Here is a 53,444-nt window from a genome sequence, read left to right on the forward strand (position 1 = left end):
CAAGAACGACGCGCCGCTGGATTTCGATTTCGACAAGGTATTGGAACAGAGCCGCGAGAACCCCGTGTTCTACGTTCAATACGCCCATGCCCGGGTGATGAGCGTGCTGCGCCGTGCCGCCGAGGCGGGGATCGACGCCACCGACGACACCTTGCGAGGGGCTGATCTGGCGTCGCTGGACCACCCGGCCGAACTGACGGTTGCCAAGAAGCTGGCGGAATGGCCACGCCTGGTCGAGATCGCTGCGCGGACCAACGAACCGCACCGCGTCGCCTTCTATCTGTATGAACTTGCAGGGGATTTTCACGCTCTGTGGAACAAGGGCAATGATGAAACCCAGTTGCGTTTCATTCAGGATGGCGATGTTGCCACAAGCCAGTCGAAAATTGCGCTGGCCAGGGCCGTTTCTGTTGTGATTTCAGCGGGCTTGGGTATTCTTGGCGTCACCCCGGCGCAGGAGATGCGGTAACAAATATCGCCCGAACCGCCGGTACGAGGTAGGCAAGAAATGACCCGCGCGCCTTATTTTCGGGCGCGAAGCGGGCAGTGAGGCGGACATGGCGAGTTACGATTTCTCGGGGCACCAAAGCCCCGGGCAGAATGATTACCCGAATCAAGCGCATTTCGAGGATGCGTATGACTATCCCGACGAGATGCAGGATTACGACGCGCCGCGCGGCGCGTTCGGACTGGGGCGGGCGGTCAATTTCCTGGGGGCTGTCGCATCGTTGGCACTGGTCGCCGGCGTCGGTATCTGGGGATTCAAGCTTGTCATGCGGGATGTCAGCGGCGTGCCGGTCGTGCGTGCGGCCGAAGGGCCGATGCGGGTGCAGCCCGAAAACCCGGGCGGAACACCGGCCGATCATCAGGGCTTGGCCGTCAATGCCGTGGCCGCCAAGGGCAGTGCTGCCGCCCCGGCGGATCGTCTGATCCTTGCGCCGCGGCCGGTCTCGTTGACGGATGAAGACGTACCTGCCGCTGATCTGAAGCCGACACCGGCGCTGCATGTCGTGGAAAAGCCGATTTCAACCCAGGAAGCCGCCCGATTGCGCCAGAACGCAGTGGATGCGCTGGTTGCGGAATTGGCTGGTGAAGCAGCCAAAACGCAGCAAAACGCTGAGGATGGCGTGCAAGTGGCATCGCTGACCACCCCCGAGGAAGAACCCGCAATTGACCCGGCCGATTTCGCAGCCGCCTTGCCGGACCCGGCCATTGCCGCGCTGCCGGGCGTGCGCCGGTCCTTGCGCCCCTTGACCCGCCCGGCACGCGCCTCACGCAGCCGGGTGTCGCCAAGTGAGAATTCCGAAGACGCTATCAATGCTGCGGTGAAGGCTGCGGTTGGGTTGGATGTTGATCCTGATACGCTGGCGAAAGGCACGCGTCTGGCGCAGCTTGGGGCCTATGACAGCGTTCAGGTTGCCCAAACGGAATGGGATCGCCTAAACGGGAAGTTCAGCGAATATATGGCCGGAAAACAGCGCGTTATCCAGAAGACCTCAAGCGGTGGGCGCACCTTTTACCGCCTGCGCGTGCTGGGCTTTGAAGACCTGAGCGACTCGCGCCAGTTTTGTGCCGCGCTTGTTGCGCAAGGGGCTGATTGTATCCCGGTGGCCGTCAGGTGAAGTACGGTGCCGCGATCACCGATGCAGAGGGCCTGCGCCTGACGCAAAAGGAAAAAGACTTGTTTCGGCAAATGAACCCGTTCGGGTTCATTCTTTTTGCCCGCAACATCGACCACGCGGATCAGGTGCGCGCCTTGTGTGATGATTTCCGCGAGGCTGTCGGGCGCAATTGCCCGATCACCATCGATCAGGAAGGCGGCCGCGTGCAGCGCCTGCGGGCGCCGCTGGCCCGCGAATGGCTGCCTCCGTTGGATCACGTGGCCAATGCCGCCGAGCAGTCCGAGCGCGCCATGTATCTGAGGTACCGCCTGATTGCCGATGAATTGTTTGGTCTGGGCATCGACAGCAACTGTGCGCCCATGGTGGATGTCGCGCGTCCCGAGACGCACAAGTTTCTGAAGAACCGCTGTTATGACGCTGATCCTGAACGCGTTTCCAGAATTGGCAAAGCCGTGGCGCAGGGTCATCTGGATGGCGGTGTGTTGCCGGTGCTCAAACACATTCCGGGCCATGGACGCGCCACGTTGGACAGCCACCATGACTTGCCGCATGTGGATCTGCCCCTGGATGAGCTTGAGCGCAGCGATTTCGTGCCGTTCCGGGCCTTGAACGACCTGCCGATGGGGATGACTGCGCATTTGGTCTATGACCGGATTGACCCGCAACCTGCCACAATCTCGGCAACCATGATGGATGTGATCCGCGACAGGATTGGCTTCGGCGGGCTGATCATGACCGATGACATCGGGATGAAGGCGCTCAGCGGAACGCCCGCTGAGGTGTCGCGGCAAGCCATAAGCGCGGGCTGTGACGTCGTTCTACACTGCAACGGAAGCTTTGCCGAGCGCGCCGAGGTGCTGGAAGCTGCCGGGGAAATGTCCGATGTGGCACAAGCCCGCGCAGAACGGGCGCTGGCGATGCGCAAAGCTCCGCAGGAACTTGACATCCCTGCCGCCGAGGCGGAACTATCTGCCCTAATGGGCGGGCAGGTATATGAACGATAATCTTTTCAGCGAAGACCCTGTCTCGGTCGCAGATCGTCTTGCGGCCGAAGCGCTGATTGTTGATGTCGATGGGTTCGAAGGCCCGCTGGACGTTCTTCTGACCCTGTCGCGCACGCAGAAGGTCGACCTTCGGAAAATCTCGGTTCTGGCGCTGGCGCAGCAATACCTTGCCTTTGTCGAAAAGGCGCGGGCGCTGCGGATCGAACTGGCCGCCGACTATCTGGTGATGGCGGCCTGGCTGGCCTTTTTGAAATCCCGCCTGCTGTTGCCGCCAGATCCGGATGACGAAGGACCATCGGGTGAGGAACTGGCCGCACATCTGGCGTTTCAATTGGAACGTTTGCAGGCGATGCGCGATGCGGCTGCGCGGTTGATGGCGCGCGATCAGCTGGGACGGGATTTCTTCAAACGCGGGCAGGGCGAAGATATCACCCGGATCCGCACCGTCACCTATTCCGCCACGCTGCTGGATCTGATGCAGGGCTATGCCCGCATCCGCACCCGTGATGAATTCCGCCCGTTTGTGATGGACCGCGATTCGGTATTCACCATGGAACAGGCACTGGAACGGATGCGCCCGCTGATCGGGTTTGCCGGGACATGGACCGACATGGAAACTTACCTGCCCGACGGCTGGGATTCCGACCCGGTACGGCGCAGGTCGGCAACGGCGGCGACCTTTGCGGCCTCGTTGGAACTGGTGAAAGAAGGACATATGGAAATCAAGCAGAGCGAGACATTCGCTCCGATCCAATTGCGCAAGAGGACCGAAACACGTGACTGATGCTCCTGAAGAGACCGGTACGCTGTTCGAGGCGCCTCCGCTGGCAGAGCAGGAGCGTATGGTCGAAGCCGTTCTGTTCGCCAGCGCCGAGCCGGTGACGATTGCGGATCTTGAGGCGCGGATGCCCCATGGCAGCGACGCGGCGCAAGCGGTTGAATTGCTTCAGAAACGGTATGAGGGGCGTGGCGTGCGCGTTGTGCGTGTAGGGGATGCCTGGGCCATCCGCACGGCCCCTGATCTGGGCTTTCTGATGCAGAAGGAAACGGTCGAGACGCGCAAACTCAGCCGCGCTGCGATCGAAACTCTGGCCATCGTGGCCTATCACCAACCCTGCACACGGGCCGAGATCGAGGAAATCCGGGGCGTGTCGGTCTCGCGCGGGACCATCGATCAGTTGCTTGAGATGGAGTGGATCAAGCTGGGCCGCCGCCGCATGACGCCGGGTCGTCCGGTGACGTTTGTGGTGACGCCTGAGTTTCTGGATCATTTTGGCCTGGAGAACGCGCGAGACCTGCCAGGCCTGAAAGAACTGCGCGCCGCGGGATTGTTGGAGAATCGGCCTCCTCCGGGTGCGATCCCTTTGGGCGAAGGGCGCGAGGACGAAGTTGATGAAGACCAGAGCGAGTTGTTCGAAGAAGATTGATCGAACAGCCCTTTTGTTGCCGCATAAAGCGTCTATCTTTGTGCGTGCGGACGCGGAGTTGAGCGATGAATGCAAACCGGATCATCGACATGATTGTGCGCCAGGTCATGCGCCGTCTGGTCAACAAAGGTGTGAACAAGGGTATCGATCTGGCCAGCGGAAAGGGCGGCGGATCCGGCACATCGAATGGGCCCGGAAAAACCAGTGCACCGCGACATGCGCAGAACCTCAGGCACGCACAGCGCGTGACCCGTCAAATGCGCCGGTTCATGAAGTTCTAGGGGTCAGCTTGCGGCTTTGAAGTGCTTTGACAGTTTCAGGCCCTGACCCTGATAGTTCGAGGCAATGCCCGCACCATAAAGCTGCGTCGGCATTTCAGCCATTTTCTCATAGACCAGACGCCCGACGACCTGTCCGTGTTCCAGCACGAATGGCGCTTCGTGGCAGCGCACCTCAAGCACGCCACGGGAACCGGCCCCCCCGGCAGCGGCATGGCCAAAACCGGGATCGAAGAACCCTGCATAGTGCACTCTGAACTCACCAACCATCGCCAGATAGGGCGCCATTTCAGCCGCGAACATCGGTGGTATGTGCACCGCTTCGCGGCTGACAAGGATATAGAACGCGCCGGGGTCCAGGATGATGCAACCATCTTTGGTGCGCACCTCTTCCCAATAGTCCTGCGGATCGTATTCACCGATTCGATCCAGATCGATCACCCCGGTATGAGGTTTGGCGCGATAGCCCACCAGATCGGTCTCGGGCAGTTGCAGGTCGACCGAAAAGCCCAGACCGTCCTGAATGACGGCAGGTCCGTCCACAAGCGGAGATTCGGCATGCAAGGACCTCAGTTCCGCATCGGACAATACGGCCTGACCCTGGCGGAAACGAATCTGATTCAGACGCATCCCGGGACGAACCAGAACCGAGAACGAGCGCGGGCAGATTTCGGCATAAAGTGGGCCTGTGTAACCTGCGGGCACGCGGTCGAACTCGGTGCCGCCATCAGTGATCGTCCGCGTCAGAAGGTCCAGCCGACCGGTCGAGCTTTTGGCGTTGGCCACGGCGCTCATGCTGTCGGGCAGGGCAAGCGATTCCATCAGGGGCACCAGATAGACGCAGCCCTTTTCCAGAACCGCGCCATCCGAGATATCGATGCGGTGCATCTCAAACTCGGTCAAGCGATCCGTGACAGTCCGGCCTTCGCCCGCAAGAAACGAGGCGCGTACACGGTAAGCCACTGTTCCCAGTCGTAAATCAAGGCTGGCAGGTTGAATCTGGGCAGGCAGAACCTCTGGGTCGGCGGTGATCTCACCGCGCGCGATCATCGCCTCTAGCTGTTGGTTTGGGCAAACACCTGTCATCTCGATCCCCCCTGGTGCCAGAGCGGGATCTGGCCTGTATGCCATAAACGTCGGTGTAATTTGGTCGGGCTAGCAGGACTCGAACCTGCGACCTTCCGTCCCCCAGACGGACGCGCTACCAGGCTGCGCCATAGCCCGACGTTGGGGTGTTCATAAAGATTTTCCCGGCAGGGGCAAGAGGAAATCAATGCCTTTTGTCCTAACCCGTCGCCTGTGTTTCAACCCGGTCCAGCCAGCGGCGCAGATCTTTTGCAATCGGTGCGATGCGCCGCAGCAGGTCGTCATCAAAATCTGTCTGTTTCCACGCAAGCGACGCGATTCCACCCATCAAGGGCGCGGCATCCAGTTCGGGCTCTGGCTCCGGCTGTGACGCGTCAGAGGCGCGTGCGTTTGTCTGCGCATCGTCCTTACCGGTTGGCTGGATCGGGTCGCGCAGATCCATGCGAATCTGTTCCGTGGCGGCGGCGGGCTTTGGTTCGAACGGCACCACGGTGTCCTGGGCAGGCGCAATCGGGGCTGGGCCGGGATCGTCCAGGGAAGGGGACAGCGCCGCGACATGTGCGACGCCTTGTTCGCGCAGGATACGCTGGACACCTTTGATCGTGATTCCGTCCTCGTGGAGCAGTTTTTTGATCCCGCCCAAAAGACGCATATCATTTGGGCGATAATATCTGCGCCCACCTGCGCGTTTGACGGGTTTTACCTGCGTGAACCGGCTTTCCCAGAAACGCAGAACATGAGCTTGAACACCGAGCCAGTCTGCAACTTCGCTTATGGTGCGAAAGGCATCGGGGGACTTACTCATAACCTGGACGTCCTGAACTTACTTGCGGTTCCCGGCTGCGACGCGATCTTTCATCAGATGCGACGGGCGGAAAGTCAGCACACGGCGCGGCTGAATCGGGACTTCTTCGCCGGTTTTGGGGTTGCGACCGACACGGGCAGTCTTGTCGCGAACACTGAATGTGCCGAAAGACGAGATCTTCACCTGTTCACCACGCACCAAGGCGTCGGACATGTGGTTCAGAACGCTTTCAACCAGCTGCGCACTTTCGTTCCGTGACAGACCTACCTCACGAAAGACGGCTTCGCTCAGGTCCATTCGAGTCAGTGTTTTGTCGCCCATGCTAATTCCCCTGTTGCTATTGAAGCATATGGGTATGGCAAATTCGCTGTCAATATCAATGAATTGCGGGCGGCTGGGTAAGCCGGTTTGCGCCGGTTACCAGCGCAGAACCACTGCGCCCCAGGCCAGACCGCCGCCAATGGCTTCGGTCACGATCAGATCACCCGGCTTGATCTGTCCGCGCTGTTTGCCCACGGACAGGGCCAATGGGATGGATGCGGCCGAGGTGTTTCCGTGATCCTGAACGGTCACAACCACGTTTTCCATCGGCAGGTTCATTTTTTTGGCGGTGCCCTGAATGATGCGGATGTTGGCCTGATGCGGCACGATCCAATCCACGTCGGAATTGCCCAGCCCCGCTCGTTCCAACGCTGTTTCCGCTGTTTTTGTAAGCTTTTCAACGGCATGGCGGAAAACCTGATTGCCCTGCATACGCAGATGTCCGGTGGATTGTGTCGAAACGCCGCCATCGACATAGAGAAGATCCTTGTAGCGCCCGTCCGAATTCAGGTCGGTTGCCAGAATACCGCGGTCCTCGGCGGTGCCTTTGCCATCTTGGGCCTCCAGCACCACTGCACCGGCGCCATCGCCGAAAAGAACACAGGTGGACCGATCGGTCCAATCCATGATCCGTGAGAAAGTCTCGGCCCCGATCACCAGCACGCGTTTGGCCTGACCTGAAACAATCAACGCATTTGCGTTGGACAGTGCAAAAACGAATCCGGCGCAAACAGCCTGCACGTCAAAGGCAAAACCCTTGGTCATGCCCAGCCGTGCCTGAACCATGGTGGCGGCCGAAGGAAAGGTCAGATCCGCCGTTGACGTCGCCAGTACGATTGCGTCAATATCATCCGCCGTCAGGCCTGCGTCGGCCAGCGCAGCTTGGGCGGCATTGGTGGCCAGATCGGATGTCGTCTCGTCCTCGGCTGCAAAATGGCGGCGTTCGATCCCCGAGCGGGTCTTTATCCATTCGTCGGTTGTGTCCAGGGTTTTTTCAAACTCGGAATTGGGGACAACGCGCTCAGGCAAATAATGCCCGACACCTACTACAACTGAACGGCCTGCCATTTTCCGGTACTGCCTTTTTTGTTATTTATCTGTTTGCGGCGCTGATTGCGCGGCATCTTGTGCAAGCTGGGCAGTGGATGCAACCCGCGCAGCCAATTTTTCGGAAAAGCCGGACTGCGCCAAAGTGAAGGCCAGTTTGATTGCAGCTGACACGCCTGTCGCGTCAGCGCCGCCGTGGGATTTCACCACGGTGCCGTTCAGCCCCAGAAACACACCACCATTCACGCGTCGCGGGTCGATCCGTTTCTTCAAACGGTTCAGCGACGTGATAGCCAGAATCGAGGCCAATCGGGATAGCGGGGAGTATTTGAACGCTTGCCGCAGCAGGTCGCCGATCAGGCTTGCCGTACCTTCGCCGGTCTTGATCGCGACGTTGCCGGTAAAGCCATCGGTTACAATGACATCCGCCTTGTCACCGGGGATGTCGCTGCCTTCGACGAAACCCACGAAATCGAAATTCGCCTGTTCCGCGAAGCCCGCGATCATCGAGTGCGCCTCTTTCAGTTCGGCGCGTCCCTTGTGTTCTTCAGTTCCGACATTCAGCAGCCCGATCCGAGGGCGGTTCAGGGCCAAACCGTTGCGCGCGTAAGAGGCGCCCATCAGGGCGTATTGCAGCAAATCCTTGGCGTCGGCGCGCACATCTGCGCCGACATCCAGCATCACGTTGAACCCCTGAGGGTTGCGCGAGGGCCACAGTATCGCGATGGCCGGTCGGTTCACGCCCGGCAGTTTGCGCAGGCGCATCATCGACAGGGCCATCAGCGCACCGGTATTGCCGCAGGACACCGCGCCATGGGCTTCGCCCTGGCGTACCGCTTCCAGCGTGGACCACATCGAGGTCTCTTTGCCGTTGCGCACGACCTGACTGGGTTTGTCCTCCATCGTGACCACGCCGGAGCAATCACGAAAAACGACGCGCCCCTCAAGGACACGCCGTTTGGCGACAAGCTTGCGCAATACCTGTTCGGGCCCGTGCAGCAAGAACCTGATGTTCGGGTTCTTGTCGGCCGATTTCGCAAGACCGGCAACAACGACAGAGGGACCTGCGTCCCCACCCATAGCGTCGACCGAGATGGTTATCCGTCCGGCGTGCGTGGGCTGTTCAGTCATGCCTTGGTCTGCGCTCGATCAGGCTTAGGCTGCGTCTTCGTCCAGATCGATTTCATCGGCCTGAGCGACGACTTCGCGATCATCATAGTGGCCGCAGGATGCGCAAACGTGGTGCGGGCGCTTCAGCTCGCCGCAGTTCGGGCATTCGTTCGGGTTTGCAGCAACCAGAGCGTCGTGTGCGCGGCGGTTGTTGCGACGCGACTTGGAAACTTTGTTCTGTTGGACGGCCATGGTCTCAACCTTTGTCTGACTGGGGGTCGCAGATTCGCTGCCGACCCGGGTTTCGTAGTTCGTTTATCGTGGTTTGACGCGCGTTTAGGCGACGGGCCCCGCAATGTCCAACCCAAAATCCGATGAGCGCGCGAAAATACTGCGATTCTCGGTATGTTCAAGCGATTTTTCTGACCGCCTGCTATGACAGGAAATCTGCGTTCTGTCACTCGTCTTTTTTGAGCGTATCGCGCAATCCTGCCAATCCGGCGAAAGGTTTGGCGTCTTCGTCGGTCATCGCCTGTTTTCCGGGTTCGGTATAGTCTGCCTGACCCAGTTCCGCACCCTCCTTGCGCGGGTATTGTGGCAGGGCCAGCGACAGCGCCTCGACCATCACCAATGCGGGGTCGATTTCCGGGCCCAAGGGCTCGGATTCGTCATCCTGCGGAATTTCGAACTCGGGTTCATCGGGGTCGGTCCAATCGGCCAGAAAGGTGCGATGCACGGGAATGTCGATCCGGGTCGTGACCGGCTCAAGCGTCACGACACAGGGTTGGATCACGGTTGCACCGAGTTTGCCGTTGAGAACCCAGTCGCGCTTGCCCTGTGCGCGAAGCTCGCCGGAAAAGCTGAGTTTGCGCAGCCCCAGCAGCCCCAGATCTTGCCTGATCTCATCCAATTCGGCGCTTGCGGGGCGCAGTTCAAAGGGTGTCGGGGCGTTCTGGGGCAGGTCAGCCACCCGAAATGATGTAACGTTGCCCATTCGTGAGCCTTTCTATGTGTTGAACCGTGGCAGCGGTTTCTGTAATCGGATAGAAGCCGCAAGAGGCCAAGGCAAGAGGGTGTGCATGTTGAAGGTAGTGAACCGGTTGAAACCAGCGACGAAATCGCTTGTGTTTGTTGCCTGTCTGGCTGCGGCCGGGGCCTGTACGCCGATCTACAAGAATCACGGCTATGTGCCTCCGGCCGAGGAACTGGCCGAAATCAAAGTGGGCGTGGATACGCGTGACAGCGTGGAAGAAGCCATCGGCGCACCGGGTGCGTCCGGGGTCGTGCGGGATACGGGCTATTACTATGTCCGCTCGCGGGTCCGCCATTACGGCCCGAAACGGCCCGAAGTGGTGGCGCGCGAATTGGTCGCCATCAGCTTTGATCAGCGTGGAGTGGTCAGAAACATCGAGCGTTTTGGCTTGGAAGACGGCATCGTGATTCCGCTGGAACGCCGTGTGACCGATTCCAACGTTCAGGACAAAGGCTTCCTGCGTCAGCTGTTGGGCAATATCGGCAACTTCAACCCGGCCAATATTCCTGGCGCCAACTGATCGCGGCTGAACCTTGCGTTGGTCACAAGGCGGTCACATGTCTTGTGTTAACGGTGTCGTGCCGACACTCGTGGGTCGGCACCCATGGAGGACGCGACCGTGGCGGCGGCAGTTATGTTAAGCAAGGGGCGCTATCGCGCCCGTATGGCGGAATCGGCCGAGGATATCAGGGCCGCACAAAGCCTGCGGACATTGGCATTCGGCACCCGGCAACCGGACATTGACGCTTTTGACGCGCAATGCAGCCATGTCCTGGTTGAAGATATGCGATCCGCCGGGCAGTTGGTCTGCTGCTTTCGGATGCTGACAATGGAACATGGCGGTGAAATCGGACGCAGCTATTCAGCACAGTTCTACGACCTGAGTTCGTTGGCAGGGTTCAGTGGCCGCATGGTCGAGATGGGCAGGTTTTGCGTTCATCCGGGCCTGAACGATCCTGACATTGTGCGTGTCGCCTGGGGTGCAATGACGTCCTATGTCGATCAACACAATGTTCAGATGCTGTTTGGATGTTCGTCCTTTGCCGGGACCGAAACCGGGCGATACCTTGATGCCTTTGCGATGCTCAAACATCGCCACCTGGCCCCGAAACGGTGGTTGCCGCGGGTCAAGGCTCCGGACGTGTTCCGCTTTGCCGCACGTCTGCGGCGCCGGCCGGATGCGAAAAAGGCCATGTCGCGCATGCCGCCCCTGTTGCGAACCTATCTGATGATGGGAGGGTGGGTGAGTGATCACGCGGTTGTGGATCGTCACATGAACACGTTGCATGTGTTTACCGGGCTTGAAATCGGGGCGATCCCGCCGGCCCGAAGACGCCTGTTTCGGGCATTGGCCGTTTAAGGTGAGTATTTCCGAAAAGGTGAAAACAGGGCGTTGACGCAGTGTGGCCGCCGGTTTAGCTGGCGGGCATGGCGAGAATTCCTTTGTTGCAGATGTCCGGCATATCCCTGACTTTCGGGGGCGAACCGGTGTTTTCCGAACTGGATCTGGTGGTGCAGCCCGGTGACCGCGTGGCGCTGGTTGGGCGCAACGGGTCGGGCAAATCCACGCTGATGAAAGTGATGGCCGGCCTGGTCGAGGCTGACCGCGGTGAAATTGTCGTGCCGCCCGGAAAATCCGTGGGCTATATGGAGCAGGACCCGACGATGGAGGGCTTTGCCACCCTGGGCGACTATGCGTCGAGCGGGTTGGAGCCCGGGGAGCTCTACAAGGTTGAACGGGCGGGTGCGGGGCTGAAATTCGATCCTGCGCGCCCGGTTGAGACTGCTTCGGGCGGTGAAAGGCGGCGGGCGGCATTGGCCAAGCTGATGGCCGAGGCACCGGACCTGATGCTGCTGGACGAACCGACCAACCATCTGGATATCGAAGCCATCGCGTGGCTGGAGCGCGAGCTTGGCTCGACACGAGCGGTGTTTGTGCTGATCTCGCACGACCGGGCCTTTTTACGGGCACTGACGCGGGCGACACTTTGGATTGATCGGGGCGCTGTCCGGCGGCAGGAGCAAGGTTTTGACGCGTTCGAAGCTTGGCGGGACAAGATCTGGGAAGAAGAAGACCAGCAGCGTCACAAGCTGAACCGTCTGATCAAGTCCGAGGCCAAATGGGCGGTTGAGGGCATTAGCGCCCGACGCAAACGCAATCAGGGCCGGGTGCGGGCCCTACAGGCGCTGCGGGCCGAAAAGGCGGCACAGATCAAGCGTCAGGGTTCCGCTGCGATGACGCTGGAGGCCGGGCCAAAATCGGGCCGCAAGGTGATCGAGGCTAAAGGGCTGGCCAAAGGGTTCGGCGACAAGCAGATCGTTCGGAATTTTGATCTGCTGGTGCAGCGCGGTGATCGTGTGGCCTTTGTCGGGCCGAATGGGGTCGGCAAGACGACCTTGCTGAAGATGCTTCTGGGGCAGGTGGAGCCGGACGAAGGTTCGGTGTCGCTGGGTACCAATCTTGAGGTCGCGGTGTTCGATCAGACCCGCGCGCAACTGGACCCCGAGATGAGCTTGTGGGACAGCCTGACCGGCGACCCGGATATGCGGGTTTCCGGCAAGGCCGATCAGGTGATGGTTGGCGGGCAGCCCAAACATGTCGTGGGCTATCTCAAGGAATTCCTGTTTGACGAGCGGCAGGCAAGGGCGGCTGTCAAATCCTTGTCGGGTGGGGAAAAGGCTCGGTTGCTGCTGGCCAAGTTGATGGCGAAATCTTCCAATCTTCTGGTGCTGGACGAACCGACCAACGATCTGGATGTCGAAACGCTGGATCTGTTGCAGGAACTGCTGGACGACTACGATGGAACAGTTCTGCTGGTCAGCCACGACCGGGATTTTCTGGACCGCGTTGCAACGACGACCATCGCGATGGAAGGCAACGGGCGGGCGACCGTCTATGCCGGCGGCTGGTCCGATTATATTGCGCAGCGGGGCGAAGTTTCCGAGAAAAAAGACATCAAGACAAAGCTTTCCAAGCCGAAGGTGAAGCAGGAAGCAAAAGCCAGATCGGGATTATCCTTTTCCGAGAAGCACCGTCTGGAAAAGCTGCCGGCCGAGATTGAACGGCTGGAGGCCGAGATTGCAAAGCTCGAAGAATTGATGTCCGACCCCGAGCTGTTTACCCGCGAGCCGGTCAAGTTCCAGAAAGCGTCCGAGGCGCTTGTCGAACGGCAAGACAAGTTGTCGGCGGCCGAAGAGGAATGGCTGACACTGGAAGAGAAAGCCCAGGCTGAGTAGACGCCAACTGCGCGCGCCTTATCAGGCGGCGTGGAAAAGCTGCTGAAAAACCGGAGTTCGCCTGCTGCTTCGGTTTTGCCGGGGACCGGGCCAGCCGATCCGCGCCATTTCGTTCAGCTTGATTCGGCTGCGACCCCGTCGATCGTTTTCATGCAAGTGGCGAGATGAAGCGCGTTCAAATGCGTCTGCCACGGTTCGCGGCTGTTCCAAATTGCATGGAAGGCAACGACACCGGGATATGTCGCAACCACATGCGGGTCGTTTTGGGTGCATTCTTCTTCGGCGTAGGCAATGTCTCTTTCGAGTTCGGCGCAGTCGAAATCCACCTTGCCCGGGCGCCCCTCCTTGGGGACACGTTGACCCGGCGCGGCCTGATCAAAAAAAACAGGCGCTACGCCCCGCGAACAAGGCCCTGGTGGATTGGCGGAAGAGCAGGGTTATCGGCGGGCGCGTATCGGCCGGGCAGGGTTGCCAACCACGGTCTCGCCGGCGGGAACGTCTTTTGTCACCACGCTGCCCGCTCCGATGATGGCATGGTTGCCGATCGTAACGCCCGGCATGATGATCGCGGCCCCGCCGATCCAGACGTTGTCGCCGACCCTGACAGGGTGGGCAACTTCGAGGCCTTGAGCGCGCAAGGCAGGATCTTTCGCGTGTTCGGCGCAATAGATCTGCACCGCAGGTCCAAGCATCGTGTCATTCCCAATCGTCACCGGCGCGGTGTCGAGCACGACACAGCCTGCGTTGAAAAACACGCGGTCTCCCAACGACAGGTTTATTCCGTAGGCACAGTGAAACGGAGCCTCGAGAAAGCTATCCTGACCAAAGCCCGCGAACAGGGCTGCCAGTTCCGGCGCGATGGCCCCACGGGCATCCGGCGGGCATGTGTTATGGGCATGAACGGCCCGGCGCGCTTCGGCGCGGAGCGCATCCAGTTCCGGGTCAAGGCAGCAATACCATTCACCCGCTTCCATTTTCTGCCGCTCGGTCATGAGCCCCGGTTTAGCGCATACGCAGGGCACCGTCGATGCGGATGACCTCACCGTTCAGATAGCCCATCTCGACGATAAAGCCGGCCAGTCGTCCGTACTCATGCGGATCGCCAAGGCGGGCAGGGTTCGGGACGTCGGCGGCAAGCTGTTGTTGCACCTCTTCGGGCAGGCCCGCCAGCATCGGGGTCATGAAAATGCCCGGCGCGATGGTCATGACGCGAATGCCGGTCGAGGCCAGGTCGCGGGCCATCGGCAGCGTCATGCCCACGACGCCGCCCTTCGAGGCCGCATAGGCCGCCTGACCCTTTTGCCCGTCATACGCAGCGATCGAGGCGGTGTTGATGATCACCCCGCGTGCCCCGTCTGGTTCGGGTTCATTCTTTGCCATTTCGGCAGCGGCCAGCCGGGACACGTTGAAGGTGCCAACCAGATTGATGTCGATCGTACGCTGGAAAGCATCCAGAGGGTGAGGGCCATCCTTGCCGACGGTCTTGATACCATAGGCGATACCGGCGCAATTCACCGTGGCCGTGATCTTGCCCATCTTGTCCATGCCGTGGCGCACGGCTGCGGCCACCGACTCTTGGTCGGTTACATCCGTTTGCGCGAAATGCCCGCCAATCTCGGCGGCGACCTGTGCGCCACGATCCGCATCACGATCCAGAATGGTGACCTGCGCGCCTTCCGAGGCGAAGTGGCGTGCCGTGGCTTCGCCAAGACCGGATGCGCCTCCGGTAATGAGGGCGGCAGTGGTGGACAGGTGCATGGTGAACTCCTCCCAAGGATATGAACACTTGTTCAATAACTGCATTTTGGGGCCAGAGTCCACATATTTGAGAAGGCAGGAACTTGGTTGGCGGGTAGGGTCCTTGGCCCCGATTTTTCGGCCGATCCTCAACAATACTTAATGCCGACTTCACGAAAACGCGCCTGTTCGTGAGCGAAGAACTCGGCGCCTTTGTGTGTTTTCCGTCAGGAGGATCTGTTATGGTAATAAGTACGAAACACATACTGGGTGCAGTTGTCGCTGTGCCCGTTTTTGGAATGGTGATGGTTGGCGATGCCGCTGCCGCACCGGAAACCTGCAACTGGAAAACGGCTCGGACTCTTGCCAACGCGGGGGACTATGCCGGGTTGTGCGATTGTGTGCAGGTAACCCCGAGTTTTCTGGACAGGCTTCAAAAGCGTGCCGACTTTGAAACAACTTTGACTGTAACCGGAGCGCAATGCCCGGGGCTGGCCGCGTTGCTGACGGATTTGCCGACGGCAAACCTGTCTGGTTCGGCGGAAAACCGGGGTGAAAGCCGCGGATCTGAACCCGGTGGGTCTGGACTCGCCGATGCTGGTGGAGCTGTCGGAGGCGGTGAAAGTGGCCCCAGCGGCGCGTCTGAAGAAAGCGATAACAATGGAGGTGGCCAGTCCGGCGGTGGAGGAAGCGAATCCGGCGGTGGCGGTAGTGAAACCGGTGGCGGTAGTGAAACTGGCGGTGGAGGTGAAACCGGTGGCGGCGGTGAAACTGGCGGTGGTGGTGAGTCCGGCGGTGGTGAGTCCGGTGGCGGTGGTGAATCCGGCGACGGAGGTGAATCCGGCGGCGGCGGTGAACCCGGCGGCGGCGGTGAAGGCAAAGGCGAAGGCGAAGGTAAAGGCGGCAAGGGTAAAGGTGGTGGCAAGGGCAACAACGGCCATGGCAATGGCGGTGAAGGCAGCAGCCCGGGCCGCGGTCATAACGCCAACAATGACGAAAGTGGCGACCGGCCCGGTCGTGGCGGCGGAAAAGAACGCAGATAAGCACAGCTCACCGAATGAAAAGCGGCCACCCGTTTGGGTGGCCGTTTCGATTTCGTGTCTTTCAGCCTTGCCGGGTCAGCCCAGTTGAACCAGCGCGTGGCGCTTTTTGCCTGCGCTCAGCTTGATCGGCGAAGACAGGGCGTTTGCGTCGATCATCAGCCCGGCATCGGTCAGCGGCGCGTCGTCCAGCTTGGCACCGTTCTCGGCGATCAGACGCTTGGCCTCTTTGCCGGATTTGGCGAGGCCGGATTTGACGATGAGTTGAACAATAGAAATTCCGTCGCCAAGCTCATCTTTAGTGACCGTGAGGGTGGGTAGTGCGCTTACATTACCAGAAGCTGAGAATGAGTCTTGCCCGCCCTCCCGAACTGCCATCGAACCAAAAATGCCTTCCGCAGTAGCTCGGGCAGCTTTTGCTGCATCAACGCCGTGAAGAAGAGTGGTGACCTCATCAGCTAGAATTTTCTTAGCCTCGTTGATTTCTGAACCCTCAAGCGCTGCAAGACGGTCGCATTCGTCGACCGGCAGTTCCGTGAAGATTTTCAGGAACCGGCCAACATCTGCGTCTGTGGTGTTGCGCCAGAACTGCCAGAACTCGTAGGCACTCAGCATGTCGCCGTTCAGCCAGACCGCGCCGCCTTGCGACTTGCCCATCTTGCGGCCATCGCTGGTGGTCAGCAGGGGGGTGGTCAGGCCATAGATCTCGTGATCCAGCACGCGGCGGGTCAGGTCGATCCCATTGACGATATTGCCCCACTGGTCTGAACCACCCATCTGCAGAACGCAGCCATAGCGGCGGTTCAGCTCGAGGAAGTCATAGGCCTGCAGGATCATGTAGTTGAATTCGAGGAAGCTCAGCGATTGTTCCCGATCCAGCCGAGATTTCACGGATTCAAAGCTCAGCATCCGGTTTACCGAGAAATGCCGCCCGATATCGCGCAGGAAATCAAGGTAGTTCAGGCTGTCCAGCCATTCGGCATTGTTTAGCATCAGCGCGCCGGTCTCGCTGTCGTCGTAGGACAGGTACTTGGCGAAGACCTGCTTCATGCCCGCAATATTGGCGTCGATCTGTTCAGGGCCCAGCAGGGGGCGTTCATCCGATCTGAACGAAGGATCACCCACCTTGGTGGTACCACCGCCCATCAGCGTGATCGGTTTGTGGCCGGTCTTTTGCAGCCAGCGCAGTACCATGATGTTCATCAAATGACCCACATGCAGCGACTGCGCCGTGGCGTCATAGCCGATATACGCTGTTTGCACCCCACTGATCAGCGCGTCGTCAAGGCCCTGATAATCGGTGCAGTCGGCGAGAAAGCCGCGCTCGATCATCGTGGCGATGAAATCCGATTTGGGGTGGTAGGTCATATCGTGCCCTTTGGGTTAATGTTGCGGGGCACTGTATAGGCGGCAGCGCGTGGGAGGAAAAGCCACCTTTTCACCTCGGGCGCGGGGTGTGGTCGAGGGTGTCGATCCAGACACGCGCGCTGAGAAAAAAATTGCCGGGCCGGTCCGGAACGCTTGCCTTTGCGCCCCAACAGAAGGCACGTTGACCGGGCTGCAACCCAAAGGTGAAATCCCGGACCCGGAGGCGGCGAATGACACAGCCAATTCAGGAGGCAGGCTTGGGCCAGACCATCGCGAAACACGGAAAGCTCCGGGCTTTGGGCGCAATGTCCGGCACTTCGATGGACGGGGTTGATGCCGCGGTGGTGGAAACCGACGGGCATTTGATTTACGGGTTTGGGCAAAGCGGATACCGCGCGTATTCGGATGCGGAACGCGATGTGTTGCGCGCCGCGCTGGGCCAGTGGCATGGACCCCAGGTCGATGCGGCGGCAGAGATGGTGACAATCGCCCATGCCGAAGCACTGTCCGAGTTCGAGGATGTGGATCTGATCGGCTTTCACGGACAGACGCTGGCGCATGAGCCGCGCGGGCGCGGGACATTGCAGGTCGGTGATGGGCTGGGGCTGGCGCAGGCCCTCGGGCGCCCGGTGGTCTGGGATTTCCGCAGCGACGATGTGGCGATGGGGGGCGAGGGGGCTCCGCTTGCGCCATTCTTTCATTTCGCCTGTGCCAAATGGTTCGGCGCGGACCGGCCGCTGTGTTTCCTGAACCTGGGCGGGGTCGGCAACCTGACCTATGTGGACCCGGCGTTCGAGGGCCCCGAAGCGCCCGGTGCGTTGCTGGCCTTTGATACAGGCCCGGCCAATGCGCCGGTCGATGATCTGATGCAGGCCCGGCTGGGGCTTCCAATGGACCGCGACGGGGCGCTTGCGCGCGATGGAACGGTGGAAATGGGCGCGCTGGAGCTGTTTCTGGCCGAGCCGTATTTTTCTCGCATGCCGCCGAAATCTCTGGACCGGAACGATTTTTCGGAAATGATCGGTTTGGTCAAGGAACTGGATGACGCTGACGCGGTGGCGACCCTGACCGGTATGTGCGCCGCAGCTGTGGTGCAGGGGATGGAGCATTGTCCGAAACCTCCGTCTTGTGTGTTGGTCACCGGGGGCGGCAGACGCAACCCGGTGCTGATGGAGATGTTGCGCGTGTCGCTGGATTGCCCGGTCGAACCGGTTGAGGCGGTGGGGCTGGACGGCGACATGCTTGAGGCGCAGGCGTTTGCCTATCTGGCGGTGCGTGTCGCGCGGGGGCTGCCGACCTCTTGTCCCGGAACTACCGGCGTCAAGGCGCTTGTCGGTGGCGGGGTCGTCAGTACGGTGTCGATGGACCCGGTCGGATAACCCGATCCGGAAAACAGTTCAAAAAAACAACTCTTTGTGCGACGATTGCCCGGACCGATGGATCAGGGGCATGGCAGTATGGCGACCAAGGCAGAGCTCGAGGCCGAGTTGGAGAAGTTGCGGAAGCGGAATGCGACGTTGGAGGCGCAGGCCGAAAAGGAATCGGGTTCGGAAGATCCGCCTGAGGGCACCAAATCGTCGGATGAAATCCGGCAGCTGCTGGAAGACCACGGGATCGACCTGAGCCAGGTTCAGTCCTTGGGACATGACGTTGTCGAGGAGTTCGGTCGGCTTCAGAAAGACTATCCGATCACGGCGTTGCTGATTGCGTTTTCGCTGGGGTACGTCGTCGGGCGCGCGCAGGGCTAGGAGGCGGATTATGAGCAGACTGAGCAAGAACCTGGTTACGATCTATCGGACCGAACGTTTGATTGCACGCCGCCGTCTTGGGGTGGTTCAGCAACAGACCATACTGATGGGCATCGCGGGCATCGCGGCATTGTCGGCGGTGGTGCTTTTGAATGTCTCTTTTTTCTTGGCGCTTCAGAGCGCGATGTCACCAGCATCGGCGGCGGCGCTGTTGGCCTTTGGAAACATCGTTTTCGCCGGGCTTATGGTGCTGATTGCAAGACGCCGAAATATCGACGACGAAGTCGCACCGGCCGTCGAGGTGCGCGATATGGCCATAGCAGATATTGAAGACGAATTGGAGGAGATGACCGCAGAGGCCAAAGAGGTCGTGCAGGCGGTCAAGAGTATTGGATCGAACCCTTTGGGATCGGCAGCGACGCTGCTGGTACCGCTGATCAATTTGTTGATCAAAAGCCGAAGCGACAAATAGAGGCGCAACCCGAAGGTTCATCGACACACCGGAGCGCCCTTGCGGCGGGCCGTGTCAAAATGGAAATGCCCGACGTGATAGCGGTCGGCGTCCGGGCCAAGCACGGTTCCGAATATGCCGCAGGCGCCTTCGTGCAACTCTCTCAAAACAGTGCCCTGCGCGTTGTTCCATCCGTCCCGGACCGTGATCTGTGTTCCGTCCTGTAGAACGAAGGTCGATATGTCGATCGCCCTTCCGCGCGCATGTTCCGAGATGCGTGAACGCGGCTGGTTGTTCTGGGTCTTGCAGGCATAGTGGCCAACGATCCGCATCCCCTTCAGCCCGCCGCCCATATCGGCAAAGGCTGGCTTGGCCGTGTTTTCGATCCACGTTTTCAGCGTGACCGCTGTCTGGCAGTCCATCAATGAGAACTGGCTGAGAGCGATATCTGATATTTTGTAAACCCGAACCGGGTTCGTGATCCCGCATCCGCGGGCCTTTCCGGCGACGGGCTTGCGAGTTTCACCCAGAATTGTCCAGTCGCCGCACACGGCGCCCCGTTCCTGCATTCGTTCACGGCCCACTTCGAATTTCCGAAACTTGCAGGGTCGCAGGGCAGGACGCCTGGAAACCAGCACCGCAGGTTCGGCTTTCACCATCGGGTCAGCATCTTCAGCCGTTTCTTCCCCGTTCAGTTCTGGCGCAGTCAGATCGGATGCAAGACGGGCCTCGGCGCAAGCGGGCTCTGCGCTGGCGAATGCTGCGCTTTGACACAAGAACAAGACAGTCAGCAGGACCTGCTTCATACTTACTCGTTACTCCGTCGCCTGTGGCTGCGTGTACAGAATGATCAATGGGCAACCGTCTGTAAACTCTCCTTTTCCGAGATCGTTGAACGTCGGCTTACGCCTTTGGGATATCAAAGCCCGGGGGGGCCAATTCAAATCCTTCAAATTGGAAGCCGGGCGAGACTGTGCAACTGACCAGCGTGTAATCACCCGTGCTGCGGGCGGCTTGCCAATGGCCTTCCGGGACGATCAATTGTGGTGCGCCAGCGGAAAGGTCGTGTGTCAGCACATGTTCGGTGGCGGGGCCTTGGTCGGTTGCGCTGAGCGACAGGACAAGCGGCGCGCCGGCATGGTACAGCCAGATCTCGGTCGCATCGACACGGTGCCAGTGGCTGCTTTCGCCTTTCTGCAACAGGAAGTAGATGCAGGTGCCGGTGGGGCGACCTTCGTTTTCGGCGCGCCATGTCTCGGCATACCAACCACCTTCGGGATGGCGTTGCAGGTTCAGGCGGTCGATAATCTCTTGTGCGGTCATGTGGTTCCTCGTGTTTGGGTGCGATTATGCACGGGCCGGTGTGATCCGCTATGGTATTCATGCGTCCGAGGGATATGTTTACGGCATGACCCTGAAAATCCCCTTCGATAACTCCTATGCCCGTCTGCCGAATGCGTTCTTTGCACGGCAGTCACCGGTTCCCGTGCGCGCGCCAAGGATGATTGCGTTCAACGATGATCTGGCCAGGTTGCTGCGGATATCGCCCGGAGACGTCGAGGACATGGCCGAAGCCTTTGCGGGAAACAGTATTCCCGAAGGTGCCGAGCCCATCGCACAGCTTTATTCCGGGCATCAGTTCGGGCAATACAACCCGCAGCTGGGCGACGGGCGTGCGGTGCTGTTGGGCGAGACGGTTGGAACGGACGGGGTGCGCCGGGACATCCAGTTAAAAGGTTCGGGTCCTACGCCGTTTTCCCGCCGGGGCGATGGCCGGGCCTGGCTGGGGCCGGTGCTGCGGGAATATGTGGTGTCCGAGGCGATGCATGCCCTGGGCATTCCGACCACACGCGCCTTGGTAGCCGTGGAAACCGGCGAGACCGTCTTTCGTGAAGCTCCGATGCCCGGAGCTGTTCTGACCCGGGTTGCATCCAGTCATCTGCGGGTGGGGACCTTTCAGGTTTTTGCAGCGCGTGGGCAGATGGACAGCCTGAAGCGCCTGACGGACTATGCCATTGCGCGGCATTACCCAAAGGCAGATGGGCCGATGGGCCTGTTACGTTCGGTGCGCGATGCGCAGGCCGGTTTGATTGCACGATGGATGAGCGTGGGGTTCATCCATGGGGTGATGAATACCGATAACTGCTCGATCGCGGGTGAGACCATTGACTACGGCCCATGTGCGTTCATGGACACGTATCACCCCAACACCGTCTACAGCTCGATTGACCGGATGGGTCGTTATGCCTATTCGAACCAGCCTGATATCGCGGTGTGGAACCTCGCGCAGTTGGCAACGGCCTTGATCCAGCAGATGGACGACAAAGAGGCCGCCGTGGAAGAGGCGACCGAGATCGTCCACGCGATGCCGGACCTGCTGCAACAGAACTGGTTGTCCCGGTTCCGGGCAAAGATCGGACTGGCAACCGCGGACGAGGGCGATCAGGAACTGATCACCGACCTTCTGAAGCGCATGGCCGGGGGGCAGGCGGATTTCACCAATACCTTCCGGGCGCTGGGCGGTGGCACGGCGCGGGATCAGTTCCTTGACCCGGCAGCGTTTGACGCTTGGGAAAAAGACTGGCGTGCACGGTTGGCGCACGAAGCGGCGCCACTGGAGGTGATGACCGCCGCAAACCCCGCATTCATTCCGCGCAATCACCGGATCGAACAGATGATCCAGTCGGCGGTGCAGGGTGATTACGCGCCCTTCGACCGGCTGAACGCTGTGTTGGCGCGACCGTACGAGGATCAAGGGGATGCGGAAGACCTGAGGCGTCCTCCGGCCGAAAATGAGGTGGTCCATGCAACATTCTGCGGGACGTGACGCGAGGCCTGCATCTATTTCCGCAGGATTTCCACCACCGCGGCGCTGACGATCAGGATGGCGCCCAGAAACTCACGCAGGCCAAATGGTTCTCCTGACAGGGCGGCGGCTGAAGCGATGCCAACGACAACCTCGCTCATCAGCAGCAGGCCGACCTTTGCGGGGGACAGCTTTGTTGCTGGCCAGATGGTCATGTAGATCATGGGCAGGACATAAAAGGTGGACAGCATTGCATATCCCGCTATGCGGATCGACTCTTCGCCTGTGATGTTCGGCAGGGTTTGGCCCCCAAGCATCAGCAGGCTGACAAGCGACAGCAACAACGCGCCAATCACAAAGGCAAAGACCTGACCCGAGATGGTCATGCTGCCAGCCTTGTACAGGCCCAGTGTACCCAATGCCCAGCATATGCCCGATGCCAGTGCCAGCCAGTCACCCAAGTTCTGCGGCCATGGCACGAACCCGGCGCCTCCGAGCACGACAAACAGCCCGCCAAGCCCGCAGATCAGACCCGCAAGGCGCATCAGGCTCAGGCGTTCTTTCAGAAATACGACGCCCAGAATCGTGCCCCAGATCGGGGTGAGATAGAACAACAGGATCGAGCGGACGACGTCGGTGTAGACAAGGCTGATCGAATACAGGCCGAATGCAGCCCCTGTGAACATTCCGCTGAACATCAAATCGCGCCATTGCCGGGCCAGCATGCGCCTGTCGGACCAGACGAAGGGGATCAACGCAATCAGGGCCGCGCAGTACATCGCGATCCCTGACCAGGGGCCGGTCAGGCCCTGATCAAAGAAAAACCGCACCGGAATCCAATAAAGGCCCCATAGCGCGCCGCCCGTCACCAAAACGATACTGGCCCGGGTGCTGTTGTCGGGTTGGGTCTGGCTCAGGCTCATGCGGGCCCCGCTTTGGCTGCGATGCGTTGTCGTCACCGCATCGGGATAGAGCGTTGCAGGGCCGGGGATCAAGCGGAACCTTCGCTTTGATATCAGCCAGGTTTCAATCGCCGAAATAGCAGGCAGATTGCTGGGGGCGGATGCCGTATCGGAATTGTCGCAGCAGGAAACCAAGCAGAGGGGTTGCGCCTCACGTCAGGCATGGCACTTTAGGGCAATTCATTTGGTCACGCCCTCATGCCAACTTCCTCCACGCTGCGTATCGCAAGCTACAACATTCAGAAATGCGTCGGGTTGGATTTCCGGCGCCAACCCCAACGTATTCTGCAAGTCATCGAAAACATGAAAGCGGATATCGTGGTGTTGCAGGAGGCCGACAAGCGCCTGCCGCCCCGTCCGGCCGCGCTGCCGCATTTTATGTTGGACGAGGCGGGATGGCAGATCGTAGATCTGGGCGGCGCGGGAAGCCTGGGCTGGCACGGCAACGCGGTGATCTGGCGCGGAGAGGGTATCTCGGTCCGCCGAAAAGGGCATCACGAGTTGCCGGGGCTGGAGCCGCGCGGGGCGGTGCGTGTCGAGTTCGACACCCATATCGGGCCATTGCGCGTGATGGGTATGCATCTTGGACTGTTGCCAGCGTCGCGGCGACAGCAGATTTTGCACATTCGGCGGAACGACTGGGACATGGACCAGATGCCGACTGTTTGGGCCGGTGACTTCAACGAGTGGTCACGTCAGCCAGTACTGGATCACCTGGTCCCCGAAATGCGGTTTCTGCCTCCCAGACCAAGTTTTCCCGCCGCGCAGCCCCTGGGCGCGCTGGATCGGATCGCGCTGGGCAGCGGAATACAGGCCGTGGCGCACGGTGTTCACGACACACGTCCCGCGCATATCGCATCTGATCACCTGCCCGTCTGGGCCGATCTGACGCGCGCCAGATCAGAAGGTCGCAAAAGGTGAAATCCCTGTAGCGAAACCTGCGCAGACATATTAAGACAGACACCCGAGCAAGTCTGAGGGGCATCATGTCGGAAACGATTATTGGGCGTTGTGAAGCCAAAGGGCTGCGCATGACCGGTCAAAGAAGGGTCATCGCGCAGGTACTGGAACAGAGCGATGACCACCCGGATGTCGAGGAACTCTATGCGCGGGCGTCTGCTGCGGACAAAGGCATTTCCATTGCAACGGTCTATCGCACGGTCAAACTGTTCGAAGAGGCTGGTATTCTGGAACGTCTTGAGTTCGGCGACGGACGGGCCCGGTACGAGGACGCCGAGCGCGATCACCACGACCACCTGATCGACATGCAGTCAGGAGAGGTTATCGAATTCGTCGACCCCGAGATCGAAGCCCTACAGGAAAGAATCGCTGCCAAGCTTGGGTATAAGCTGAAAGGGCACCGGTTGGAGCTGTACGGCGTCCCGCTGGAAAAGGACTGACCCATCACGAAACGCGATTGATCGCCTCACGTTAATTCATCAGGCGTGACGGGAATTGTCTTGCCAGATGCCGTTGGTTGAGGTTGTTGTGCATCTACAGGCACCAGATGTGCCCTTTCCAACGGACGCGCAAATGAACAACGTAAACGGCATCCTGCTGCTTATCGGGTCGATGGCGGCCTTTGCACTTGAGGACATGTTCATCAAGCTCCTGTCCGGCTCTGTGCCGACAGGGCAGATCATGGTGTTTCTGGGCGTGTTTTGCGGGCTCGTGTTTGCCGCGATGTCAGTGGTCACCCGAAAGCGGATCTTTGACCCCGTGGCATGGAAAGCCCTGCCATTGATCCGCGCTGCGACCGAAGGCTTTGGCGCGGTGGCGTTCGTGACGGCGTTGTCGCTGATCGACCTGTCCACCGTTGCGGCCGTGTTTCAGGCCATGCCGCTGGTCGTCACCATGGGTGCGGCCCTGTTCCTTGGAGAGCAGGTCGGCTGGCGTCGCTGGAGCGCGATCGGTGTCGGCTTTGTCGGTGTTCTGATGATCATCCGTCCGGGGATGGAGGGCTTTCAGCCGGAATCCCTGTTTGTGGTGTTGTCCGTGGTCGCCATTGCGGCGCGCGATCTGATCACCCGCAAGCTGGACCCACGCGTGCCCTCATCCGTCGTTGCGATGCAGGCCTATATTGCGGTGGCTGTGGCCGGCCTGGTTCTGATGGTCATGTCCGGGGCATCCTTCGTGCCGGTTCAAGCCGGTCAAACGGGCCCTTATGCGGGGGCGATCGGATTTGGCGTGCTGGGCTATTACGGCATTGTCACTGCGATGAGGGTGGGCGAAGCCTCGGCCCTGATGCCGTTCCGGTACACGCGCCTTGTGTTCTCGATCCTTGCTGGAATGCTGATGTTCGGTGAACGCCCTGATGCGCTGACAATGGCGGGGGCGACCCTGATCATCGGCTCGGGTCTTTATACCTTTGTCCGCGAACGGCGTCTGGCGCGGGAATTGGCACCTGCCTGACCCTGTTGGCGCAAACAGCGAATTGTTAGCCCTAAATGTCCGGGAATATACGTGTTAGCGTTAACGGAACCGGTTTACTTTTGGCCGGTTGCTGCTATGACGCGTGCAACCGACCGCAGTCACAGGGACAGGCTTCATGAGCACCATCATCGACATCCACGCACGCGAAATTCTGGACAGCCGGGGCAATCCGACAGTCGAAGTTGACGTGATTCTGGAAGACGGCACCATGGGTCGCGCTGCCGTACCCTCGGGCGCGTCCACCGGTGCCTATGAGGCGGTTGAAAAACGCGATGGCGACAAGGCGCGCTATATGGGCAAAGGCGTTCTGGAAGCCGTCGCCGCCGTGAACGGCGAGATTGCCGAAGAACTGGTGGGCTTTGACGCGACCGAGCAGGTGGCCATTGACCAGGCCATGATCGAGCTGGACGGCACCGAGAACAAAGGCCGTCTGGGTGCGAACGCTATCCTGGGTGTCTCGCTGGCCACGGCGAAGGCGGCGGCGGATTTCACCACCCAGCCGCTCTATCGCTATGTGGGCGGCACCTCGGCGCGGGTTCTGCCGGTTCCGATGATGAACATTATCAATGGTGGCGAACATGCCGACAACCCGATCGACATTCAGGAATTCATGATCATGCCGACCGCCGCCGCGAACATTCGCGAAGCGGTGCGCATGGGGTCCGAGGTGTTCCATACACTGAAGAAAGAACTGTCTTCCGCGGGTCTGGCCACGGGAGTGGGCGACGAGGGCGGTTTTGCCCCCAACATTGCCAGCACACGCGAGGCGCTGGATTTCATCCTGAAATCCATCGAAAAGGCGGGCTACAAGCCGGGCGAAGAAATCCATCTGGCTTTGGATTGCGCGGCGACCGAGTACTTCAAAGACGGTAAATACGTTCTGGCGGGCGAGGGGATCACCCTGACATCCGAGGAAAACGCGGCCTATCTGGCGGCGCTGGTCAATGACTATCCGATCATCTCGATCGAAGACGGCATGTCTGAAGATGACTGGGATGGCTGGAAGGCCCTGACCGATGCCATCGGCGACAAGGTGCAACTGGTTGGTGATGACCTGTTCGTGACCAACCCGGAACGTCTGGCCGAAGGGATCGAACGTGGCTGCGCGAACTCAATGCTGGTCAAGGTGAACCAGATCGGTTCGCTGACCGAAACCCTGCGCGCCGTCGATATGGCGCACCGCGCGCGGTACACCAACGTGATGTCGCACCGTTCGGGCGAGACCGAGGACGCGACCATTGCCGATCTGGCCGTGGCGACGAATTGTGGTCAGATCAAAACCGGCTCATTGGCGCGATCGGACCGGTTGGCGAAATACAACCAGCTGATCCGCATCGAGGAGTCGCTGGGAGAAGTGGCCGAATACGCAGGCGCGTCGATCCTTCGCAAATAACGCACTTGGTGCTAGGCTGACCCCCGGGTTTAATCCGGGGGTCGCATTGTGCTGAACATCATCGAACCGGAAACGCCGGACCAGTTTGAAGCGGTTCGGCGTTTGTGTTGGGATTACAGGGATTTCCTGCTGGCGCTGGATGAAAGAACCGCCCAGATTGTGCAGGCTTTCTACCCAAGCGAAAAATACGCCCGTGTAATGGACAACATTGACGCGGAACACGCACCGCCGAACGGTGGGATCAAACTGGCATTGCTGCATGGGGAACCGGTCGGCTGCGGCATGTTTCACACCTACGAGCCCGGTGTGGCTGAAATCAAACGCGTATTTGTAACCGACGCAGCAAGGGGGACCGGCGCAGGCTGTGCCATCATGCTTTCGCTGATCGAAATGTGCCGAGATCTTGGGTTCGACTATATTCGAATGGACACCGGCAAACCCCTGGAAGTGGCGACTCGGTTATACCTGTCTTTGGGCTTTCACCTGCGCGACGCCTATTACGAAACTCCTGAAATCGCACGCGATCACCTGCTTTTTTTCGAGATGCCGCTTTTTGAAGAAGACATTGGCGTGCCAGAAAAAAGATAAAATTCTCAGGGGCATGGTCGTCTTAGACGTGGAAATTTGATAATATTTAAGTGGCTTAATTATTCTTATGTGTGAACTTGTTACTTATCGCGTTCACTCCAAATGCCGTAGTCTTTCTTCATTGCAGAAAGGAGACCACGATGTCTGTATCCAAATTCCTTCTGATAATCGTCACAGCGTCCATCACAGTATTGTCTGCCTGCGCGGGTCCGGGAACGTATCCGATAACCGGAGAAGAAGTTTCGTCGAATGACCCGGTACAGGACATGAACCCGGCCAATATCTTCCGCGGCGAGTCTCGTTAAAGCGACTTGCTCATCAGCATATATCTGTCGCGAGGTTTGAACCCGGTGCGCAGATAGATTTTCTGTGCGGCCTCGTTGTGCCGGTCGACTTCCAGATGAAGGGCAGTCAGCCCCGCTTCGGACAAAGCTTTGGGCAGCGCCAGTAGAACTTCGGTTGCGATGCCGCGGCCGCGAACAGCGGGCCGGATATAGATTTCGTCCACGAAACCGTCCATGCCGCCGAATTCGACGGACCAGCCGAAGGTCAGGATGATGTAGCCCAACGGCGCGCGTCCGGGGCCGATCAGATAGACACAGCCATGGGGAATACCCTCGAGCAGGGGTGTCAGAGCGTTTCGGGTCTGGTCCGGGTCTTGCGTCAATCCGGCCTCGGTATGGAAGGCGGTGACCAGTGCCATCAGACGATCCAGGTCCTCGGGGCGCGCCAGGCGCAGGGCGGCGCTCATAATCTGGCCAGCCTTTCCGTCAAAAGATTGAAGAAGCCGTCGGCGTCGATTTCCCCCATGAACAGCGCATTGGGCGCGCGGTCGGTTACGCCCCACCAATCGGCGACCGTCATGCCCATTGTCAGCTCGGACTGGGTTTCAATCTCGACATTCACATGACGGCCCGAAAACAGCTCGGGCCGGATCAGATAGGCGGTCACGCAAGGGTCGTGCAAAGGCGCACCTGCGCTGCCGTATTTTTCCTTGTCGAACCTTTCGAAGAAATCGGTCATCTCGGCGACGGCGATTCCGACTTTGTTTCCCAGCGCACGGAACGCATCATTGCGGGGTTTGGTGACCAGCGCCTTGTGCGTGACATCCAGCGACATGACCACGATAGGACTGCCAGATTTGAAAACGATATCAGCAGCTTCTGGATCGACGTGAATGTTGAACTCAGCTGTCGGGGTGATGTTGCCGACCTCGAAATACGCTCCGCCCATCAGAACGATTTCCTGTACCCGGTCCACAATGTCCGGAGCCTTGCTGAACGCGGTCGCGATATTTGTCAGTGGCCCGAGCGGGCAAAGGGTTACCGTGCCCGGTTCTTCAGCGCGCAGGGTGTCGATGATGAAATCCACCGCATGCCCTTCGGTCAGCGGCATCTGCGGATCGGGCAGGTCCGGGCCATCCAGACCTGTCTTGCCATGCACATGCTCGGCCGTGACCAGCGGGCGGTTCAACGGTCTGTCGCAGCCCGCATAAACAGGTATGTCGGTCCGGCCTGCCAGTTCGCACACGATCCGAGCGTTCTTGGCGGTCAATTCCAGGGGCACGTTGCCTGCGACCGCCGTGATGCCAAGAACCTCGATGTCCTCCGGGCTGGCCAACGCCAGCAGGATGGCGACGGCATCGTCCTGTCCGGGATCGGTGTCGATGATGATCTTGCGAGGGGGCATGGGCGTCTCCGGTGGTCGTGAAGGTGGGACACTCGCAAGTGTCGGGTGCCTTGTCTACCCGTTTCTGGGTGCGGCCATGACTTCAACCGGCGGGAGTTTGCCGTTGGCGCGATGCTCTTCGGTTTTGACCTCGTCCCACAGCGCATCCATCTCGGCCAGATCGCTTTGCGAGGGGGTCTTTCCCCGTTCGGCCAGCCGGGTCTCGACCTGTTCAAAGCGACGGGTGAACTTGGCATTGGTGCGGCGCAACGCGGCCTCCGGTTCGATGCCAAGATGACGACCCAGATTGACCATCACGAACAGCAGATCGCCAAACTCATCCTCAAGCGCGTCCGCGTCCATCTTGTCACGCGCCTCTTCCAGTTCGGTGGCTTCTTCGGTGATCTTGGCCAGAACGTGGCTGGCGTCGGGCCAGTCGAACCCTACGCGCGCGGCCCGTTTTTGCAGCTTATGCGCCCGCAGCAGGGCTGGCAGGTTGGCGGCCACCCCGTCCAGCGCGCCTTTCTGTTCCTTGCCCGCACGTTCGGCGGCCTTGATGGCTTCCCAGTCCTTGGTCTGCTGTTCGGCGGATTTGTCGCGGGATTCGTCACCGAAGACATGCGGATGCCGGGCCACCATCTTGTCGGACATGGTGCGAACCACGTCCTGAAAGGTGAAATATCCCGCTTCTTCCGCCATTTGAGCGTGGAAGACGGATTGGAACAGCAGATCGCCCAGCTCGCCCTTCAGCTCGTCCCAGGCCTCACGCTCGATGGCGTCGGCGACCTCATAGGCCTCTTCGATCGTATAGGGCGCGATGGTGGCGAAATCCTGTTCGATATCCCACGGGCAGCCGGTTTTCGGATCACGCAGGCGGCGCATGATTTCCAGCAAACGCTCGATACCTGCGTCGGTATCGTGGATCAGAGGATTTTCGGCCATTGCGAACCCTTTCGTTCCGGTGTCAGATGCATCCATCCCGCAGTCCCGATCAGGAGTCCACCCCAGATGCCCGTCGTCAACCGAATTGCCGATTTCTCTGCCGATATGACCAGATGGCGCCAATATCTGCACACGATACCCGAGTTGGAGTTCGAGTGCTTTGAGACTGCCGCGTTTGTGGCCGAGCGTCTGCGTGAATTCGGGGTTGATGAATTGCATGAAGGGATCGCAAAAACCGGGATGGTCGCGATCATCAACGGGCAGGGCGACGGCCCGACCATTGGCCTGCGCGCCGATATGGATGCATTGCCGATCACCGAAGAAACAGGCGTCGACTATGCATCGAAGAATCCTGGAAAGATGCATGCCTGCGGGCATGACGGGCACACCACAATGCTGCTGGGCGCGGCGCGGTATCTGGCCGAGACGCGAAATTTCCGCGGCCGTGTGGCCCTGATCTTTCAACCGGCCGAGGAAGAAGGTGGCGGTGCGGGTGTCATGGTCGAAGAAGGCATCATGGAGCGGTTCGATATCTCTGAGGTCTATGGAATACACAACGATCCGGGAAACCCGGAAGGTACGTTCCATACAACGCCGGGGCCGATCATGGCGGCGGTCGATACGTTCGATATTCATATCCAAGGCGTCGGCGGCCATGGCGCCATGCCGCATCAGACCCGCGACCCGGTCATGGCGGCCTGCGGCATTGCACAGGCGATCCAGACCATCGTCAGCCGCAACCACTATGCAGTGGAAGACCTGGTTGTTTCGGTCACTCAGATCCACGCCGGAACGGTGAACAACGTGATCCCGGACACCGCCTATCTGAACGGCACGGTTCGTACATTCGATCCTTCGGTGCAGAAAATGGTGATGGACCGGATGGAGCAGATCGTTCAGGGGCAGGCCGCGTCTTACGGTGTCGAGGCACGGCTTGAATATCAGGTGGGATACCCGGCGACGATCAACGATGCTGAAAAGGCAGCCTTTGCCGCGGCCGTCGCGCGCGAAGTGTCGGGGGCTGAACGGGTGATCGACACAATGGGGCGCGACATGGGGGCCGAGGATTTTTCGTACATGCTTCAGTCGCGACCAGGGGCTTATCTGTTCCTTGGGCAGGGTGATGGTGCCGGGCTGCATCATCCGAAATACAACTTCAATGATGATATCGCGCCGGTGGGGGCATCGTTCTTCGCACGGATCGTGGAAAAGGCGCAGCCGTTGGGCTGATGGGGGAGCGAAATGGCACTGGAAGACGCAAAAAACCAGGTGGACGAGGCATTCACCAACCCGGATCTCAAAGGCCTGTCCTATGAAAACACCTTTGGCGGGGCGACCTCGTTTCTGCGGCGGCTGTATACCAAGAACCTGACCGGCGTCGACATCGCCGTGACCGGCGTGCCGTTTGATCAGGCGGTGACCAACCGCCCGGGCACCCGCCTTGGCCCGCGTGCAATCCGCGAGGCCAGCGCGCTGCAATCGCCCGATGCACCTTATGGCTGGCCCTTCGATGCGCTCAGCGAGCTGGCTATCATCGACTACGGCGATATGGCCTATGATTATGCCAACATTCCCGCCTTTCCCGACACGCTGACCGACCATATCCGCACCATTCTGACGGCGGATGTGGCCTCGGTCGCGCTGGGGGGCGACCACTATATCAGCTTTCCGATCCTCAAGGCCTATGCCGAGAAATACGGGCCGATGTCGCTGTTGCAGTTCGATGCCCATACCGACACCTGGGCCGATGACGACATGAGCCGGGTGGACCACGGCACCATGTTCTACAAGGCGGTGAAGTCGGGGATCGTGGATCCGAAACGCTCGGTTCAGGTGGGGATCCGCACCACCAACGAGGACACGCTGGGCGTCAACATCATCGATGCGCGCGAGGTGTACGAATCCGGCCCCGCCGCCGTGGCGCAGAAGATCAAGGGCATTCTGGGCGACAGCCCGGTCTACCTAAGCTTTGATATCGACGGTCTGGACCCGGCCTTTGCACCGGGTACGGGGACACCGGTCTGGGGTGGTTTGAGTTCCATTCAAGCGCAGATCATCCTGCGCGACATTGCGGGGATCAACATCAAGGGCGGCGACGTGGTCGAAGTGTCTCCGCCGTTCGATACATCCGGCGCGACGGCGATTGCGGGGGCGCATGTGGCGACGCAGATCGTCTGCCTGTTGGGGTGGAATAAACTCGCATGACTAAACGAAAAGCTCTGATCTGGGCGTGCATTGTTCTCCTTGGGTTGCCGCTCGGGTATTTTGCGCGTGATCGCCTGCATCAGCCAACTGCTCGCGAGCATTCAGCAATGACTTTGTTTGAGACATACTGCGTACCATTTGCCGACGGTCAGGTCGTTGCACCAGAAAAACGTCTAGTGCGCCTCGAGCGGGCTGACGGGCTGGCTTGGGTTGATCCCGAAACAGTAATGATGCTTCGATATAGTGATAGAAGGTGCTCTGTTTCTGATGCCTTGCGACCGATGAACGCAAGCGAACGCCACGCACTGGACACAGGTGTCATCGGGGTGATCGAAAGAGAATTGCCTGCACTGAGGCCCGAAAACAATCACGGATTGGACACTTGGGATGCGTTTCTCGTATGGGAAAGCCATCCCCGAGGGGATGATAGGCGCTGGGGTGCGACGTACACCCGTTTTTCATCGGACGCAGATTTTGAGACGTCATTAGGTGTTTCTTATCCAATTAATGATGATGTTTCGGAAAATTTGCGCGAACTTCGAAACAGTTCGTAAAGCAAAATACTCTGGGGCTTGTCGAGAAAGAACATGACACAATTCAACCAACCCATCAGCGGTAATGATCTGGCGCGGTTTTCGGGGCCGAATACGTTTATGCGCCTGTCCCAGGCAGCCTCGCTGGCGGGGCTGGATGTGGCGGTTTTGGGGATTCCGATGGATATCGGCACCTCGTGGCGATCGGGCACCCGGTTCGGACCCAAACAGATCCGCAGCGAAAGCGCGATGATAAGGCCCTACAACATGGCTACCTCGGCGGCTCCGTTCGACAGCTTGCAAATCGCCGACATCGGGGATCTGGCGATCAACACCTTCTCGCTTGCGGACAGCCTGAGGATCATCAGGGAAAGCTATGACGCGATCCTGGCAAAGAACGTGACCCCGGTGGCGATGGGGGGCGATCATTCGATCACCCTGCCGATCCTGCGGGCCATTGCGGCAAAGTATGGGCCGGTGGCTCTGGTGCATGTGGATGCCCATGCGGATGTGAATGACGAGATGTTCGGCGAGAAAGAGACCCACGGAACCGTCTTCCGCCGCGCCTATGAAGAGGGGCTGATTGTCCCCGACAAGACCTTTCAGGTCGGCATTCGCGGATCGGGCTATGCGGCTTCGGATTTCACCGAAGCCAGGGATTGGGGCTTCCGCCAGTTCCCGGCCTGGGAGTTGTGGCAGCAGAACCTGACGCAGATCGGCTCTCAGATCCGCAAGATCATCGGGGATCATCCGGTCTATGTCACCTATGACATCGACAGCCTGGACCCGGCCTTTGCACCGGGCACGGGTACACCAGAGATTGCCGGGCTGACCACGCCGCAGGCGCTGCAACTGATCCACGCGTTGCAGGGTGTGAATGTGGTGGGGTGTGATCTGGTCGAGGTTTCACCTCCGTATGACCCATCCGGCAACACGGCCCTGACGGCAGCCAACCTGATCTACGAGATGCTGTGTATCCTGCCGGGTGTGACGTCGCGGTAAACCGGCCCGGAACGGCTTGCCCCGGCGCCTGATCCGCATAGGGTTTCTGCAAGAGGGCAAAGCGGGATGAAAAAGATGGTTTTGTGGGCAGTGATCGCGCTGGTGCTTGGGCTGGTCGCTTACGTCCGGTTGGCCCCGTCAGCTCTGGCGCAATGGCATATTGCACCGGTTGCAGAGGTTGATCAGGACTTGCCGGGTGGCGTTCTGCGCGTTGTTGCAACCGGCCCGGAAGGGTTGGAGAACCTCGATCGGATCGCCCGCGCCACGCCGCGCACCTCGGTTTTGGCAGGTTCGGTCGATGAGGGCATGATCACCTATGTCACCCGCACGAAATGGATTGGTTTCCCCGACTATACCACTGTTCAGCAGGACGGCGACACGCTGCGCATCCATGGCCGTTTGCGGTTCGGTCGCAGGGATTTCGGTGCGAACAAGGCACGGGTTGATGGGTGGTTGGAGCAGATGTAACTGTTCTACCGACGCTCAGGACGCCTCATCCTGTTCAAAGTGATCAACTGGATCGCTCTGCAACCCGGACGATAAACACCCTTCCTGCACCTCGCGCCACATGGGCACGTTCAGGGACATCTGGCATTGTGCCGTGAACATGCGGCCGTCGACTTGCAGGCAGATCATCTCACCCAGTTCGATGCGGGACCCGGACGTGTCGGTGCAATAGCAATCGCGGGTCTTGCCGTCAGGGCCGATGTAATCGGCGGAAACCGGCGTGGACGTCAGCAAAAGGGCAAGCAAAAACCGTTTCATGACAGCAAGCTTAGCACGACGTGGCCCTTGACCAAAGCCCCCGGATGATAGACACCGCCGGGATGATCCCCGAAGAACGTCTTGAACAGATCACCCAGCGTTTCCAATACCTCGAAGCAGCCATGGCGGATGGCGCATCGGGCGGCGATATTGCGGCGTTGGCCAAGGAATATTCCGACCTCAAACCCGTGGTCGATCAGATCATGGCCTGGCGCCAGCTGGTGGCAGACCTGGCTGAGGCCGAGGCGATGCTGGCCGACCCGGATATGAAGGAGTTGGCCGAAGAGGAAATTCCGGACCTGCAATCGCGCATCCCCGAGGCGGAACACGCGCTGCAACTGGCGCTGCTGCCGAAGGATGCGGCGGATGCGCGTCCGGCGATGCTGGAAATTCGCCCGGGTACCGGCGGGGACGAGGCCGCTTTGTTCGCGGGCGATCTGTTGCGTATGTATCAACGCTATGCCGAGGCCCGCGGGTGGCAGTTCGAGATCATCGAAGAACAGGCTTCTGATCTGGGCGGGATCAAAGAGGTGGTGGCCCATATCAAGGGCGACAACGTCTTTGCCCGGCTGAAATACGAATCCGGCGTGCACCGTGTGCAGCGCGTGCCCGAAACCGAAAGCGGCGGGCGCATCCACACCTCGGCGGCGACGGTGGCGGTACTGCCCGAGGCCGAGGATGTCGACATCCAGGTAGACGCCAATGACATCCGTATCGACACGATGCGCAGTTCCGGCGCGGGCGGGCAGCACGTGAACACCACTGACTCGGCGGTGCGGATCACCCATATTCCGACGGGCTTGGTGGTCACAAGTTCCGAGAAGTCCCAGCATCGCAACCGCGAGATCGCCATGCAGGTGCTGAAAACGCGGCTTTATGACCTCGAGCGGCAGCGGATCGACAGCGAACGTTCCGCCGACCGGGCCAGCCAGGTGGGGTCAGGGGATCGTTCGGAACGCATTCGCACCTATAATTTCCCACAGGGGCGGATGACGGATCACCGGATCAACCTGACGCTCTATAAACTGGATCAGGTGATGCAGGGGGATCTGGACGAAGTGATTGACGCTCTGACGGCGGATGATCAGGCCCGGTTGTTGGCCGAGATGGCGCAATGACGGGCCTGCAAACAGCAGCGCAGGCCATGGTGGCCGCAACCGCGCGCTTGAGGGCCGCGGGCGTGGATGACCCGGCGCGGGATGCGCGCCTGTTGTTGGCCCATGCCGCACGGATAGAGGCCAGCCGAGTGACGCTGATTGCCCCGGAAGAGTTGCAGCCCGAGATCGCTGAACGCTATGACCAGTTGGTTTCTTTGCGTGCCATTCGGGTGCCGGTGTCTCATCTGCTGGGCGAACGCGAGTTCTATGGGCGCAGGTTTCGTGTCAGCTCCGATGTTCTGGATCCACGCCCCGAGACTGAAACCCTGATCGAGGCCGCGCTGAGCGAACCCTTCGACCATGTTTTGGACCTCGGGGTCGGGTCTGGCTGTATTCTGGTCACACTGCTTGCGGAACGAACCAGCGCTTCGGGTCTTGGGGTCGACCTGAGTGAAGCCGCCTGTCTTCAGGCCAGCGCCAATGCCGTGCTCCACAAGGTGCAGGGACGAGCCGAGATTGCGCAGTCAAACTGGTTTGAAGGCATTGAAGGCCGGTTTGACCTGATTGTTTCCAACCCGCCGTATATTTCCGTAACCGAAATGGAGGACCTTTCGCCCGAAGTGCGGGAGCACGAGCCGCGCATGGCGCTGACCGATGAAGGGGACGGGCTGGGCGCGTATCGGCAGATTGCGGCCTCGGCCCCGGATTTTCTGTTGCCAGGCGGGCGGATACTTGTGGAAATTGGCCCGACACAGGCAAATCTGGTGTCTGCCTTGTTTGATGCGGCGGGTTTGGCGGATATTCGCGTAATCCCCGATCTGGACGGGCGTGACCGGGTTGTCGGCGCAAAGATGCCGGGTTGAAACTGTTGTCTGAGGCCAAAAAACGCTGCCCCGAGTAAAAAAGCGTGTGAAAATTCGAGATTCCTCTTGTCTGCACGGTCAGGACATGTTTACTCAGGATTAGTCGGCGAGGTTGACGCTGTTGCAGCGCACCCCTGACGCCAAGCCCAAAAAAGTCGACATCCCGTCACGGCAAACGCCTCTGAGCAGTGCAAAACACGGGTTGAGCGACAGCGCATTGATAAGGCTGACGTAAAGTAAAATGAGATCTTCCAAATCCCGCTCGCGGGCCAAGAACAACCGCAATCGTCCTTCCGGCGGTAACGTCGTAAACCGGGTATTTGACAGCTCGGGCCCTGAAGGCAAGGTGCGTGGCACGCCGCAGCAAATCATTGATAAGTACAATCAGCTGGCGCGTGACGCTCAGCTGTCAAACGACCGCGTTGCGGCGGAAAACTTCCAGCAGCACGCAGAACATTATCTGCGCATGTTGAGTGAGGCGCAGCGCGAGATTGAAGCGCGCCGCGAAGAGCAGGAGCGCCAGAACCGCGAACGCCAGGCCGAGCGTGACCGTGAGCGCGCCGAGCGCCAGGAACGTGAAGCGGCCCGGCAGGCTGATCCTGCCGAAGCCCCACAGCCGGACGTAATGGATTTCGCCGCACCGGACGCTGCTCCGGAAAGCGGTCTGGTCGAGACACCGGAAAGCAAGGGGGCCGAAGCCCCGGCGCCGGAAAAGAAGGAAAAGCCTGCGCGCAAGCCGCGGGCGCGCAAGCCCAAACCGGCGCCAGTGGCTGAAGATGCGCCCAAAACGGATGGCGACGCACCGGAAGCGGCTGAATAAAGCCGGCATCAGAAACCGCAAAGCCCCGAGGTCAAGCCTCGGGGCTTTTTTTGATCAGGGTGTCTGGATTTCGCGCGCCAAGGCACAGAACGCTTCAAGCGGAACCTGCTCGGCCCGTTCAGTGGGCTGGATACCTGCGGCCTGCAAGCGATCCTCGATATCCGGGGCAACGCCTTTGAGCGAGGCCCGCAGCATTTTGCGGCGTTGATTGAAGGCAGAGGCCACCACACGCGACAGGGTCGCGGCGTCAGCAGGATAGCGCGGTTCGGGCAGGGCGGTCAGGTGGACCACCGCGCTGGAGACTTTGGGCGGAGGGGTGAAGGCGCCGGGGGGAAGGGACATGGCGATGCGCGCCTCGGCCCGCCATTGGGCAAGGATGGCGAGGCGGCCATACGCCTTGCTGCCCGGCTGGGCCACGATGCGTTCGGCCACTTCGCGTTGGAACATCAGTGTCAGGCTCTGCCAGAAGGGGGGCCATTCAGGGGGTGTCAGCCAGCGCACAAGCAGTTCGGTGCCGACGTTGTATGGAAGGTTGGCTGCGATGCGGATTGGCGGGGTCAGGTGTTCCAGCGGGTTGATCTCGAGCGCGTCACCATTGATGACCTCCAGCCTTCCGGGATAGGCGGCGGCGATATCGTTCAGGGCGGCAATGCAGCGGGTATCTTTTTCCACCGCCACGACCTTGCGTGCGCCTTCGGACAGGAGCCCTCGGGTGAGGCCGCCAGGACCGGGGCCGATTTCCAGTACGTCGCAGTCTGCAAGATCGCCAGCCTGACGGGCGATTTTGGCGGTCAGGTTGAGGTCCAGCAGGAAGTTCTGACCCAAGGATTTGCGCGCCGAGAGTTGATGTGTGGCGATGACCTCGCGCAGAGGGGGGAGATTGTCGATTGCACTCATGATCCGATTACCGTGACGCAGGCCGCAGGGGCAGCGCCAGAAGTTTTTTGCCTCTGGCGGGGATATTTTCAGCCAGATGAAGGATCAAGAGCCTTGCGCCATGCGTTGGGCAAGCTTCAGAGCTTCGATCAGGCTGGTTGGATTCGCGATGCCTTTCCCGGCGATATCCAGTGCAGTGCCGTGATCTGGCGACGTGCGGATGAAGGGCAGGCCAAGGGTGACGTTCACACCCCGGTCGAAGTCCAGTGTCTTGATCGGGATCAGGGCCTGATCATGATACATTGCGATCGCCGCGTCATAGCGGGCGCGGGCAGCGGCATGGAACAGTGTATCCGCAGGGTGCGGGCCCGTCAGGGTCGCATCTTCCGGGTTCAGATCGGCCAGCATTGGGGCGATCCAGTCAAGCTCCTCGCGGCCCATTTTACCGCCTTCGCCGGCATGGGGGTTCAGGCCGGTTATGGCGATGCGGGGGTGTTGTATGCCGAACTGGTCGCGCAGACCGCGCGTGGTGATTTCGATCGTCTCGCGCAGCAGGTCCGGCGTCAGCGCGGCGGGAACCTGCGCCAGGGGAATGTGGATTGTCGCCGGGACAACCCGCAACTGGTCGCTGGCCAGCATCATGACAACCCGGCGGGTGCCCGACAGCGCGGCCAGAAACTCGGTATGGCCGGGATAGGTAAACCCGGCCCCGTCGATCAGGGCCTTCTTGTGAATGGGCGCGGTGCACAGAGCGGCCGCTGCCCCCTCTTTCACAAAGTCGACGCCGGTTTCGATGGCATCGATCACCGATGGGGCATTGGCCGGGTCTGGCTGACCGGACATGTTCGCAGCAGGAAAGTTCAGTTGCAGCACGGGCAAGGCCTGATCACAGACTGCAACGGCATCCGAAGGGGTTTGGATTTTCACAACGGGGGTGCCAGCAGGCAGGTGGCTGGCATCGCCGATAAAGAAAAACGGGCAGGTTTGGCGCAGCTCTGCCCATGCTTTGGCCGCGATTTCAGGGCCGATCCCGGCCGGTTCACCGCAGCTGAGCGCAATCGGGCGTGTCATTCCTGAACAATGGTGGCGTCAGCCCGCAGCTGCTCTACCAGGCTGGCCGCAAAGGCCTGTAGCCGCTGTTGCGCCAGTGCATTCGCGACATCCGCCCGCGAGGTGTTTTCGCCCAGGTTGCGGGTGCGGTTGCACAGCATCAGGAACACCAGCGTCTGCCCGTTGTTGCGGGTCAGGTTTGTTGACACTTCGAAGCGATCCAGCTTGGCCAGTTCCACGGCGAAATCGCGTGGTACTTCTGACGGGCTGGCTTCGATACGGTCCAGGACTTCGACGGGTTGATCCTTGGCGATTCCGTACAAGTCGTCGCAGGTGTCGATCTCCTCCCGCAGGGCGGCAGCCTGTGCCAGAGCCTCGGCGCTGCGGCCGCCCGGCAGGTAATAGGCCGCATAGTCAAGTTTGGAGATAGCCGGCGCAGCGGTCGCCACCTCGCGCAATCCGCGCAATTGAAACAGGGCGACGGCGTTTGGCAGGCTGATGGGATCGGTGATCTCACCGTTCTGGAGCCCAAGAATAACCGGTTGCAAGGCAGGAGGCAGGTTGGAGATATTCAGCCAGTCCAGACGTCCGCCTTCGTTGCGGGTGGCCGCTCCGGAATATTGCGCCGCTGCGGCTGAAAACGCTTCGATAGTTTCAAGTCGCGAAATCTCTTCCGCCAGCAACTCGGTCTGTGCAACGGTTTGCGGGTTCACCGGGATGATGATCTCGGACAGCAGGACCTGAAGGCCGCCGCCACCGGTTTGTCCCAGCGCGCGATCAATCTCGTCTTCGGTCGGACGGGCCTGCGACAGGTAGCGCGAGCTGATATAGTCGCGCCAGGCCAGCTGATCTGCAACATAATCACGGACAGTTTCCGGGTCGACGCCTGCCTCACCCAAAAGTTGCAGGAACTGTTCGGTGGACAATTGCCCGCGCGAGGCGAACTCGTCGATCCCCAGTTGTACGGCTTCCGGGGCAGCTTGCACGCCCGCTTCGCGCATGGCCTGCTTGCGCAATTTTTCTTCGATCAGGGCTTCCCTGACGTCAGCCTCATTGCCGCCGGGCAAACCCAAAACATTCAGGAATTGCAGGCGTTGTTCCAGCTCGTACCAGGTGACGATGTCCTGATTCACGCGGATCGCTGGCGAGAACAGGCTTTGGGCGCTGACCTGCGGCGCCGATAAAGCGAGGAAAACGGCGGCCAGTGCCGGCGTGACCGGTTTGTGCCAACCGGAACGGAGAAACCTGGAGAAACCTGATATCAACTGCATTTTCTCTTGTATGTGTTACCACCGCCTTCAAGGGCGTATCCTGTCAGCGATAGGGTAAAGCCGAATTCTGTCGAAGGCTCAATAGTGGATGTTGAAGTAAAGCGTCTGCTTACGGACATGTTAACCTGAACACATTCATTCTGGTATGTTACACCAAGCCCAAGCCGGATTGGCTCTGACTGGTTCAGATCATAGCGTGCCTCGGCATTCGTAAGCCAGTTCTGGTCGACCTGATAGCGGCCCAGAAGCCAGATTTCCGAAATTTCTTCCGCAATGTTTTCCGCCGGATCCGGTTCCTGCCAGATATAGCTTCCGGACAGGCCGGCAAATTCAGAAGCCCAGGCCCCGCGCAATTCAGCTTTGACGAAACTGAAATCGCTGTCGATCAGACCGCGCCCGCCAAGCGACCAACCGTTGGCCGTGGTGACTTGTCCCGCCACCAGCAAGTCGGACGTGGTGCCCTGCAACCCGGATGTCAGGGTGAAATTCGGGTCGGCATCCGCCCGAAACACCTGACCCACCGTTACGAGCGCCTGCTGTCCGTCTGCACCATAGCGCGCCCAGTTCAGGCCGATGACCCCGGTGGCACCGTCTTCGCGCTGATCTTCGGCAGGGAAACGGGACAGGGCCAGCAGGTTTCCCTGATCGAATTCCTGAAACGTGCTTTCATCATCTGGCGCATCAGTGTCCGAGACATGGGTCCATCCCAACTGCGCGATCGGTTCCAGAAGCTGAACCGCGCCGGTTTTTTCGCGACGGGTCATCGGATAGCGAAGCGTCAACGCCGCGCGCGGGGTCGAGCGGGTCACATTGCTGGGAAAATTGCTGTCATGGCGTATATTGAACGTATCCACCGATGCGCCCAGCGTCGCGTCCGCGCGCAGCCCCGATGCAAATGTCCAGCTTCGCAACCATTCGGCATCAACAGTTGCCCTTGCTATGTCACGGCCAACGATATCGGCGTCGCTGGTGCGTTCATGTGCGTGGCCGATAAAAGCCAGCCGAACCTCGCCGCCAAGCGCGCCCGGAAAGAATCGCTTTTCATAGTTCAGGTCGAAGACGCGGGATGGGATTTCGTCCTGATTTTCACTTTCACGCAGAGTTTTGTAATGGATCAGGCTTGTTTTGAATGCGGTGTCTCGTTTGATCCGTTCCAGCGCTATCTCGCTGCGCAAACGGTCCAGATCCGGCAGCCCGTAGTCAACCAGATAGGCGTCGTCCGAGGTGGTTTGCAGATCGAATGTCAGCCGGAAATCATTCTTTAGGTTGAACCAACCGCCGGCGAACAGATAACCGCGATCCTGATCGGGCTGAACGTCATCTCGGGTATAGGCCCCTTCAAGCTGAATGCGCCCATTCACGAACGCCTGGCGATACCGATATCCCAGCGTCGTGGTCTTGGCCGACAGATACGGCGTCAAGGTCAGATCCTTGTGGTCCCCCAGCTTGAAGAAATAGGGAACCTGTACCCCCGTTCCCAGTTGCGAGGTGCTGCGGATCGATGGCACCAGAAAGCCGGTTGCGCGCTCTAATGTCGGATCTGGCAAGCGCAGATAGGGGAAATAGAATACCGGATAATCAAGCACCCGAAGCTGCGCGCCCTCAAAGTACAATTGCCGTTCCAACTGGTCATGGGTGACCTTGCGGGCCCGAATCTGCCAAAGCGGTGGCTTACCGTTGGTGCAGACATGGCAGGAAGTGGCCGAGACCTTGCTGAACTGCGTATAGCGACTCGCGGCCCGTTTCGCCTGAACCGAGGCAATCTGGATCTGCTGATCGAAAACCATTCGGGCACCGATCAACAGACCGTTCTGGATGCCGCTGTCCAGCTGTCCGGAATCGGCCAGAAGGGTCGACTGCCCCCCCTGATCAATGCGAATGGGCCCCTCCAGTGTCAGCTCACCCGTTTCCCGGTCATAGGTGACACGTTGGGCCGACAGCTTGGTATCGCCCTGAAAGGCTTCGACATTGCCTTCGGCCACCAGTTTTCTGTCGGGTGTGATAAAGACCTTGTCGGCAACCAGAAGGGCGGGTTCGGCCTGTGACTGCGCAGCTTGCGGGTCAGGCTCAGCCGAGGTGGTTTGCGCCGCCAGAACCGTCGGTGCCGACAAAGCGATTGCGCTGGTCAGCAGTAGGGAAATCATGTTCCGCATCAGCCGTCCTCCGCGTGAAGAAGCAGGCCAAGGGACAGCAGGATGGCGGCGAAGGGCGGCGCCCAGGCCGCGATATAGATGGGCAATTGTCCGTTTTCCCCGAGGATTTGCGCAAAATTGCGGACGAAATAGATGGCAAAGCCAAGTAGTACGGCCGTCAGAACGGCGATTCCGGTACCGCCGAACCGAACGTGACGCATGGTGAACGCAGCCCCGATCAGCACCATCGAAACCAGAAAGAACGGCCTGGCCAGTTGCACCTGCAACCAGACTTCATATTGCTTGGTCGAAAACCCGGCTTCGCGCAGATCCTTGATCAGTTGCGGCAGGTCAAAAACCGACACTGAATCCTGTTGCCCCAGCGTGTCCAGAATCCGCTGCCGCGTCAGCGAGGTTGGCAACTCCAGCCGTTCATGTTCCACCGAGCTGGTTTCGGGGTTCTGCCCATTCTGCAAATTCCAGATCTTGGCCCGGGACAAGACCCAGTTTTCGTCTTCCAGCACGGCCCTGTCGGCGACGATCTGCTGGGTGGGTTTGCCGTCGCGCGCGAAGGTGATGATGGTCACGCCGTCCAGGCCAAGAGCATCCCCGTTCGAGGTGCCCCGGGCGTGGATGACAGCCTGACCGTTTTCCGCCGACTGACGCAGCCAAAGGCCTTCGCTGCTGATCGAAAGCGCTGAACTGCCGTTGTTGCGATAGGAATCAGACAGGCGTTGGAATTCCTGGGATGTGGCCGCCGCGATGGGGTTCAGCAATGCCACTGCAAGCGCACCGATGATCAGGGCCAGAGCCGCTGGCGCGACCAGTGCGCGGATACCCGAGCGACCCGTGGCGCGGGTCACCACGAGTTCAGAGGTCCGTGCCAGCCCGACGAACAAGGCAATGGTGGACAGAATGACCAGCAGGGGCAGCATTTCACTGATGGCCGCCGGTGTGTTCAGAAGCGTCAGGTGCAGCAATTGGCCGAAGGACAGGTCGACTTGGTCAAATCGGCGGATCTGTTCGATCAGATCGATGAGAATCATTAAGGTCAGAAAAATACCGCCGATGACCAGAAAGCTTTGTAGAAAGCGGCGGGCGAAATAGCGGTCGAGGATCACAAGACTGCCCCCGCCAAGCCTTTTGCGCCGGAAAACGGGCCGAAATCGCGCATGCATGTCTTCCTGCGCGACGGCGTATGCCTGCCCTCTCGTGTCACGTCTTTCTCCCCCGAGCCTGCCGGTTATTTTTGCGGGACCTTACTGCAATTGAAACGCGGGGAAAACTGCTATCTGGTCAAGTCGGGCGGCGCGGGCTAGGTCTTGGGGAACAGAATTCGAGGAGTTTGCAATGAGCAGTCTGATACCGGTCCGCTTTCAGGAGTTTGACTTGGATGCGATGGCGCAGGCCGAAGGGCGGGTGGCCATCATCATTTCGTCGGACGGAAAAATGAACCCTGCGGCGCGCCGGGCCAATCGCCTGACGAAAGGCGCTGTGGCGCGGCTTGTCGAAAGTGAGAAATTCGGAAAGTCCAAGACCGGCGATGTTATCTCGATGGCCTGGCCGGCTGGGATGGCGGCCGAAGCGCTGGACGTCGTGGTGCTGCCGCGCCGCCCGGAAGCCGATGAGGCCCGCAAGGCTGGTGCCGCGTTGGTCAAATCAGCGGGTGGCAAGGACATGCTGGTGATGATCGGCAATCAGGCGCAGACCGAAAACCTGGCCCTTGGCATGGTGCTGCGCAGTTATGATTTCAACGCGCACAAAACCAAGGACAGCGAAGGCAGCGGTTCGATTACGATAGGACATTCGAAACCCAAGGAAGCCGAAGCAGAGTTTGCACCGCTATACGCGATTGCCGACGGTGTGCGGATGACGCGTGATCTGACCAACGAACCTGCAAATGTTCTGACGACCACGGAATTTGCCGATCGTCTTGTCGAGATGCAGGAGCTGGGCCTGGAAGTCGAAGTTCTGGAAGAGGACAAGCTGGCTGAACTGGGCATGCGCACTTTGTTGAGCGTCGGGCAGGGCTCTGCCAGCCCGTCCAAAGTCGTCGTGATGCATTGGAATGGTGGCGACAAGGACGATGCGCCCTTGGCTTTGGTGGGCAAGGGCGTGGTTTTCGACACAGGTGGCATTTCGCTGAAACCGGCCGGTGGCATGGAAGACATGACCATGGACATGGGCGGCGCGGGCGTTGTCGCGGGCACGATGCGTGCGCTGGCCAAGCGCAAGGCCAAGGCCAATGTTGTGGGCCTTGTCGGGCTGGTCGAGAACATGCCTTCGGGCAATGCCACCCGTCCGGGCGATGTGGTCAAGTCGATGAAAGGCGACACGGTCGAGATCATCAACACCGATGCCGAAGGCCGTTTGGTTCTGTGCGACGTGATGTGGTACGCGCAGGAGCGGTTCAATCCGGTGGGCATGATCGATCTGGCCACCCTGACCGGAGCGATCATCATCGGGCTGGGTCATGAGAATGCAGGTGTGTTTTCCAACAATGACACATTCTGTGACGCCTTCCTGAAATCGGCCCGGGCCGAGGATGAAGGCGCGTGGCGGATGCCGTTGGGCGATGCCTATGACAAGCTGCTCAAATCGCGCATCGCCGACATGAAAAACGTCGGTGGCCGTCCGGCGGGCTCGATCACGGCGGCGCAGTTTCTGCAACGTTTCGTGAAAGAGGATACACCCTGGATCCATCTGGATATCGCGGGTGTGGCCTCGGTGGCGTCCGAGACATCCTATGCGCCCAAAGGTGCTACGGGCTGGGGTGTGCGCGCGCTGAGCCGGTTCGTGCAGGACAATTTCGAGTAAGCGAATGGGTGCTGTCTATTTCTACCATCTGACCCGCAAGCCGCTGGAGCACACCTTGCCTGTGCTGCTGGACAAGGCGCGACAGGCCGGGTGGAAGATTGCCGTGCGGGGCACCGAACCCGCACGGATGGACTGGCTGGATGAAAAGCTGTGGCTGGGCCCCGAGGACGGGTTCCTGCCGCATGGTCGCGAAGGCGGCCCGCATGACGCCGAGCAGCCGATCCTTCTGACCACCAGCGCCGAGGCCCCCAACGGCGCGGTGTGTGTCATGGCGGTGGACGGCGCGCCGGTCGAACCCGAAGAAGTGTCGGCTCTGGAGCGGGTTTGCATTCTGTTCGACGGCAATGACGACATGGCCGTGCAGCACGCGCGCGGGCAGTGGAAGGCGCTGACCGGCGCCGGATGCGCCGCGCAATACTGGTCGGAGGAGTCCGGGCGGTGGGAAAAGAAGGCCGAAGCCTGACGGGCTGTGCCATTTATCAGGAGATTTGAGGATGCAGATGAAGCCTCTGGGCCGCACCGGGATTGTCGTGAGCGATCTTTGCCTCGGGACGATGACGTTCGGGACGCAGACCTCGGAATCGGATGCGCACCGGCAGATGGACATGGCGCTGGACGCGGGGATCAACTTTGTGGATGCCGCCGAGATGTATCCGGTGAATCCTGTCGCCAAAGAGACAATTGGTCGTACCGAAGAAATTCTTGGAAACTGGAACGCCGCAAATTCGTCGCGCCGGGCGGATTTCGTATTGGCGACCAAGCATTCGGGTGAGGGGTTGTCATATGTTCGCGACGGTGCGCCGATCACGGCCAAGACCATTCCTGAGGCCATCGAAGGGTCTTTGCGGCGTTTGCAGACGGATTACATCGATCTCTACCAGTTCCACTGGCCCAATCGCGGCAGCTATATGTTCCGTCAAAACTGGGATTATGCGCCTTCGGGCCACAATACTGCGGACGTTCTGGAAAATATGCAGGAGTGTCTGGGGGCCTTGCAGGTTCAGGTGGACAAAGGCAACATCTGCGCTTTTGGTCTGTCGAATGAAAGCGCATGGGGTACGGCGCAGTGGCTGAGACTGGCCGAACAGACGGGCACACCGCGAGCGGCGTCCGTGCAGAATGAGTATTCGTTGCTGTGCCGTCTGTTCGATACCGACATGGCCGAGCTGAGCGTACATGAAGATGTCGGCCTGATGGCGTTTTCACCCCTGGGCACCGGGCTGCTGACCGGGAAATATCAGGGCGGGGCCGTGCCGGACGGCTCTCGTATGTCGCTTTCGCCTCAATTGGGCGGGCGCAAGTCTGACCGGGTTTTTGATGCGGTCGCGGCCTATATGGATGTTGCCGCGCGACATGGCCTGAATCCGACCCATATGGCGCTGGCCTGGTGCCGCTCGCGACCATTCATGATGTCGGCGATTTTTGGCGCGACCACGGTCGCGCAGCTTGAACACGTATTGGCCGGTGCGGATTTGACGTTGTCAAACGAGGTGCTGGCCGAGTTGGACGCTGTCCACAAGGCGCACCCGATGCCGTACTGAGGCGAGGGGGCTCTGCCCCCGGCACGCTGCGCGTGCCTCCCCCGGGATATTTCTGGCCAGATGAAGTTGGATCCGGTCAGTGATGGGTGGGGTGCGCGCGCTCTTGCCTGAGGTCGCGTGCCGATTGACCGTGGGCGGTGCGGAAAGCGCGGGCAAAGCTGGATTGCGAGGAAAAACCGGTGGCCAGCGCGACATCCATCAGTGGAAGGTCGGTGTCGGTGACCAGACGGCGGGCCTCGGCCAGGCGCAGTTGCAGATAGTGATCCTGCGGCGTGGTGTTCAGGCGAAGGCGGAACTGTTGTTGCAGGGTGCGCGGGCTGGTGCCCAGCTGGTCAGCGATATGGGCCAGTGGCAGGGGGTCATCCAGGGATGCCTGCATCAGCGAATTCGCCTTTGACGTCAGCGCGGTGTGGCGGTGTGGTGCGCCGGTGCGGCTTTGCGGTGTGCCCGGGTCCGGCGCGCCATCATAGAGGAACAGGCCCGAGACACGGGATGCGAAACCCGCGCCATGACGGGCGGCGATGATGTGCAGCATCATCTCGACAGCGGGAATCGCGCCGCCAGAGGTCAGGCGACCGTCCGAGACAGTAAAGCGGTCGGGGCGCACGTCGACGTCGGGGAAGCGGGAAGCGAAATTTTGCAGGTCTTCCCAGTGGGTCGTCGCAGGGTGACCGTCCAGCAGCCCTGCCTCGGCCAGCAGCCAGGGGCCGCCGTCAATCCCGGCCATCGTCGCCCCGGTACCGGCAATGCGGCGCAGCCCGGCCAGCAGGCTGGGAGTGGCGTGGCGGGCCAGTTGGAAGCCCGCGACGACAATCATAAGGTCGCAGCCTTGCAGGCGAGAGAGCGGGATGCCGGGCACTTGCAGGGCGCTTGTCAGCATCGCGGGTTCGGCTGTGGCGGTCACATAATCCCAGTCAAAGGCGGGCCGGTCCGCCAGACGGTTGGCGGCGCGCATCGGATCGACCGCCGAGGCGAAGCTGAGCGTGTTGCATTCATCCAGCACCAGAACGGCGGTTTTCAGGGCCCGATGTTCGGGTTGCAGTATGTTTTTTGCGGATTGCATCAAGTTCGATTCGCATTCTGCCAAGTGGTTTTCCCAAAGCTGCGCCAGAGTCGGGGCAGAACGCAAATCGGAATCCGGGGAGAAGCTTGGGGAAAACCCAAGGCAAAACCGGGTATAACTTGGGGAAAACGCCATGCCTCTGGAAATGAACCGCGAAGTCTTCATCACCTGCGCCGTGACCGGCTCGGGCGGGACACAGGATCGCAGCCCTCATGTGCCACGTTCACCGAAGCAAATTGCCGACAGTGCGATTGCCGCCGCGAAGGCAGGTGCGGCCGTGGTGCACTGCCATGTGCGCGACCCCGAAACAGGCGCCCCGTCGCGCGATCTGGCGCTGTATCGTGAGGTGACCGATCGGATTCGGGATGCCGAGGTGGACGCAGTGCTGAACCTTACGGCTGGCATGGGCGGAGACATGGTGTTCGGCGGCATCGAAAATCCGCTGCCACTGGCCCAGGCAGGAACAGATCTGGTTGGCGCGACCGAGCGTGTGGCGCATGTGGCCGAATGTCTGCCCGAAATCTGCACGCTGGATTGCGGCACGATGAACTTTGCCGAGGCGGATTACGTCATGACCAACACGCCCGGCGCGTTGCGGGCTATGGGGCAGATGATGACCGATTTGGGCGTGAAACCCGAGATCGAGGCCTTTGACACCGGCCATCTGTGGTTTGCCAAGCAACTGGTGAAAGAGGGAATTCTGGAACCCAACGCCCTGGTTCAACTGTGCATGGGCGTGCCGTGGGGCGCGCCGGATGATCTGAACACCTTCATGGCGATGGTAAACAACGTGCCCGATGACTGGACCTTCAGCGCGTTCTCGCTGGGGCGGCATCAGATGGCCTATGTGGCGGCCTCGGTGCTGGCGGGCGGCAATGTGCGCGTGGGGCTCGAGGACAACCTGTGGCTGGACAAGGGTGTGCTGGCCGAAAACTGGCAATTGGTCGAACGCGCAGGCACCATCATCGAGAACATGGGCGCGCGGGTGATCGGGCCGCAGGAAGTGCGTGAGAAGCTGGGGCTGGTCAAACGGGCGCCCAAAGGTTGACCTGTTTGCGTCCCTTGCCATGACCGGTAAGTGCAGGGGTGCCAGCAAAAGGAAGTGAGCAATGCGATCGGTGCTTGTAATCTGCGCGACGGTTCTGGCCGTATGTCTGCCCCGGGTCGGGGTGGCACAGACCGCGGAAGACCCTTTGGCCCGCAAGGACTGCGAAGCCAAAGGGGGAAGCTATGAGAAGGGCGGGCGGATACGGCAGTTTATCTGCTTTGAACCTTTGCCCGACGCTGGAAGCTCCTGTGAAAAAGCCTCTGACTGCGCAGGGTTCTGCCTGTCGGACACCAAACAATGCAGCGCGGTGACACCGCAATTCGGATGCATTCCGCATTTGGATGAGGCGGGGCGCGCGCAGGTAATCTGTATCGATTAGAGGACAGCATGACAAAGACGGCAGCAATTATCGGGGGCGGTGTCATCGGCGGCGGATGGGCCGCACGGTTCCTGCTCAATGGCTGGGACGTTCGGGTGTTCGACCCGGACCCTGAAGCAGAACGCAAAATAGGCGAAGTGCTGGACAATGCGCGGCGATCCCTGCCGGGGCTGAGTGACGTTCCATTACCGGCCGAGGGCGCGCTGAGCTTTCATGGTGACATGGCCGACGCCGTACAGGGCGCGACGTGGATCCAGGAAAGCGTGCCAGAGCGGCTGGACTTGAAGCTGAAGGTTTACAAGGGCTTGCAAGAGGACTGTGATCCAGATGCGATCATCGGGTCATCGACCAGCGGGTTCAAACCATCCGAGCTTCAGGACGGTGCTTTGCGGCCCGAACAGATCGTCGTGACGCACCCGTTCAACCCAGTCTATCTGCTGCCGCTGATCGAGCTGGTGCCGACCGACAAAAACCCACCGGAGATGATTGAACGGGCCAGGGAATTGCTGACCTCGGTTGGTTTCTTTCCGCTGCATGTCAAGAAAGAGATCGACGCGCATATCGCCGACCGCTTTCTGGAAGCCGTCTGGCGCGAGGCGCTCTGGCTGGTCAAGGATGGCATTGCCACCACCGAAGAAATCGACGAGGCGATCCGAATGGGCTTTGGCATCCGCTGGGCACAGATGGGATTGTTCGAAACCTACCGCGTGGCCGGAGGTGAAGCGGGAATGCGGCACTTCATGGCTCAGTTCGGGCCAGCCTTGAAATGGCCCTGGACCAAACTGATGGACGTGCCGGAATTCACCGATGAACTGGTCGACCTGATCGCCGATCAGTCAGACGCGCAATCCGGAATGCATTCAATCCGGGAACTGGAACGCATTCGCGACAACAATCTTGTTGGCATGATGCGGGCCCTCAAGGCGCAGAATTATGGTGCGGGGGCGGTGCTGAACCAGCATGATGCGCTGTTGAAACCGGGTGCCCTGCCGTCGCTGGATCAGGCGGATCTGAGCCAGCCGATCCTGACCCTGTCCCGCGCCGTTCCATTGGACTGGACGGATTACAACGGCCACATGAACGAAGCCAAGTATCTGGAAGCCTTTGCGGCCGCCACGGACCGTTTAATGGAGATCATCGGTTGCGATATGGAGTATATCGCGTCAGGTGGCAGCTATTTCACTGCCGAGAACCACATCCGTTACATCGACGAGGTCCATGCAGGGGCGAAGATCGACGTGCGCACGCAGATGCTGTTGGGGCAGGGCAAGAAGCTGCATGTCTTTCACAGCATGTATGAAGGCGACAAGCTGTTGGCCACGGGCGAGAGCTTTCTGCTGCACGTCAGCCTTGAAACCCGCCGTCCCAGCCCGCCGTCGCCCAGGATCGAAGCCGCGATGGCGCGGATTGCCGAGGCACAGGCCGGTTTGCCTTACCCTGAAGGGGCGGGTGCTGCCATTCGGACGCCATCGTGACCCGGCGCGTATTGGTAACGGCTGGGGCATCGGGTGTCGGTCATGCCATGGCCGCGGCGTTTGACGCTGCTGGCTATGATGTCTGGGTGACGGATATTGACCAGTCAGCCCTGGATATCTTGCCCGACCATTGGGTGGTGCGCAGGGCTGATGTGACAAATGAGGCCGACATGAGAGCGGTGTTTCAGGCTGTCGGGGCCGCAGGCGGGCTGGATGTTCTGTGCGCAAATGCCGGAATCGCCGGGCCGACCAGCGCGATCGAGGATATCGATCTGGATGCATGGCGCGCCTGCGTCGCGGTCAATCTGGACGGGGCCTTTTTGGCCGCCAAGCACGCAGCCCCTATGATGAAGTCGGCGCGGGCGGGCAGCATCATTCTGACCTCTTCGACCGCCGGTCAGTACGGCTATCCGTTCCGAGCGCCTTATGCCTCGGCCAAATGGGCGGTCATAGGGTTGATGAAAACGCTGGCGATGGAACTTGGGCCGCTGGGCATTCGCGCAAACGCCATTTGCCCGGGTGCCGTGGAGGGCCCGCGCATGGAAGGTGTCTTGGCCCGAGAGGCAGCCGCCAAAGGCATGACCCGCGATGAGGTCTATCAGGGCTATGCCTCGGGCACCTCTATGGGTCGCTTCGTGGAAGCGCAGGATATCGCCAATATGGCCGTCTTTCTGGCTTCGGACGCAGCGCGGCTGGTGTCTGGGCAGGTGATTGCGGTGGATGGGCACACGGTCAATCCCGACCCAAAACTGTAGGTCAGCCCTGATTTGGTCCTCGGATCTGGCGGATGGTCTGACGGACCGCCTGCCAATCCTGCGCCTCTTTCTGGTTTCCGGCGGCTTCGCATTCACGCATTTTCTGCGCGGCTTCCGCCTCGGCCCGGTCTCCGTGCGCGGCATACAGCGCGCGCGCGTATTGAGCGGTTTGAATTGCGTCCATTCCTGTGGTCCTCCGTTTGTGATCGGAATGCCCGTTGGTTCGCGCCAAGGGACGATAGCACAGGTTTTGCGCCGCTGCATCAATTCTTGCCGGATACAGCCGTTCTGAGTTGTCGCAAGTGGTCCGGGAAGTCGCGGGCGGCCACATCGGCCTCGCGCACAAGTGTGTCGAAGTGCCGTGAAAACGTCTCGATCCGGTCCCGGTCTCGGAACGCCATATAGTGACTGCCTGCATAAAAAACGCACAGCAGCGGCCCGAAAATCGTTACAGGGGCTGAATAAAGCCGTTTGGCATCGAACAGATAGACACGCATTCGGGGATAAAGCTGTTCACACAGCTCCAGCAGATGATTGATCTGCTCCTGACGAATTTCCGGGCAAAGGCCATGGTAATATCCCGTGCCGCTTGCAAAGCTTTCAATCTCGAACAATGGCATTGCAATTTCGTAATCAGACTGCGCACTGCGCATCCAGGCCAACCTGTCTTCGGACGCACCGATGGCCTGATCCGCCGTGCGCCCCAGATGGGGGGCATATTCCCACTCCAGCACCGCGCGCGTCTTGAGCATGTCGGGCAGGGTGGCGGGAACATAGCGGATCTTGTACCCGGCGGCTTCTTTGTGCCAGTCGAAAATCCGCTCATCGACCAGGGCGCGGGGCGCTTCGGTAATGGACAGGGAACTGGCCAGAATCTCTGCCGCGCTTTCCGGCCTGTCGGACAGGCCCAGCAACCAGTCGGCCGAAACGCCCAGTGCCGCGGCGCAGCCACCCACAACATGCGCATTGGGAAGACGCGCGCCATGATCGGTCAACAACTGAGATACGGTTGATCGGTCCACGCCGATATGGCGCGCAAGCGCGCTTTGGCTGACGTGACGGTCCTCCATCGCGCGGGCAAGGCGTAGGCGGAATTGAGCGGCGCGGTCGCGTTTGTCGATATTTTCCTGCATAAGATGAAAAATATCACAAGTGATGAGTTTTGTTAATCATATACAGAATTTTCAGCACGCGCACTGAACGGTAACCCCTTTGTAAAAGCAAAAAGAATGGGGTTCGAAATGGAAACGCGGCGAAGATCTGTCGTGAAAGCAATCGTGTGGAATGTCATGGGGCTGGCGACCATGACGCTGGTGGGCCTGATCGCCACAGGCTCGGCCGCCGTCGGCGGGGCATTGGCGCTGGTGAATACCGCCATCGGCCTGACGCTTTACATTGTCTATGAAAGAATTTGGGCCGGAGTTTCGTGGGGGCGCAATGGCTGAGCCCTCGACACCCAAGTCGCCCGAATGGGGTACATTTGCCCTGATCGTCGGCTGCTATGCCGCATGGCTGGTCGGGCTGTTCTGGTTGGCGGATGTTTCGCTGTGGTTGACGGCGCTGGTTTTGGGCTTTGTTGCCGCCCTGCATTCGTCTTTGACACACGAAGCCCTGCATGGGCACCCGTTCCGAGCCAAATGGCTGAA

At 60.1% G+C, this 53,444-nt stretch carries 63 protein-coding genes and 1 tRNA gene (2 of these 64 running past the window's edge); 37 read left to right on the forward strand and 27 right to left on the reverse strand.

Annotated features, from left to right (window positions below; all coding sequences use genetic code 11):
- From argS to ACR0LI_RS03965, 6 genes are all read left to right on the forward strand, one after another.
- On the forward strand, window positions 1-469 hold the final stretch of the coding sequence (gene argS, locus ACR0LI_RS03940) for an arginine--tRNA ligase (RefSeq protein ID WP_480718040.1). 1,277 nt of this gene lie to the left of the window's left edge; only the last 469 of its 1,746 coding nucleotides appear in the window; its start codon lies beyond the left edge, outside the window; it ends in the stop codon at window positions 467-469.
- A gap of 88 nt (window positions 470-557) precedes the next feature.
- Window positions 558-1,622 (forward strand): SPOR domain-containing protein, encoded by a 1,065-nt coding sequence (locus ACR0LI_RS03945; protein ID WP_480718041.1) that lies wholly within the window; start codon window positions 558-560, stop codon window positions 1,620-1,622.
- Window positions 1,619-2,626 carry a beta-N-acetylhexosaminidase gene (gene nagZ, locus ACR0LI_RS03950; protein WP_480718042.1) on the forward strand — a complete coding sequence of 336 codons (1,008 nt, stop codon included), beginning with the start codon at window positions 1,619-1,621 and terminating at the stop codon, window positions 2,624-2,626. The genes ACR0LI_RS03945 and nagZ overlap by 4 nt, the downstream gene beginning before the upstream one ends.
- A complete protein-coding gene (locus ACR0LI_RS03955) occupies window positions 2,616-3,410 on the forward strand; it encodes a segregation and condensation protein A (RefSeq protein WP_171204907.1) in 795 nt (264 codons plus the stop codon). The genes nagZ and ACR0LI_RS03955 overlap by 11 nt, the downstream gene beginning before the upstream one ends.
- Window positions 3,403-4,053 carry an SMC-Scp complex subunit ScpB gene (gene scpB, locus ACR0LI_RS03960; RefSeq protein WP_171631878.1) on the forward strand — a complete coding sequence of 217 codons (651 nt, stop codon included), beginning with the start codon at window positions 3,403-3,405 and terminating at the stop codon, window positions 4,051-4,053. The genes ACR0LI_RS03955 and scpB overlap by 8 nt, the downstream gene beginning before the upstream one ends.
- 65 nt (window positions 4,054-4,118) lie before the next feature.
- Window positions 4,119-4,334, forward strand: coding sequence for a hypothetical protein (locus ACR0LI_RS03965; protein ID WP_171631881.1), 216 nt, complete (start codon window positions 4,119-4,121; stop codon window positions 4,332-4,334).
- Between the two features lie 3 nt (window positions 4,335-4,337).
- On the opposite strand, the gene ACR0LI_RS03970 is transcribed toward ACR0LI_RS03965, so the two are convergent.
- The 8 genes from ACR0LI_RS03970 to ACR0LI_RS04005 all read right to left on the reverse strand — a co-directional run bounded on the left by ACR0LI_RS03970 (window position 4,338) and on the right by ACR0LI_RS04005 (window position 9,694).
- On the reverse strand, window positions 4,338-5,417 hold the full coding sequence (locus ACR0LI_RS03970) for a 2'-deoxycytidine 5'-triphosphate deaminase (RefSeq protein ID WP_171723109.1): 1,080 nt from the start codon (window positions 5,415-5,417) through the stop codon (window positions 4,338-4,340).
- A gap of 61 nt (window positions 5,418-5,478) precedes the next feature.
- Window positions 5,479-5,555, reverse strand: a tRNA-Pro gene (locus ACR0LI_RS03975).
- Window positions 5,556-5,616: 61 nt separating this feature from the next.
- Window positions 5,617-6,222 carry a MerR family transcriptional regulator gene (locus tag ACR0LI_RS03980; RefSeq protein WP_480619597.1) on the reverse strand — a complete coding sequence of 202 codons (606 nt, stop codon included), beginning with the start codon at window positions 6,220-6,222 and terminating at the stop codon, window positions 5,617-5,619.
- An 18-nt stretch (window positions 6,223-6,240) separates the two neighbouring features.
- Complete coding sequence (ihfA, locus tag ACR0LI_RS03985) at window positions 6,241-6,543, reverse strand: integration host factor subunit alpha (RefSeq protein ID WP_152458234.1); 303 nt, start codon at window positions 6,541-6,543, stop codon at window positions 6,241-6,243.
- 96 nt (window positions 6,544-6,639) lie between these two features.
- On the reverse strand, window positions 6,640-7,611 hold the full coding sequence (locus ACR0LI_RS03990) for a beta-ketoacyl-ACP synthase III (RefSeq protein WP_171631890.1): 972 nt from the start codon (window positions 7,609-7,611) through the stop codon (window positions 6,640-6,642).
- Window positions 7,612-7,632: 21 nt separating this feature from the next.
- Entirely contained in the window at window positions 7,633-8,721 is a 1,089-nt protein-coding gene (gene plsX, locus ACR0LI_RS03995) for a phosphate acyltransferase PlsX (RefSeq protein ID WP_171631892.1), read from the reverse strand.
- A 24-nt stretch (window positions 8,722-8,745) separates the two neighbouring features.
- A complete protein-coding gene (rpmF, locus tag ACR0LI_RS04000; protein WP_008756996.1) occupies window positions 8,746-8,952 on the reverse strand; it encodes a 50S ribosomal protein L32 in 207 nt (68 codons plus the stop codon).
- Between the two features lie 205 nt (window positions 8,953-9,157).
- Entirely contained in the window at window positions 9,158-9,694 is a 537-nt protein-coding gene (locus tag ACR0LI_RS04005) for a YceD family protein (protein ID WP_171631895.1), read from the reverse strand.
- A gap of 85 nt (window positions 9,695-9,779) precedes the next feature.
- On the opposite strand from ACR0LI_RS04005, the gene ACR0LI_RS04010 reads away from it, so the two are divergent.
- The 3 genes from ACR0LI_RS04010 (at window position 9,780) to ACR0LI_RS04020 (ending at window position 12,970) form a co-directional block, all read left to right on the forward strand.
- A complete protein-coding gene (locus tag ACR0LI_RS04010) occupies window positions 9,780-10,253 on the forward strand; it encodes an outer membrane protein assembly factor BamE (RefSeq protein WP_171631898.1) in 474 nt (157 codons plus the stop codon).
- Between the two features lie 84 nt (window positions 10,254-10,337).
- Window positions 10,338-11,093 carry a GNAT family N-acetyltransferase gene (locus ACR0LI_RS04015; protein WP_480718043.1) on the forward strand — a complete coding sequence of 252 codons (756 nt, stop codon included), beginning with the start codon at window positions 10,338-10,340 and terminating at the stop codon, window positions 11,091-11,093.
- 68 nt (window positions 11,094-11,161) lie between these two features.
- Window positions 11,162-12,970: an ABC-F family ATP-binding cassette domain-containing protein gene (locus tag ACR0LI_RS04020; RefSeq protein WP_480718044.1), complete on the forward strand. Its 1,809-nt coding sequence runs from the start codon at window positions 11,162-11,164 to the stop codon at window positions 12,968-12,970.
- Between the two features lie 113 nt (window positions 12,971-13,083).
- Here the strand turns inward: ACR0LI_RS04020 and ACR0LI_RS04025 are convergent, their stop codons facing one another.
- The 3 genes from ACR0LI_RS04025 to ACR0LI_RS04035 form a co-directional block, all read right to left on the reverse strand.
- Window positions 13,084-13,296 carry a hypothetical protein gene (locus ACR0LI_RS04025; RefSeq protein WP_480718045.1) on the reverse strand — a complete coding sequence of 71 codons (213 nt, stop codon included), beginning with the start codon at window positions 13,294-13,296 and terminating at the stop codon, window positions 13,084-13,086.
- Window positions 13,297-13,407: 111 nt separating this feature from the next.
- Complete coding sequence (locus ACR0LI_RS04030; protein WP_171631903.1) at window positions 13,408-13,962, reverse strand: sugar O-acetyltransferase; 555 nt, start codon at window positions 13,960-13,962, stop codon at window positions 13,408-13,410.
- Between the two features lie 10 nt (window positions 13,963-13,972).
- A complete protein-coding gene (locus ACR0LI_RS04035; RefSeq protein ID WP_171723115.1) occupies window positions 13,973-14,728 on the reverse strand; it encodes a 3-hydroxyacyl-CoA dehydrogenase in 756 nt (251 codons plus the stop codon).
- Window positions 14,729-14,949: 221 nt separating this feature from the next.
- On the opposite strand from ACR0LI_RS04035, the gene ACR0LI_RS04040 reads away from it, so the two are divergent.
- Window positions 14,950-15,750, forward strand: a complete 801-nt coding sequence (locus tag ACR0LI_RS04040; RefSeq protein WP_480718046.1) for a hypothetical protein — start codon at window positions 14,950-14,952, stop codon at window positions 15,748-15,750.
- Between the two features lie 75 nt (window positions 15,751-15,825).
- Here ACR0LI_RS04040 and tyrS read toward each other — a convergent pair whose 3' ends face one another.
- Window positions 15,826-17,115: a tyrosine--tRNA ligase gene (gene tyrS / locus ACR0LI_RS04045; protein WP_480718047.1), complete on the reverse strand. Its 1,290-nt coding sequence runs from the start codon at window positions 17,113-17,115 to the stop codon at window positions 15,826-15,828.
- A gap of 230 nt (window positions 17,116-17,345) precedes the next feature.
- Here tyrS and ACR0LI_RS04050 point away from each other — a divergent pair, with 230 nt between their 5' ends.
- From ACR0LI_RS04050 to ACR0LI_RS04060, 3 genes are all read left to right on the forward strand, one after another.
- Entirely contained in the window at window positions 17,346-18,494 is a 1,149-nt protein-coding gene (locus tag ACR0LI_RS04050) for an anhydro-N-acetylmuramic acid kinase (protein ID WP_209832863.1), read from the forward strand.
- Between the two features lie 78 nt (window positions 18,495-18,572).
- Window positions 18,573-18,863 (forward strand): hypothetical protein, encoded by a 291-nt coding sequence (locus ACR0LI_RS04055; RefSeq protein ID WP_480490379.1) that lies wholly within the window; start codon window positions 18,573-18,575, stop codon window positions 18,861-18,863.
- Between the two features lie 10 nt (window positions 18,864-18,873).
- Window positions 18,874-19,335: a hypothetical protein gene (locus ACR0LI_RS04060; RefSeq protein WP_171631919.1), complete on the forward strand. Its 462-nt coding sequence runs from the start codon at window positions 18,874-18,876 to the stop codon at window positions 19,333-19,335.
- A 17-nt stretch (window positions 19,336-19,352) separates the two neighbouring features.
- Here ACR0LI_RS04060 and ACR0LI_RS04065 read toward each other — a convergent pair whose 3' ends face one another.
- Complete coding sequence (locus ACR0LI_RS04065; protein WP_480718048.1) at window positions 19,353-20,120, reverse strand: extensin-like domain-containing protein; 768 nt, start codon at window positions 20,118-20,120, stop codon at window positions 19,353-19,355.
- 97 nt (window positions 20,121-20,217) lie between these two features.
- Entirely contained in the window at window positions 20,218-20,637 is a 420-nt protein-coding gene (locus tag ACR0LI_RS04070; protein WP_209832868.1) for a cupin domain-containing protein, read from the reverse strand.
- An 85-nt stretch (window positions 20,638-20,722) separates the two neighbouring features.
- Between ACR0LI_RS04070 and ACR0LI_RS04075 the strand changes: the two genes are divergently transcribed.
- On the forward strand, window positions 20,723-22,141 hold the full coding sequence (locus ACR0LI_RS04075) for a protein adenylyltransferase SelO (RefSeq protein ID WP_480718340.1): 1,419 nt from the start codon (window positions 20,723-20,725) through the stop codon (window positions 22,139-22,141).
- A gap of 14 nt (window positions 22,142-22,155) precedes the next feature.
- On the opposite strand, the gene ACR0LI_RS04080 is transcribed toward ACR0LI_RS04075, so the two are convergent.
- The gene (locus ACR0LI_RS04080) at window positions 22,156-23,115 is read right to left on the reverse strand and encodes a DMT family transporter (protein ID WP_480718049.1); all 960 of its coding nucleotides are present in this window, start codon (window positions 23,113-23,115) and stop codon (window positions 22,156-22,158) included.
- Between the two features lie 165 nt (window positions 23,116-23,280).
- Between ACR0LI_RS04080 and ACR0LI_RS04085 the strand changes: the two genes are divergently transcribed.
- The 6 genes from ACR0LI_RS04085 (at window position 23,281) to ACR0LI_RS04110 (ending at window position 27,801) form a co-directional block, all read left to right on the forward strand.
- A complete protein-coding gene (locus ACR0LI_RS04085; protein ID WP_152458217.1) occupies window positions 23,281-24,003 on the forward strand; it encodes an endonuclease/exonuclease/phosphatase family protein in 723 nt (240 codons plus the stop codon).
- Between the two features lie 65 nt (window positions 24,004-24,068).
- Window positions 24,069-24,482 (forward strand): Fur family transcriptional regulator, encoded by a 414-nt coding sequence (locus ACR0LI_RS04090; protein WP_171631929.1) that lies wholly within the window; start codon window positions 24,069-24,071, stop codon window positions 24,480-24,482.
- 133 nt (window positions 24,483-24,615) lie between these two features.
- Window positions 24,616-25,494: a DMT family transporter gene (locus ACR0LI_RS04095; protein WP_480718050.1), complete on the forward strand. Its 879-nt coding sequence runs from the start codon at window positions 24,616-24,618 to the stop codon at window positions 25,492-25,494.
- A gap of 136 nt (window positions 25,495-25,630) precedes the next feature.
- Window positions 25,631-26,908 carry a phosphopyruvate hydratase gene (gene eno / locus ACR0LI_RS04100; RefSeq protein WP_171723125.1) on the forward strand — a complete coding sequence of 426 codons (1,278 nt, stop codon included), beginning with the start codon at window positions 25,631-25,633 and terminating at the stop codon, window positions 26,906-26,908.
- 48 nt (window positions 26,909-26,956) lie between these two features.
- Window positions 26,957-27,496 carry a GNAT family N-acetyltransferase gene (locus ACR0LI_RS04105; RefSeq protein ID WP_171631937.1) on the forward strand — a complete coding sequence of 180 codons (540 nt, stop codon included), beginning with the start codon at window positions 26,957-26,959 and terminating at the stop codon, window positions 27,494-27,496.
- Between the two features lie 140 nt (window positions 27,497-27,636).
- Complete coding sequence (locus ACR0LI_RS04110; protein WP_171631940.1) at window positions 27,637-27,801, forward strand: hypothetical protein; 165 nt, start codon at window positions 27,637-27,639, stop codon at window positions 27,799-27,801.
- Here ACR0LI_RS04110 and ACR0LI_RS04115 read toward each other — a convergent pair.
- Genes ACR0LI_RS04115 through mazG form a run of 3 tightly spaced genes read right to left on the reverse strand, consistent with a single transcriptional unit; the run spans window position 27,798 to window position 30,106 of the window.
- Window positions 27,798-28,247, reverse strand: coding sequence for a GNAT family N-acetyltransferase (locus ACR0LI_RS04115; RefSeq protein WP_171631942.1), 450 nt, complete (start codon window positions 28,245-28,247; stop codon window positions 27,798-27,800). The genes ACR0LI_RS04110 and ACR0LI_RS04115 overlap by 4 nt on opposite strands.
- A complete protein-coding gene (locus ACR0LI_RS04120; protein ID WP_480718051.1) occupies window positions 28,244-29,185 on the reverse strand; it encodes a nucleoside hydrolase in 942 nt (313 codons plus the stop codon). Before ACR0LI_RS04120 ends, ACR0LI_RS04115 begins: the two co-directional genes overlap by 4 nt.
- Before the next feature lie 54 nt (window positions 29,186-29,239).
- The gene (gene mazG, locus ACR0LI_RS04125) at window positions 29,240-30,106 is read right to left on the reverse strand and encodes a nucleoside triphosphate pyrophosphohydrolase (RefSeq protein WP_480487791.1); all 867 of its coding nucleotides are present in this window, start codon (window positions 30,104-30,106) and stop codon (window positions 29,240-29,242) included.
- 66 nt (window positions 30,107-30,172) lie between these two features.
- On the opposite strand from mazG, the gene ACR0LI_RS04130 reads away from it, so the two are divergent.
- From ACR0LI_RS04130 to ACR0LI_RS04150, 5 genes are all read left to right on the forward strand, one after another.
- A complete protein-coding gene (locus tag ACR0LI_RS04130) occupies window positions 30,173-31,336 on the forward strand; it encodes a M20 aminoacylase family protein (protein ID WP_171631950.1) in 1,164 nt (387 codons plus the stop codon).
- A 12-nt stretch (window positions 31,337-31,348) separates the two neighbouring features.
- Window positions 31,349-32,311, forward strand: a complete 963-nt coding sequence (speB, locus tag ACR0LI_RS04135; protein ID WP_171723130.1) for an agmatinase — start codon at window positions 31,349-31,351, stop codon at window positions 32,309-32,311.
- Window positions 32,308-32,865 carry a hypothetical protein gene (locus ACR0LI_RS04140; protein WP_480718052.1) on the forward strand — a complete coding sequence of 186 codons (558 nt, stop codon included), beginning with the start codon at window positions 32,308-32,310 and terminating at the stop codon, window positions 32,863-32,865. Before speB (ACR0LI_RS04135) ends, ACR0LI_RS04140 begins: the two co-directional genes overlap by 4 nt.
- Window positions 32,866-32,898: 33 nt before the next feature.
- Complete coding sequence (speB, locus tag ACR0LI_RS04145; protein WP_480718053.1) at window positions 32,899-33,846, forward strand: agmatinase; 948 nt, start codon at window positions 32,899-32,901, stop codon at window positions 33,844-33,846.
- A gap of 66 nt (window positions 33,847-33,912) precedes the next feature.
- Window positions 33,913-34,314: a DUF1499 domain-containing protein gene (locus ACR0LI_RS04150; RefSeq protein ID WP_209832877.1), complete on the forward strand. Its 402-nt coding sequence runs from the start codon at window positions 33,913-33,915 to the stop codon at window positions 34,312-34,314.
- 15 nt (window positions 34,315-34,329) lie between these two features.
- Here ACR0LI_RS04150 and ACR0LI_RS04155 read toward each other — a convergent pair whose 3' ends face one another.
- On the reverse strand, window positions 34,330-34,611 hold the full coding sequence (locus ACR0LI_RS04155) for a hypothetical protein (protein ID WP_171631964.1): 282 nt from the start codon (window positions 34,609-34,611) through the stop codon (window positions 34,330-34,332).
- Window positions 34,612-34,673: 62 nt separating this feature from the next.
- On the opposite strand from ACR0LI_RS04155, the gene prfA reads away from it, so the two are divergent.
- The 3 genes from prfA to ACR0LI_RS04170 all read left to right on the forward strand — a co-directional run bounded on the left by prfA (window position 34,674) and on the right by ACR0LI_RS04170 (window position 37,391).
- Window positions 34,674-35,729, forward strand: coding sequence for a peptide chain release factor 1 (gene prfA / locus ACR0LI_RS04160; RefSeq protein ID WP_171633802.1), 1,056 nt, complete (start codon window positions 34,674-34,676; stop codon window positions 35,727-35,729).
- Window positions 35,726-36,571, forward strand: coding sequence for a peptide chain release factor N(5)-glutamine methyltransferase (prmC, locus tag ACR0LI_RS04165; protein WP_480718054.1), 846 nt, complete (start codon window positions 35,726-35,728; stop codon window positions 36,569-36,571). Before prfA ends, prmC begins: the two co-directional genes overlap by 4 nt.
- 241 nt (window positions 36,572-36,812) lie before the next feature.
- Entirely contained in the window at window positions 36,813-37,391 is a 579-nt protein-coding gene (locus ACR0LI_RS04170; protein WP_171631977.1) for a DUF4167 domain-containing protein, read from the forward strand.
- Between the two features lie 54 nt (window positions 37,392-37,445).
- On the opposite strand, the gene rsmA is transcribed toward ACR0LI_RS04170, so the two are convergent.
- The 5 genes from rsmA to lptG form a co-directional block, all read right to left on the reverse strand.
- Window positions 37,446-38,288, reverse strand: coding sequence for a 16S rRNA (adenine(1518)-N(6)/adenine(1519)-N(6))-dimethyltransferase RsmA (gene rsmA / locus ACR0LI_RS04175; protein WP_209832883.1), 843 nt, complete (start codon window positions 38,286-38,288; stop codon window positions 37,446-37,448).
- Window positions 38,289-38,372: 84 nt separating this feature from the next.
- Window positions 38,373-39,338 carry a 4-hydroxythreonine-4-phosphate dehydrogenase PdxA gene (gene pdxA, locus ACR0LI_RS04180; RefSeq protein WP_480718055.1) on the reverse strand — a complete coding sequence of 322 codons (966 nt, stop codon included), beginning with the start codon at window positions 39,336-39,338 and terminating at the stop codon, window positions 38,373-38,375.
- Window positions 39,335-40,588 carry a peptidylprolyl isomerase gene (locus ACR0LI_RS04185; protein ID WP_171723136.1) on the reverse strand — a complete coding sequence of 418 codons (1,254 nt, stop codon included), beginning with the start codon at window positions 40,586-40,588 and terminating at the stop codon, window positions 39,335-39,337. The genes pdxA and ACR0LI_RS04185 overlap by 4 nt, the downstream gene beginning before the upstream one ends.
- The gene (locus ACR0LI_RS04190) at window positions 40,579-42,741 is read right to left on the reverse strand and encodes an LPS-assembly protein LptD (RefSeq protein WP_480718056.1); all 2,163 of its coding nucleotides are present in this window, start codon (window positions 42,739-42,741) and stop codon (window positions 40,579-40,581) included. The genes ACR0LI_RS04185 and ACR0LI_RS04190 overlap by 10 nt, the downstream gene beginning before the upstream one ends.
- Complete coding sequence (gene lptG / locus ACR0LI_RS04195; RefSeq protein ID WP_171723637.1) at window positions 42,741-43,841, reverse strand: LPS export ABC transporter permease LptG; 1,101 nt, start codon at window positions 43,839-43,841, stop codon at window positions 42,741-42,743. The genes ACR0LI_RS04190 and lptG overlap by 1 nt, the downstream gene beginning before the upstream one ends.
- A 229-nt stretch (window positions 43,842-44,070) precedes the next feature.
- On the opposite strand from lptG, the gene ACR0LI_RS04200 reads away from it, so the two are divergent.
- From ACR0LI_RS04200 to ACR0LI_RS04210, 3 genes are read left to right on the forward strand one after another with little or no spacing between them, the layout of a single operon-like run.
- Window positions 44,071-45,537: a leucyl aminopeptidase gene (locus tag ACR0LI_RS04200; protein WP_480619565.1), complete on the forward strand. Its 1,467-nt coding sequence runs from the start codon at window positions 44,071-44,073 to the stop codon at window positions 45,535-45,537.
- Between the two features lie 4 nt (window positions 45,538-45,541).
- Window positions 45,542-46,000, forward strand: coding sequence for a DNA polymerase III subunit chi (locus ACR0LI_RS04205; protein WP_480490355.1), 459 nt, complete (start codon window positions 45,542-45,544; stop codon window positions 45,998-46,000).
- A 31-nt stretch (window positions 46,001-46,031) separates the two neighbouring features.
- Window positions 46,032-47,078 carry an aldo/keto reductase gene (locus ACR0LI_RS04210; protein WP_210092454.1) on the forward strand — a complete coding sequence of 349 codons (1,047 nt, stop codon included), beginning with the start codon at window positions 46,032-46,034 and terminating at the stop codon, window positions 47,076-47,078.
- A gap of 76 nt (window positions 47,079-47,154) precedes the next feature.
- On the opposite strand, the gene ACR0LI_RS04215 is transcribed toward ACR0LI_RS04210, so the two are convergent.
- Complete coding sequence (locus tag ACR0LI_RS04215) at window positions 47,155-48,141, reverse strand: GlxA family transcriptional regulator (RefSeq protein ID WP_171631997.1); 987 nt, start codon at window positions 48,139-48,141, stop codon at window positions 47,155-47,157.
- A 133-nt stretch (window positions 48,142-48,274) separates the two neighbouring features.
- On the opposite strand from ACR0LI_RS04215, the gene bcoG reads away from it, so the two are divergent.
- From bcoG to ACR0LI_RS04235, 4 genes are all read left to right on the forward strand, one after another.
- Complete coding sequence (gene bcoG / locus ACR0LI_RS04220; protein WP_171631999.1) at window positions 48,275-49,189, forward strand: 3-dehydrocarnitine:acetyl-CoA trimethylamine transferase BcoG; 915 nt, start codon at window positions 48,275-48,277, stop codon at window positions 49,187-49,189.
- A gap of 61 nt (window positions 49,190-49,250) precedes the next feature.
- On the forward strand, window positions 49,251-49,568 hold the full coding sequence (locus ACR0LI_RS04225; protein ID WP_171723142.1) for a hypothetical protein: 318 nt from the start codon (window positions 49,251-49,253) through the stop codon (window positions 49,566-49,568).
- An 8-nt stretch (window positions 49,569-49,576) separates the two neighbouring features.
- The gene (locus tag ACR0LI_RS04230; RefSeq protein ID WP_480718057.1) at window positions 49,577-51,043 is read left to right on the forward strand and encodes a carnitine 3-dehydrogenase; all 1,467 of its coding nucleotides are present in this window, start codon (window positions 49,577-49,579) and stop codon (window positions 51,041-51,043) included.
- A 47-nt stretch (window positions 51,044-51,090) separates the two neighbouring features.
- Window positions 51,091-51,798 carry an SDR family oxidoreductase gene (locus ACR0LI_RS04235; protein ID WP_480488152.1) on the forward strand — a complete coding sequence of 236 codons (708 nt, stop codon included), beginning with the start codon at window positions 51,091-51,093 and terminating at the stop codon, window positions 51,796-51,798.
- A 1-nt stretch (window position 51,799) separates the two neighbouring features.
- On the opposite strand, the gene ACR0LI_RS04240 is transcribed toward ACR0LI_RS04235, so the two are convergent.
- Together ACR0LI_RS04240 and ACR0LI_RS04245 are read right to left on the reverse strand one after the other, a co-directional pair.
- On the reverse strand, window positions 51,800-51,982 hold the full coding sequence (locus tag ACR0LI_RS04240; protein ID WP_117868740.1) for a hypothetical protein: 183 nt from the start codon (window positions 51,980-51,982) through the stop codon (window positions 51,800-51,802).
- A 79-nt stretch (window positions 51,983-52,061) separates the two neighbouring features.
- Window positions 52,062-52,931 (reverse strand): helix-turn-helix domain-containing protein, encoded by an 870-nt coding sequence (locus tag ACR0LI_RS04245; RefSeq protein ID WP_480718058.1) that lies wholly within the window; start codon window positions 52,929-52,931, stop codon window positions 52,062-52,064.
- A gap of 108 nt (window positions 52,932-53,039) precedes the next feature.
- Here ACR0LI_RS04245 and ACR0LI_RS04250 point away from each other — a divergent pair, with 108 nt between their 5' ends.
- Entirely contained in the window at window positions 53,040-53,243 is a 204-nt protein-coding gene (locus tag ACR0LI_RS04250) for a DUF2061 domain-containing protein (RefSeq protein WP_171167827.1), read from the forward strand.
- Window positions 53,236-53,444, forward strand: the 5' portion of a protein-coding gene (locus ACR0LI_RS04255; RefSeq protein ID WP_480718059.1) for a fatty acid desaturase. 694 nt of this gene lie beyond the right edge of the window; 209 of the gene's 903 nt are visible here — the first part of the coding sequence; the start codon lies at window positions 53,236-53,238; its stop codon lies off the right edge, out of view. The genes ACR0LI_RS04250 and ACR0LI_RS04255 overlap by 8 nt, the downstream gene beginning before the upstream one ends.

It is taken from the genome of Ruegeria sp. CL7 (assembly GCF_056536445.1).

Excerpts from the sequence above, each read along its gene's own strand:
- ACR0LI_RS04010 (WP_171631898.1), top strand. The coding sequence starts at position 9,780 with ATGTTGAAGGTAGTGAACCGGTTGAAACCAGCGACGAAATCGCTTGTG.
- ACR0LI_RS04225 (WP_171723142.1), top strand. The coding sequence starts at position 49,251 with ATGCGATCGGTGCTTGTAATCTGCGCGACGGTTCTGGCCGTATGTCTG.
- ACR0LI_RS04140 (WP_480718052.1), top strand. The coding sequence starts at position 32,308 with ATGACTAAACGAAAAGCTCTGATCTGGGCGTGCATTGTTCTCCTTGGG.
- ACR0LI_RS04070 (WP_209832868.1), bottom strand. The coding sequence starts at position 20,637 with ATGACCGCACAAGAGATTATCGACCGCCTGAACCTGCAACGCCATCCC.
- ACR0LI_RS04030 (WP_171631903.1), bottom strand. The coding sequence starts at position 13,962 with ATGACCGAGCGGCAGAAAATGGAAGCGGGTGAATGGTATTGCTGCCTT.
- ACR0LI_RS04210 (WP_210092454.1), top strand. The coding sequence starts at position 46,032 with ATGCAGATGAAGCCTCTGGGCCGCACCGGGATTGTCGTGAGCGATCTT.
- ACR0LI_RS04150 (WP_209832877.1), top strand. The coding sequence starts at position 33,913 with ATGAAAAAGATGGTTTTGTGGGCAGTGATCGCGCTGGTGCTTGGGCTG.
- pdxA (WP_480718055.1), bottom strand. The coding sequence starts at position 39,338 with ATGACACGCCCGATTGCGCTCAGCTGCGGTGAACCGGCCGGGATCGGC.
- ACR0LI_RS04095 (WP_480718050.1), top strand. The coding sequence starts at position 24,616 with ATGAACAACGTAAACGGCATCCTGCTGCTTATCGGGTCGATGGCGGCC.
- ACR0LI_RS04250 (WP_171167827.1), top strand. The coding sequence starts at position 53,040 with ATGGAAACGCGGCGAAGATCTGTCGTGAAAGCAATCGTGTGGAATGTC.
- ACR0LI_RS04130 (WP_171631950.1), top strand. The coding sequence starts at position 30,173 with ATGCCCGTCGTCAACCGAATTGCCGATTTCTCTGCCGATATGACCAGA.
- prmC (WP_480718054.1), top strand. The coding sequence starts at position 35,726 with ATGACGGGCCTGCAAACAGCAGCGCAGGCCATGGTGGCCGCAACCGCG.
- ACR0LI_RS04115 (WP_171631942.1), bottom strand. The coding sequence starts at position 28,247 with ATGAGCGCCGCCCTGCGCCTGGCGCGCCCCGAGGACCTGGATCGTCTG.
- bcoG (WP_171631999.1), top strand. The coding sequence starts at position 48,275 with ATGCCTCTGGAAATGAACCGCGAAGTCTTCATCACCTGCGCCGTGACC.
- prfA (WP_171633802.1), top strand. The coding sequence starts at position 34,674 with ATGATCCCCGAAGAACGTCTTGAACAGATCACCCAGCGTTTCCAATAC.
- ACR0LI_RS03945 (WP_480718041.1), top strand. The coding sequence starts at position 558 with ATGGCGAGTTACGATTTCTCGGGGCACCAAAGCCCCGGGCAGAATGAT.
- ACR0LI_RS03970 (WP_171723109.1), bottom strand. The coding sequence starts at position 5,417 with ATGACAGGTGTTTGCCCAAACCAACAGCTAGAGGCGATGATCGCGCGC.
- ACR0LI_RS04215 (WP_171631997.1), bottom strand. The coding sequence starts at position 48,141 with ATGCAATCCGCAAAAAACATACTGCAACCCGAACATCGGGCCCTGAAA.
- rsmA (WP_209832883.1), bottom strand. The coding sequence starts at position 38,288 with ATGAGTGCAATCGACAATCTCCCCCCTCTGCGCGAGGTCATCGCCACA.
- ACR0LI_RS04055 (WP_480490379.1), top strand. The coding sequence starts at position 18,573 with ATGGCGACCAAGGCAGAGCTCGAGGCCGAGTTGGAGAAGTTGCGGAAG.
- ihfA (WP_152458234.1), bottom strand. The coding sequence starts at position 6,543 with ATGGGCGACAAAACACTGACTCGAATGGACCTGAGCGAAGCCGTCTTT.
- mazG (WP_480487791.1), bottom strand. The coding sequence starts at position 30,106 with ATGGCCGAAAATCCTCTGATCCACGATACCGACGCAGGTATCGAGCGT.
- ACR0LI_RS04040 (WP_480718046.1), top strand. The coding sequence starts at position 14,950 with ATGGTAATAAGTACGAAACACATACTGGGTGCAGTTGTCGCTGTGCCC.
- ACR0LI_RS04200 (WP_480619565.1), top strand. The coding sequence starts at position 44,071 with ATGAGCAGTCTGATACCGGTCCGCTTTCAGGAGTTTGACTTGGATGCG.
- ACR0LI_RS04230 (WP_480718057.1), top strand. The coding sequence starts at position 49,577 with ATGACAAAGACGGCAGCAATTATCGGGGGCGGTGTCATCGGCGGCGGA.
- eno (WP_171723125.1), top strand. The coding sequence starts at position 25,631 with ATGAGCACCATCATCGACATCCACGCACGCGAAATTCTGGACAGCCGG.
- ACR0LI_RS04090 (WP_171631929.1), top strand. The coding sequence starts at position 24,069 with ATGTCGGAAACGATTATTGGGCGTTGTGAAGCCAAAGGGCTGCGCATG.
- rpmF (WP_008756996.1), bottom strand. The coding sequence starts at position 8,952 with ATGGCCGTCCAACAGAACAAAGTTTCCAAGTCGCGTCGCAACAACCGC.
- ACR0LI_RS04170 (WP_171631977.1), top strand. The coding sequence starts at position 36,813 with ATGAGATCTTCCAAATCCCGCTCGCGGGCCAAGAACAACCGCAATCGT.
- ACR0LI_RS04060 (WP_171631919.1), top strand. The coding sequence starts at position 18,874 with ATGAGCAGACTGAGCAAGAACCTGGTTACGATCTATCGGACCGAACGT.
- ACR0LI_RS04190 (WP_480718056.1), bottom strand. The coding sequence starts at position 42,741 with ATGCGGAACATGATTTCCCTACTGCTGACCAGCGCAATCGCTTTGTCG.
- ACR0LI_RS04185 (WP_171723136.1), bottom strand. The coding sequence starts at position 40,588 with ATGCAGTTGATATCAGGTTTCTCCAGGTTTCTCCGTTCCGGTTGGCAC.
- plsX (WP_171631892.1), bottom strand. The coding sequence starts at position 8,721 with ATGACTGAACAGCCCACGCACGCCGGACGGATAACCATCTCGGTCGAC.
- ACR0LI_RS04240 (WP_117868740.1), bottom strand. The coding sequence starts at position 51,982 with ATGGACGCAATTCAAACCGCTCAATACGCGCGCGCGCTGTATGCCGCG.
- ACR0LI_RS04245 (WP_480718058.1), bottom strand. The coding sequence starts at position 52,931 with ATGCAGGAAAATATCGACAAACGCGACCGCGCCGCTCAATTCCGCCTA.
- ACR0LI_RS04085 (WP_152458217.1), top strand. The coding sequence starts at position 23,281 with ATGCCAACTTCCTCCACGCTGCGTATCGCAAGCTACAACATTCAGAAA.
- ACR0LI_RS03980 (WP_480619597.1), bottom strand. The coding sequence starts at position 6,222 with ATGAGTAAGTCCCCCGATGCCTTTCGCACCATAAGCGAAGTTGCAGAC.
- ACR0LI_RS04020 (WP_480718044.1), top strand. The coding sequence starts at position 11,162 with ATGGCGAGAATTCCTTTGTTGCAGATGTCCGGCATATCCCTGACTTTC.
- ACR0LI_RS04075 (WP_480718340.1), top strand. The coding sequence starts at position 20,723 with ATGACCCTGAAAATCCCCTTCGATAACTCCTATGCCCGTCTGCCGAAT.
- ACR0LI_RS04110 (WP_171631940.1), top strand. The coding sequence starts at position 27,637 with ATGTCTGTATCCAAATTCCTTCTGATAATCGTCACAGCGTCCATCACA.
- ACR0LI_RS04120 (WP_480718051.1), bottom strand. The coding sequence starts at position 29,185 with ATGCCCCCTCGCAAGATCATCATCGACACCGATCCCGGACAGGACGAT.
- ACR0LI_RS04205 (WP_480490355.1), top strand. The coding sequence starts at position 45,542 with ATGGGTGCTGTCTATTTCTACCATCTGACCCGCAAGCCGCTGGAGCAC.
- ACR0LI_RS03990 (WP_171631890.1), bottom strand. The coding sequence starts at position 7,611 with ATGGCAGGCCGTTCAGTTGTAGTAGGTGTCGGGCATTATTTGCCTGAG.
- ACR0LI_RS04005 (WP_171631895.1), bottom strand. The coding sequence starts at position 9,694 with ATGGGCAACGTTACATCATTTCGGGTGGCTGACCTGCCCCAGAACGCC.
- ACR0LI_RS03955 (WP_171204907.1), top strand. The coding sequence starts at position 2,616 with ATGAACGATAATCTTTTCAGCGAAGACCCTGTCTCGGTCGCAGATCGT.
- ACR0LI_RS04065 (WP_480718048.1), bottom strand. The coding sequence starts at position 20,120 with ATGAAGCAGGTCCTGCTGACTGTCTTGTTCTTGTGTCAAAGCGCAGCA.
- ACR0LI_RS04035 (WP_171723115.1), bottom strand. The coding sequence starts at position 14,728 with ATGCACCTGTCCACCACTGCCGCCCTCATTACCGGAGGCGCATCCGGT.
- ACR0LI_RS04050 (WP_209832863.1), top strand. The coding sequence starts at position 17,346 with ATGACACAGCCAATTCAGGAGGCAGGCTTGGGCCAGACCATCGCGAAA.
- tyrS (WP_480718047.1), bottom strand. The coding sequence starts at position 17,115 with ATGACCTACCACCCCAAATCGGATTTCATCGCCACGATGATCGAGCGC.
- ACR0LI_RS03965 (WP_171631881.1), top strand. The coding sequence starts at position 4,119 with ATGAATGCAAACCGGATCATCGACATGATTGTGCGCCAGGTCATGCGC.
- ACR0LI_RS04235 (WP_480488152.1), top strand. The coding sequence starts at position 51,091 with ATGGCCGCGGCGTTTGACGCTGCTGGCTATGATGTCTGGGTGACGGAT.
- ACR0LI_RS04155 (WP_171631964.1), bottom strand. The coding sequence starts at position 34,611 with ATGAAACGGTTTTTGCTTGCCCTTTTGCTGACGTCCACGCCGGTTTCC.
- ACR0LI_RS04015 (WP_480718043.1), top strand. The coding sequence starts at position 10,338 with ATGGAGGACGCGACCGTGGCGGCGGCAGTTATGTTAAGCAAGGGGCGC.
- speB (WP_171723130.1), top strand. The coding sequence starts at position 31,349 with ATGGCACTGGAAGACGCAAAAAACCAGGTGGACGAGGCATTCACCAAC.
- speB (WP_480718053.1), top strand. The coding sequence starts at position 32,899 with ATGACACAATTCAACCAACCCATCAGCGGTAATGATCTGGCGCGGTTT.